The sequence below is a fragment of the Arthrobacter sp. MSA 4-2 genome (assembly GCF_016405885.1).
Lineage (GTDB): Bacteria > Actinomycetota > Actinomycetes > Actinomycetales > Micrococcaceae > Arthrobacter_D.
Genome location: NZ_JAEKGC010000004.1, coordinates 222892 through 278676, shown reverse-complemented (window position 1 = coordinate 278676; position 55785 = coordinate 222892). Strand labels below are relative to the sequence as shown.

57 protein-coding genes are annotated in these 55785 nt (G+C 66.9%); 21 read left to right on the top strand and 36 right to left on the bottom strand.

Annotated features, from left to right (window positions below; all coding sequences use genetic code 11):
* Window positions 1-340 precede the first annotated feature (340 nt).
* The gene (locus I6N91_RS06605; protein ID WP_198811755.1) at window positions 341-1351 is read left to right on the top strand and encodes a 1-aminocyclopropane-1-carboxylate deaminase; all 1011 of its coding nucleotides are present in this window, start codon (window positions 341-343) and stop codon (window positions 1349-1351) included.
* 344 nt (window positions 1352-1695) lie between these two features.
* Here the strand turns inward: I6N91_RS06605 and I6N91_RS06600 are convergent, their stop codons facing one another.
* The 4 genes from I6N91_RS06600 to I6N91_RS06585 form a co-directional block, all read right to left on the bottom strand.
* Window positions 1696-2235: a hypothetical protein gene (locus I6N91_RS06600; protein WP_198811753.1), complete on the bottom strand. Its 540-nt coding sequence runs from the start codon at window positions 2233-2235 to the stop codon at window positions 1696-1698.
* A 52-nt stretch (window positions 2236-2287) separates the two neighbouring features.
* Window positions 2288-3514 carry a M20 family metallopeptidase gene (locus I6N91_RS06595; protein ID WP_233091523.1) on the bottom strand — a complete coding sequence of 409 codons (1227 nt, stop codon included), beginning with the start codon at window positions 3512-3514 and terminating at the stop codon, window positions 2288-2290.
* A 245-nt stretch (window positions 3515-3759) separates the two neighbouring features.
* Window positions 3760-4878 (bottom strand): DNA alkylation repair protein, encoded by a 1119-nt coding sequence (locus I6N91_RS06590; RefSeq protein ID WP_233091522.1) that lies wholly within the window; start codon window positions 4876-4878, stop codon window positions 3760-3762.
* Between the two features lie 66 nt (window positions 4879-4944).
* Window positions 4945-5268, bottom strand: coding sequence for a nuclear transport factor 2 family protein (locus I6N91_RS06585; protein ID WP_198811749.1), 324 nt, complete (start codon window positions 5266-5268; stop codon window positions 4945-4947).
* Between the two features lie 185 nt (window positions 5269-5453).
* Between I6N91_RS06585 and I6N91_RS06580 the strand changes: the two genes are divergently transcribed.
* The 8 genes from I6N91_RS06580 to I6N91_RS06545 all read left to right on the top strand — a co-directional run bounded on the left by I6N91_RS06580 (window position 5454) and on the right by I6N91_RS06545 (window position 13086).
* Entirely contained in the window at window positions 5454-5984 is a 531-nt protein-coding gene (locus I6N91_RS06580; RefSeq protein WP_198811748.1) for a MarR family winged helix-turn-helix transcriptional regulator, read from the top strand.
* A 158-nt stretch (window positions 5985-6142) separates the two neighbouring features.
* Window positions 6143-6928 (top strand): SDR family oxidoreductase, encoded by a 786-nt coding sequence (locus tag I6N91_RS06575; protein WP_198811746.1) that lies wholly within the window; start codon window positions 6143-6145, stop codon window positions 6926-6928.
* A 1094-nt stretch (window positions 6929-8022) separates the two neighbouring features.
* Window positions 8023-8373, top strand: coding sequence for a hypothetical protein (locus I6N91_RS06570; RefSeq protein ID WP_198811744.1), 351 nt, complete (start codon window positions 8023-8025; stop codon window positions 8371-8373).
* 31 nt (window positions 8374-8404) lie between these two features.
* On the top strand, window positions 8405-9091 hold the full coding sequence (locus I6N91_RS06565) for a hypothetical protein (RefSeq protein WP_198811742.1): 687 nt from the start codon (window positions 8405-8407) through the stop codon (window positions 9089-9091).
* A gap of 366 nt (window positions 9092-9457) precedes the next feature.
* Window positions 9458-9652: a hypothetical protein gene (locus tag I6N91_RS06560; protein WP_198811740.1), complete on the top strand. Its 195-nt coding sequence runs from the start codon at window positions 9458-9460 to the stop codon at window positions 9650-9652.
* A gap of 64 nt (window positions 9653-9716) precedes the next feature.
* Complete coding sequence (locus tag I6N91_RS06555) at window positions 9717-10367, top strand: hypothetical protein (RefSeq protein ID WP_198811738.1); 651 nt, start codon at window positions 9717-9719, stop codon at window positions 10365-10367.
* 277 nt (window positions 10368-10644) lie between these two features.
* Entirely contained in the window at window positions 10645-11634 is a 990-nt protein-coding gene (locus I6N91_RS06550) for a hypothetical protein (protein WP_198811736.1), read from the top strand.
* A gap of 582 nt (window positions 11635-12216) precedes the next feature.
* Entirely contained in the window at window positions 12217-13086 is an 870-nt protein-coding gene (locus I6N91_RS06545; protein ID WP_198811734.1) for a LuxR C-terminal-related transcriptional regulator, read from the top strand.
* Window positions 13087-13161: 75 nt separating this feature from the next.
* Here the strand turns inward: I6N91_RS06545 and I6N91_RS06540 are convergent, their stop codons facing one another.
* Window positions 13162-13611, bottom strand: a complete 450-nt coding sequence (locus tag I6N91_RS06540) for a Panacea domain-containing protein (protein ID WP_198811732.1) — start codon at window positions 13609-13611, stop codon at window positions 13162-13164.
* A complete protein-coding gene (locus I6N91_RS06535) occupies window positions 13595-14530 on the bottom strand; it encodes a GAF domain-containing protein (protein ID WP_198811730.1) in 936 nt (311 codons plus the stop codon). The genes I6N91_RS06540 and I6N91_RS06535 overlap by 17 nt, the downstream gene beginning before the upstream one ends.
* Window positions 14531-15681: 1151 nt before the next feature.
* On the opposite strand from I6N91_RS06535, the gene I6N91_RS06530 reads away from it, so the two are divergent.
* Complete coding sequence (locus I6N91_RS06530; RefSeq protein WP_198811728.1) at window positions 15682-16266, top strand: DapH/DapD/GlmU-related protein; 585 nt, start codon at window positions 15682-15684, stop codon at window positions 16264-16266.
* Between the two features lie 130 nt (window positions 16267-16396).
* Here the strand turns inward: I6N91_RS06530 and ychF are convergent, their stop codons facing one another.
* Window positions 16397-17482 carry a redox-regulated ATPase YchF gene (gene ychF, locus I6N91_RS06525; RefSeq protein WP_198811726.1) on the bottom strand — a complete coding sequence of 362 codons (1086 nt, stop codon included), beginning with the start codon at window positions 17480-17482 and terminating at the stop codon, window positions 16397-16399.
* Window positions 17483-17566: 84 nt separating this feature from the next.
* On the opposite strand from ychF, the gene I6N91_RS06520 reads away from it, so the two are divergent.
* The gene (locus tag I6N91_RS06520) at window positions 17567-19000 is read left to right on the top strand and encodes a DNA recombination protein RmuC (protein WP_198811724.1); all 1434 of its coding nucleotides are present in this window, start codon (window positions 17567-17569) and stop codon (window positions 18998-19000) included.
* A gap of 113 nt (window positions 19001-19113) precedes the next feature.
* Complete coding sequence (locus I6N91_RS06515) at window positions 19114-19323, top strand: hypothetical protein (RefSeq protein ID WP_198811722.1); 210 nt, start codon at window positions 19114-19116, stop codon at window positions 19321-19323.
* A gap of 55 nt (window positions 19324-19378) precedes the next feature.
* Here the strand turns inward: I6N91_RS06515 and I6N91_RS06510 are convergent, their stop codons facing one another.
* Both I6N91_RS06510 and I6N91_RS06505 read right to left on the bottom strand, forming a co-directional pair.
* Complete coding sequence (locus tag I6N91_RS06510) at window positions 19379-20476, bottom strand: 4-hydroxy-3-methylbut-2-enyl diphosphate reductase (protein WP_120164937.1); 1098 nt, start codon at window positions 20474-20476, stop codon at window positions 19379-19381.
* 56 nt (window positions 20477-20532) lie between these two features.
* On the bottom strand, window positions 20533-21378 hold the full coding sequence (locus I6N91_RS06505) for a hypothetical protein (protein ID WP_198811720.1): 846 nt from the start codon (window positions 21376-21378) through the stop codon (window positions 20533-20535).
* A gap of 245 nt (window positions 21379-21623) precedes the next feature.
* On the opposite strand from I6N91_RS06505, the gene xseA reads away from it, so the two are divergent.
* Together xseA and I6N91_RS06495 are read left to right on the top strand one after the other, a co-directional pair.
* Window positions 21624-23009 carry an exodeoxyribonuclease VII large subunit gene (xseA, locus tag I6N91_RS06500; RefSeq protein WP_198811718.1) on the top strand — a complete coding sequence of 462 codons (1386 nt, stop codon included), beginning with the start codon at window positions 21624-21626 and terminating at the stop codon, window positions 23007-23009.
* The gene (locus I6N91_RS06495; RefSeq protein ID WP_198811716.1) at window positions 23006-23251 is read left to right on the top strand and encodes an exodeoxyribonuclease VII small subunit; all 246 of its coding nucleotides are present in this window, start codon (window positions 23006-23008) and stop codon (window positions 23249-23251) included. The genes xseA and I6N91_RS06495 overlap by 4 nt, the downstream gene beginning before the upstream one ends.
* On the opposite strand, the gene I6N91_RS06490 is transcribed toward I6N91_RS06495, so the two are convergent.
* From I6N91_RS06490 to I6N91_RS06440, 11 genes are all read right to left on the bottom strand, one after another.
* Window positions 23248-24099, bottom strand: a complete 852-nt coding sequence (locus I6N91_RS06490) for a PPK2 family polyphosphate kinase (RefSeq protein ID WP_198811714.1) — start codon at window positions 24097-24099, stop codon at window positions 23248-23250. The genes I6N91_RS06495 and I6N91_RS06490 overlap by 4 nt on opposite strands.
* A 21-nt stretch (window positions 24100-24120) precedes the next feature.
* Entirely contained in the window at window positions 24121-25338 is a 1218-nt protein-coding gene (locus tag I6N91_RS06485; RefSeq protein WP_198811712.1) for a pyridoxal phosphate-dependent aminotransferase, read from the bottom strand.
* A gap of 76 nt (window positions 25339-25414) precedes the next feature.
* Window positions 25415-26374, bottom strand: a complete 960-nt coding sequence (locus tag I6N91_RS06480) for an ABC transporter substrate-binding protein (RefSeq protein ID WP_198811710.1) — start codon at window positions 26372-26374, stop codon at window positions 25415-25417.
* Window positions 26375-26604: 230 nt separating this feature from the next.
* The gene (locus tag I6N91_RS06475; RefSeq protein ID WP_198811708.1) at window positions 26605-27564 is read right to left on the bottom strand and encodes an ABC transporter substrate-binding protein; all 960 of its coding nucleotides are present in this window, start codon (window positions 27562-27564) and stop codon (window positions 26605-26607) included.
* Window positions 27561-28310: an ABC transporter permease gene (locus tag I6N91_RS06470; RefSeq protein WP_198811706.1), complete on the bottom strand. Its 750-nt coding sequence runs from the start codon at window positions 28308-28310 to the stop codon at window positions 27561-27563. The genes I6N91_RS06475 and I6N91_RS06470 overlap by 4 nt, the downstream gene beginning before the upstream one ends.
* Window positions 28310-29002: an ABC transporter permease gene (locus I6N91_RS06465; RefSeq protein WP_198811704.1), complete on the bottom strand. Its 693-nt coding sequence runs from the start codon at window positions 29000-29002 to the stop codon at window positions 28310-28312. The genes I6N91_RS06470 and I6N91_RS06465 overlap by 1 nt, the downstream gene beginning before the upstream one ends.
* A gap of 3 nt (window positions 29003-29005) precedes the next feature.
* A complete protein-coding gene (locus I6N91_RS06460) occupies window positions 29006-30124 on the bottom strand; it encodes an ABC transporter ATP-binding protein (protein ID WP_198811832.1) in 1119 nt (372 codons plus the stop codon).
* Between the two features lie 281 nt (window positions 30125-30405).
* The gene (gene rsgA / locus I6N91_RS06455) at window positions 30406-31479 is read right to left on the bottom strand and encodes a ribosome small subunit-dependent GTPase A (RefSeq protein WP_198811702.1); all 1074 of its coding nucleotides are present in this window, start codon (window positions 31477-31479) and stop codon (window positions 30406-30408) included.
* A 55-nt stretch (window positions 31480-31534) separates the two neighbouring features.
* Entirely contained in the window at window positions 31535-32002 is a 468-nt protein-coding gene (locus tag I6N91_RS06450) for an NUDIX hydrolase (protein WP_198811700.1), read from the bottom strand.
* A 9-nt stretch (window positions 32003-32011) separates the two neighbouring features.
* On the bottom strand, window positions 32012-32953 hold the full coding sequence (locus tag I6N91_RS06445) for an N-acetylglucosamine kinase (RefSeq protein WP_198811698.1): 942 nt from the start codon (window positions 32951-32953) through the stop codon (window positions 32012-32014).
* Window positions 32954-33089: 136 nt separating this feature from the next.
* Window positions 33090-34361 carry an MFS transporter gene (locus I6N91_RS06440; RefSeq protein ID WP_198811696.1) on the bottom strand — a complete coding sequence of 424 codons (1272 nt, stop codon included), beginning with the start codon at window positions 34359-34361 and terminating at the stop codon, window positions 33090-33092.
* Window positions 34362-34513: 152 nt separating this feature from the next.
* On the opposite strand from I6N91_RS06440, the gene I6N91_RS06435 reads away from it, so the two are divergent.
* Together I6N91_RS06435 and I6N91_RS06430 are read left to right on the top strand one after the other, a co-directional pair.
* Complete coding sequence (locus I6N91_RS06435; protein WP_198811694.1) at window positions 34514-34996, top strand: Lrp/AsnC family transcriptional regulator; 483 nt, start codon at window positions 34514-34516, stop codon at window positions 34994-34996.
* A 46-nt stretch (window positions 34997-35042) separates the two neighbouring features.
* Entirely contained in the window at window positions 35043-35912 is an 870-nt protein-coding gene (locus I6N91_RS06430; protein WP_198811692.1) for a metal-dependent hydrolase, read from the top strand.
* 81 nt (window positions 35913-35993) lie between these two features.
* Here I6N91_RS06430 and I6N91_RS06425 read toward each other — a convergent pair whose 3' ends face one another.
* From I6N91_RS06425 to galU, 3 genes are all read right to left on the bottom strand, one after another.
* Complete coding sequence (locus tag I6N91_RS06425) at window positions 35994-36983, bottom strand: hypothetical protein (RefSeq protein WP_198811690.1); 990 nt, start codon at window positions 36981-36983, stop codon at window positions 35994-35996.
* A gap of 109 nt (window positions 36984-37092) precedes the next feature.
* Window positions 37093-37719, bottom strand: a complete 627-nt coding sequence (locus I6N91_RS06420) for a GNAT family N-acetyltransferase (protein ID WP_198811688.1) — start codon at window positions 37717-37719, stop codon at window positions 37093-37095.
* A gap of 7 nt (window positions 37720-37726) precedes the next feature.
* Window positions 37727-38629, bottom strand: coding sequence for a UTP--glucose-1-phosphate uridylyltransferase GalU (gene galU, locus I6N91_RS06415; RefSeq protein WP_198811686.1), 903 nt, complete (start codon window positions 38627-38629; stop codon window positions 37727-37729).
* A gap of 55 nt (window positions 38630-38684) precedes the next feature.
* Here galU and I6N91_RS06410 point away from each other — a divergent pair, with 55 nt between their 5' ends.
* The 3 genes from I6N91_RS06410 (at window position 38685) to I6N91_RS06400 (ending at window position 40487) form a co-directional block, all read left to right on the top strand.
* Complete coding sequence (locus I6N91_RS06410; RefSeq protein WP_198811684.1) at window positions 38685-39329, top strand: 5-formyltetrahydrofolate cyclo-ligase; 645 nt, start codon at window positions 38685-38687, stop codon at window positions 39327-39329.
* An 80-nt stretch (window positions 39330-39409) separates the two neighbouring features.
* Window positions 39410-39727, top strand: coding sequence for an FmdB family zinc ribbon protein (locus I6N91_RS06405; RefSeq protein WP_198811682.1), 318 nt, complete (start codon window positions 39410-39412; stop codon window positions 39725-39727).
* A gap of 79 nt (window positions 39728-39806) precedes the next feature.
* Window positions 39807-40487 (top strand): RcpC/CpaB family pilus assembly protein, encoded by a 681-nt coding sequence (locus I6N91_RS06400; RefSeq protein ID WP_233091521.1) that lies wholly within the window; start codon window positions 39807-39809, stop codon window positions 40485-40487.
* 114 nt (window positions 40488-40601) lie between these two features.
* Here the strand turns inward: I6N91_RS06400 and I6N91_RS06395 are convergent, their stop codons facing one another.
* From I6N91_RS06395 to I6N91_RS06355, 9 genes are all read right to left on the bottom strand, one after another.
* Window positions 40602-44552, bottom strand: a complete 3951-nt coding sequence (locus I6N91_RS06395; RefSeq protein WP_198811680.1) for a DUF4011 domain-containing protein — start codon at window positions 44550-44552, stop codon at window positions 40602-40604.
* A gap of 94 nt (window positions 44553-44646) precedes the next feature.
* Window positions 44647-46233, bottom strand: coding sequence for a glutamine-hydrolyzing GMP synthase (gene guaA / locus I6N91_RS06390; RefSeq protein ID WP_198811678.1), 1587 nt, complete (start codon window positions 46231-46233; stop codon window positions 44647-44649).
* Between the two features lie 67 nt (window positions 46234-46300).
* The gene (locus I6N91_RS06385; protein WP_198811835.1) at window positions 46301-46762 is read right to left on the bottom strand and encodes a DUF3817 domain-containing protein; all 462 of its coding nucleotides are present in this window, start codon (window positions 46760-46762) and stop codon (window positions 46301-46303) included.
* Window positions 46755-47732 carry an SURF1 family protein gene (locus I6N91_RS06380; protein WP_198811676.1) on the bottom strand — a complete coding sequence of 326 codons (978 nt, stop codon included), beginning with the start codon at window positions 47730-47732 and terminating at the stop codon, window positions 46755-46757. Before I6N91_RS06380 ends, I6N91_RS06385 begins: the two co-directional genes overlap by 8 nt.
* A gap of 33 nt (window positions 47733-47765) precedes the next feature.
* Entirely contained in the window at window positions 47766-48191 is a 426-nt protein-coding gene (locus I6N91_RS06375; RefSeq protein WP_307843264.1) for a winged helix-turn-helix domain-containing protein, read from the bottom strand.
* A complete protein-coding gene (locus I6N91_RS06370) occupies window positions 48175-49227 on the bottom strand; it encodes a TerC family protein (protein ID WP_198811674.1) in 1053 nt (350 codons plus the stop codon). The genes I6N91_RS06375 and I6N91_RS06370 overlap by 17 nt, the downstream gene beginning before the upstream one ends.
* 204 nt (window positions 49228-49431) lie before the next feature.
* Entirely contained in the window at window positions 49432-49803 is a 372-nt protein-coding gene (gene crcB, locus I6N91_RS06365) for a fluoride efflux transporter CrcB (RefSeq protein WP_198811672.1), read from the bottom strand.
* Window positions 49800-50216, bottom strand: coding sequence for a CrcB family protein (locus tag I6N91_RS06360; RefSeq protein WP_307843262.1), 417 nt, complete (start codon window positions 50214-50216; stop codon window positions 49800-49802). Before I6N91_RS06360 ends, crcB begins: the two co-directional genes overlap by 4 nt.
* Before the next feature lie 56 nt (window positions 50217-50272).
* Window positions 50273-50725, bottom strand: coding sequence for a VOC family protein (locus I6N91_RS06355; protein ID WP_198811670.1), 453 nt, complete (start codon window positions 50723-50725; stop codon window positions 50273-50275).
* Between the two features lie 113 nt (window positions 50726-50838).
* Here I6N91_RS06355 and I6N91_RS06350 point away from each other — a divergent pair, with 113 nt between their 5' ends.
* Window positions 50839-51339, top strand: coding sequence for a hypothetical protein (locus I6N91_RS06350; RefSeq protein ID WP_198811668.1), 501 nt, complete (start codon window positions 50839-50841; stop codon window positions 51337-51339).
* A gap of 48 nt (window positions 51340-51387) precedes the next feature.
* Here I6N91_RS06350 and I6N91_RS06345 read toward each other — a convergent pair whose 3' ends face one another.
* Genes I6N91_RS06345 through I6N91_RS06330 form a run of 4 tightly spaced genes read right to left on the bottom strand, consistent with a single transcriptional unit; the run spans window position 51388 to window position 54568 of the window.
* On the bottom strand, window positions 51388-51762 hold the full coding sequence (locus I6N91_RS06345) for a flagellar assembly protein FliW (protein WP_133404027.1): 375 nt from the start codon (window positions 51760-51762) through the stop codon (window positions 51388-51390).
* Window positions 51759-52643, bottom strand: coding sequence for a flagellar hook-associated protein FlgL (gene flgL, locus I6N91_RS06340; RefSeq protein ID WP_198811666.1), 885 nt, complete (start codon window positions 52641-52643; stop codon window positions 51759-51761). The genes I6N91_RS06345 and flgL overlap by 4 nt, the downstream gene beginning before the upstream one ends.
* A 4-nt stretch (window positions 52644-52647) precedes the next feature.
* Window positions 52648-54075, bottom strand: coding sequence for a flagellar hook-associated protein FlgK (flgK, locus tag I6N91_RS06335; RefSeq protein WP_198811664.1), 1428 nt, complete (start codon window positions 54073-54075; stop codon window positions 52648-52650).
* Between the two features lie 10 nt (window positions 54076-54085).
* Window positions 54086-54568 carry a flagellar protein FlgN gene (locus I6N91_RS06330; RefSeq protein ID WP_198811662.1) on the bottom strand — a complete coding sequence of 161 codons (483 nt, stop codon included), beginning with the start codon at window positions 54566-54568 and terminating at the stop codon, window positions 54086-54088.
* Window positions 54569-54809: 241 nt separating this feature from the next.
* On the opposite strand from I6N91_RS06330, the gene I6N91_RS06325 reads away from it, so the two are divergent.
* Entirely contained in the window at window positions 54810-55673 is an 864-nt protein-coding gene (locus I6N91_RS06325; RefSeq protein WP_198811660.1) for a flagellin, read from the top strand.
* Window positions 55674-55785: the final 112 nt, after the last annotated feature.

The following is a 55785-nucleotide window of genomic DNA, read 5'->3' as shown; positions in this document are numbered from 1 at the left end:
CGAGCGACCGTGAACCAGATGTTCGCTGGCACTCGAGGCACGGTGAGTAACCTCATGCCCGCAGCGGAAGCCGAGCTCATCGGCTCCGGTACTGCAACGCAGGCCGGCTCTCCTTCCGAACAACACCGCGTGAAGAGCACCACAATGAAGTTGACGAGAGTCTTCGCAAGGCGCAATATGTTGCATATCGTCCTTGCCATCATTATGCCGGCTCGTTGTGCTGGGTAGGCCGTGCCTCATCGGACAGGCAAATTCGCCTGGCCGGAAGTCTTTCGCCGAGATCCGTGCGCTGACTCTAAACAGCTAACGGCCCTGCCCACTGTTCGGAAAGAGGTCTCTTGTGGCCGTCACAGATTTTGAGCGCTACCCTCTGACCTTCGGGCCCTCGCCGATTCACCACCTTCCCCGCCTGACCTCGCATCTCGGCGGCGCCCAGGTATGGGCTAAACGGGAGGATGTGAACAGCGGTCTCGCATTCGGTGGCAATAAGACCAGAAAGCTCGAGTACCTCATCCCGGAGGCTCTGGCACAAGGTGCAGACACGTTGGTATCTGTCGGGGGCTACCAGTCAAACCACACGCGTCAGGTCGCTGCCGTGGCTGCGAAGCTTGGAATGAAGGCCCGCCTGATACAGGAAAACTGGGTTGACTGGCCTGATCCCTCATCGGATCGAGTCGGGAATATCCTCCTTTCAAGGATCATGGGCGCAGATGTCCAACTGGACGGTGCAGGCTTCGACATTGGAATACGAAGCAGCTGGGAAGCTGCCGTTGAGGAAGTGAAGGCCGCCGGGGGCAAGCCGTATGCGATCCCCGCTGGAGCTTCGGATCACAGGCTTGGCGGGTTGGGCTTCGCCAACTGGGCCTATGAAGTGGAACAGCAGGAACGTGGCCTGGGAATATTCTTCGACACCATTGTCGTATGCACAGTCACCGGTTCCACTCATGCGGGCATGATCGCTGGGTTCGCGGGTCAGGACCGCCCACGCAGGGTCATCGGTATCGATGCTTCCGCCACACTTCAGAAGACCCGGGATCAGGTCGAACGCATTGCCAGACAGACAGCACGATTGATTGGGCTTGATCGGGAGCTGCGGGATGACGAGATCAACGTATTGGAGGGCTGGGCCGGGGATCGTTACGGATTTCCCGTCGATTCAACGCTTGACGCAATACGCCTTGGCGCCTCGATGGAAGCCATGATCACCGACCCTGTTTATGAAGGCAAATCCTTGGCCGGCCTTATTGATCTGGTTAAAAGCCGCGATATCCCAGCAACGAGCAACGTTCTGTACGCGCACCTTGGCGGCCAGCTGGCCTTAAACGCCTACAGCGCCTTGTTTCGTTCCTAGGACGACGCGGCGAGACCTGTTCCCCCGAGCTGCGTCCGATCAAGCAACCGGAAGGCTGGGTGGACCAGCAGGGAACCGGGTCACCCCGCTTCCGGTGGAAGTAACTGGTTTGAGGCCAGGCGATGCTCGATGACGGGGTGTCGACGGAATCACCAACGCCACACCTCAATTGGCCGCCGCCTCTTAAATCATCTTTCGACGGACAATGGCACCTTTGCTTTCATCATCACGCGATCGGTGCTAACCACGCGCGTCCCTCACTAAGAAACAACGGCGTGGCGGAAGAAAGGATATGTGAGGCAGTAGGCAGGAGCCCACCAACAGATCTTGTCATTGCAGCCGATTCATGCCGCTTCATCGTCCATGCTGAAAGTGATAGCCAATGAGACGGACGAGTTCATGGGCAGATAGGAGGAATCGAGGACGTCCGCAACAAAGTCCGGGCTCAGAGGATAAAGGGAGGAGAGCAGGCTGATCGCCGCCTCCAGGATTTCGTCTTTCTGCGTGAAGTCCGAATCTGCATTTATAAATAGTGTAAGTTCGGTAACTGCCTTCAGTTCCGAAAGTGATGCAACTTTGCTCCTGATGAGGGCCAGTCCGTTGATCACACAGATCTGAGCCGCTTCCACTCCGTGCTGCAATTCCGCCGAGCATTCAGATGCCCTCTGCGGACCGGCGGCGCTACCCGCGGAGACCCTCGGGGCCCTAATGGGGCCCTCCGCAAGGAGGTGGTGACCGAGGAGGGGGATTGAACCCACGGTTACCGATGATCCAGAGATGATGGCCGCGTTGTACTGCCGGTCAACCTCGTCAGACGAACGAAGAAGGTACCCCTCCCTTTCAATAAGTTCCTCGAACGCATTAGAGTCGCCTTCTTCAAGCATCAATTCTCCTAAGCTTAGAAGCACGGCACAGTGAAGCGGACCGCGCTTGCAGTCAGGTCGACTGGAGCCGTCGCCAGGCAAGTTCAGCAAGCGTTTCTGCCTGCTTGCCGAGCACGGAATCGTCGAAGATTGCGCCGGCAGAGTGCATGCCTGGGGCGCCTTCGACTAGCACGTCGGTCGGGCGAGCACCAAGAACGACGAGAGCCCCCGGTACCTGCTCGAGAACGTAAGCGAAGTCCTCCGTTGCCATGAGCGGCGCGGACAGGACCTGCACGCCGTCCCGGCCATGCAACCGTTCGAGGACATCGAGGGCGAAGGAGGCCTCGTGCGGATCATTGATCGTGACCGGGTACGAATCCTGGTAATCCGTTGTTGTCGGTGCTCCATGTGCCTCGCCGATGGCCGATACGAGAGGTACGAGCTTCTCGCGCATCAAGGCGAAGGTGTCACGGGAAAGCGTGCGAACACTCGCGCCGATGGTTACGCCGATCGGAAGTGCGTTCGGCGCGAGTTGCTCACTCGTGATTTTCAGAATGGACACCACGGCAGGATCAGTTGCCGGGACCCGCCGAGCGACGAAGCTCTGTACTGCGAGCACAATTTCGGCAGCGATTGGGATCGGGTCTATTGCATGCTCGGGGAAGGCGGGGTGGCCTCCGGTTCCGGAAACATGCACCTGTAGCGAACTGGCGCTGGCAAGCATCGGGCCGCTGCGGGTGAAGAACGTGCCGGAGTCTTTCATACAATCAACATGTACGGCGTAGGCAGCAACGGGCCGCTCACCTGCGGCCTCGAGCACACCCTCCTCAATCATCGTCCGCGCCCCGGCATAGCCCTCCTCTCCGGGCTGAAACATGAAAATTACTGTTCCGGGAAGCTCGTCGCGACGCTCGTGCAGCAGGCGAACCGCGCCGAGCAAACCGGCCACATGCAGATCATGCCCGCACGCATGCATCGCACCGGTACTGGACGCGAACGGCAAACCGCTGGGCTCGGTGATTGGCAGCGCATCCATATCAGCACGCAACAAGACGACCGGGCCCGGCTTGCCCCCACGCAGGACCGCAGTCACTGACGAAAGGTCACGACCCGCTGTTATCTCCAGGTCGAGTTCTGTGAGCTCTTGGAGTACAAGAGCTTGTGTCAGTGGAAGATTGAGGCCAATCTCAGCGTGACGATGAAGCTGTCTTCTCGTAGCTATGAGGTTCTCAAGCATCGGTGCAGCATCGAAGCGCCTGTGCAGGATGTCAGACACCATCTCGGGGTGAGCGTTCTTCATTGTGTTCCTGTCGGTCTAGGTGCAGTCACTCGGGCATCTCGGTGGAAACTGCCTTCACGAGGTGTCCTTTTGGCTTCCCAGCAAAGCCCAGCTGAGTCAAATATGCAATATATTACGGGTGCATCTGGTTCTGTGACCAGACGACCAAAGGTCCATCATCCATCCAGTTCCCGCAACGGCTGTCCACCCCGTGGTGCTGTGTGGATTACTTGTTCTGTCGGGCCATTCACGGGCTGTCCTCTCTCTTATGCGTCAGATGCAGACTCGTCTGCGCTCGCGCCGACCAGCGTGAAGTCCGCTGGTAGTGAGCGTGTGCCGTTTGCTTGCACGGCGACGAAGTGTGCCCCGGGGAAGTAGGTGCGGGTGCTGATGCGACGGAAGGAGTGTGTCTTGGTGACTGTGACACTTTCGCCTGGCGCGATCTTTCGTGAGGTGAGCTTGAAGGTCTTGGGACTGATGGTCCCATTGGAGCGCTGGAATCCGATGGAGTAGTCGATCGCGACAGCCGCCTCTGCGTCGTCCTCGTTGGTGATGACCGCGGTGAAGGTCAGCGCACCCTCGAGGTGCACGGTGTCGTTCGATAGTTGAGGTCGGTCCACGCGCAGGTGATGACCGGAGTATCCGACCAGCGTGAATGCCTCCGGGTCGGCGTTCTTGATCAGGGTGCGAAGGCCGTGACGGATGACCCAGGAGGTGTGTGCGTCGGCGTTCTCAACCCAGTTCCGAGCCGTGCGAGTGACGGTAGCGGGGTCGACTCGGCTGAGGTCATTGAGGTGGTTTGCGACCGACCGCCGCACATACTCCGAGGTATCGCGGTAGGTAGCGTCAAGGATTGCGCGCGTAGCGCCCGGGTGTTCGATCAACCAGGGCACTCTGCGTGCCCAAGGCAAGTATGCGCGCGATCCCTCCGTTGCAAGACGTCGCACATGCTCATTCTCGTCGCGGGCCCAGACCGTCATTTTTGAGAGCGCCCGCTCAGGCCGTGCGTTGAGAAGGTCACGCACAGCAAACTCACTGCTCAGACGTGGCGTCAGGCTGGCGAGCAAGTCCATGCCAGTATCAAAACTCGGGGTCGAGTGACTGGCCAGGGCTCGAGTGCTGACTGCCTCTGTCACCGGCCAGATCATCCAGCCCGTGAAGTTTGGTTGCTCGAGCGCGGCTCTCACCAGTTGCTCCAGCTCTGAGAAATCATCCGGTGCATCCGCAAGGAACGCGTCTCGGACAATGTTGACCCTGTCCCGTAGGCGCCGTCCGGCGAGGATTGTCATTGCCTCGCTCAAGGCTCGGGGCTGCAATTGGGGTGCAGCGGCCACTAGGTTACGGCTAAGTGCATCAATAACCGTCGGGTTGATCAACTCGTCCATAGTTCCCATGAGAAGACTCCGATCTTCGGCCGGAGCAACGTGTGCGTTACTCCGGCCGACGAAGGTTTAGGCCAGATCGATGGACAGGCCCTTGACGAGATCGCCTTCGATGATGAAGTTGAATGCGAATGGCTGCGGGCTTCCCGGGAAGTCGCCGGCGGACGATGCAACCATCCGGTTGTTCCCGAAAGACGTCGGGGTAATGACGATCTTGGGGGCAATCAAGTGGCTCCCGATCCAGGTGCGGATGCCAGCGTCGTCCGTGTAGGTCTTGCCGTCATCGGACACCACCGCGTCCGCCGCGAGCGTCGCCATCAGTGCATCGACGTCATGTGCGTTGTTCGCGGCGACGAAGTTCTCGATCGCCTTAGGGAGAGTGATGGCGCTCATAGTCTTCTCTTTCTCTTTGTCTGGCGCGAACACGCCCGTATGGGTGGTGTGGTAGGCAGAACGATCACGGCCTTGAGAGCGAATCGTTCGCCTCCGCGCCATCGACTTCCTGTCGTATAGGACAGTAACACGAAAACACTGTCCTATATGACAATAATTTCATTTCTACTCAGTAGAGTTTTGACATGAGTAACAGTGCAGACTCCGGCGCAGCGCGACCCCGTCGCGCGAGTGACTTCCCCTACCGCTCCGAGTTGCTTGCCAACTTGAGCGCGCTGATCCTTCTATGGGACTCCCCGACCTTTCAGGGCGAAGTTCTAGCGAAGAGCGGAGAGAGCATCGATCAGCAGTCGCATGCGACCCTCAGACACCTACTCGCCTGGGGCCCGATGCGCCCGACATCCCTATCCGAAGTGCTCGCCACCGGCGCGTCACACGTGAGCAAGATCGTGCGCCGACTCGAAGGTAATGGTTGGGTGCAGCGGACGACCGACCCCGCCGATGGTCGCGCGACCCTCATCAGCCTCACGGAAGCCGGCGAAGCCGCAGCTCACGGCGTGTACGCCCTCGGTGACCGCATGATCGCCGAGGTTCTCGACGAGTGGTCCGACAGCGACGTCCGCGCGTATACCGACCTGACAGCGAGATTCGTGGCAGATGCGATTGCATCAGCAGAACGAATGCTCGAACGAGGCCTCCTACCTCCCCAGGACTGAAACTTCATCCATCGGATATTACTGTCCTGTGGGACATTACTTGTGATACTGTCCTGTGCGACAGGGTTTTGACGCGGAGTTACGGAGTCACCGGTACTCGGCTCGACCACCATCGCGCGTCGATGCCACGAAACTGCATCGAAGGATAGGAATCACACATGTCGAACACAGACCGCGATCGCCTGGACGGTCGCCGAGCATTGGTCACCGGAGGATCAAAGGGCTCCGGTAAAGCAGTCGCAGAGAGGCTCCGTGAGCTCGGCGCGGATGTATACGTCACGGCTCGGTCGATGCCCGACGGCTATGAGTTCCCCGACCGGTTCATTGCGGCCGACACCTCGACGACGGAGGGCACCGACCTCGTTGCGGCCCAAATGAGCAAAGCCGGCGGTGTGGACATCCTCGTGCATGTTGTCGGGGGTGCATCAACACCAGCGGGTGGCTTCGAAGTCATCACCGACGACCAATGGCTCATCGAGCTCCAGCTCAACTTCCTCGGTGCTGTGCGATTGGATCGCGCGCTTCTGCCCGGCATGATCAGCGAGGGTTCCGGAGTCATCCTCCACTTCACCTCGATTCAGCGCGAGCTGCCTCAGTACGAAGCGTCCCTCGCTTACGCGGCCGCGAAAGCTGCGCTGCGCACCTACAGCAAGGGACTCGCCAACGAGGTCGGGCCCAAGGGCCTGCGCGTCAACGCCATCAGCCCAGGCGGAATCAAGACTGATGCCTACGACCGCTTCATTGAGCGGATCGCCGAAGGCAACTCGATCACCCGGCCCGAGGCCGAGCAGCGAGTGATGGACTCGCTTGGAGGCGTCCCTCTGGGCCGCTTCGCAGAGACCGAAGAAATCGCAGACCTCGTCGGCTTCCTCGTTTCCGACAGGGCGTCATCGATCCTGGGCGCGGAGTACGTGATCGACGGCGGAACAGTCCCAACAACCTAACAACAGTACGTCAGGTCACCCATCGTTCAGGCCCTCCTTCCGCCGGTGGCGGCTTCAGCGGCCTGAACGGTGGGGAGTGCTACCTGACAGTGCTCGAAGTTGCTCAGGTACTCGCACAGGAAGTCACGCAAGGTAGCAACCAACCAATACTCGTCGTGGCCTACATGATCGCCCGGTCGCGATTCGCTTGGCTACCTACTTCCTGAGGGACCCCCGCACACCGGGCACCGCCACGGTGCCGCTGACGGTGAACCTGTGGTGGGTCGAGCACGGCGACCGGAAAGTTCTGGCCCGGACCATCCAGCCCGGCGCCGGGGCACTCATCTTCCGGACAACAACGCATCGCAGGGCCGGTCGGACCGGACAACAGAGAGGACCATGACCGCTCTCCGCCGGCACGGTGGAGCTGGGGTCTCAGGGCCCGGTCGGTGGCCGGTGAACGGACCGCTCATTTGTCTCAAGGAGAACCCGGATGGGGTGCAGGATGAGCTCGCGCTGCCTGGTGGTGAGCCGGTTGGCGTTCTCGGGCAGAAGAAGGGCTCCGGTTCACCCGCCCGCACTCCGGCGGCCTCCCGCAACCGGGTCATAGGAATCCCCAGAACCACCGAAAACGCCTGCAGGACTTTTTCCGAGGGGATCTCCGGTTCCCCGCGCACGTACCTGGAGATCGAGGTATTGGTGACCCGCACTCCCCTGGTTTGGGCGATGGCCTGGATCCGGCGCGCTGACGGCCGCTGCCGTTAGAGTCTCTCAACAGGCTCGACAGGGTGCTCACGGGCCCGCCCTAGGATCGGCAGCCTCAAACCGACCGGCCTGTTCAGGAAATCTTTCCGAACGCCCTCATCCCGGCGCTGCCCATCGATGGTGAATTCGTCGGGCCAGCGGCCCACTTCGCCCCAACCAAGCTTCGACAGAAAATCCAGTCCTGGGACGTCGCGACTTCCAAGCGGAGGCTTTCTCAGTGCAGGCCCCAACGGGCACCCTTGCTTCGGAGGCCACCGCCCGGCCTGCCGGACTGCCGGCTTCCAAAACAATCGAATGTGTGTTCTATTTTAACCCGGAAGTACGAGCGTTGAGGTGAAGGACAAGAGGCGATGACAGCACAACCATCGGGTCCATCCATGGGTAACCCCAGCACCGACCGGCAGTCGCTCGATGAACCGGCGGCCGTGCGGTTCACCGGCACCGGAGAACCGCTGGCCCTGCGGTGGCGAGGCAGCATCTGGCAGGTCAGCGGCGAACCCGTCCAATGGTCCAGCTCGAGCAACTGGTGGGAACCAGACAGCACCGCCCGCGGCGGGCATGGCAGCGTGATCACCACCCGGTCCTGGCGGTTCCAGGCCCAGACCGGGCCGGCCTCCCCGGTCCTGGAGTTCGACATCAGCGCCGATCCGCGCTGGCAGGGCTGGCGGCTGCACCGCGTCGCAGGCGCCACCGGCCTCTGACTGGACAGCAATCGGTGGGCGGATACCGGCCATGGGTTCCAGCAAAAGGTACCGCGCCTACTACGCGAAACTGATGGATGCCCGGATCGAGGAATTCGTGATGCGCGGGGAGCTGATCATGCTCACCGCGGCCGAACTCGACCTCGACAACACCCCACCCGTGGACTTCCCGGAGCCTCGGCGGGTGTACGCGTGGATCCGTTACCCCTCCAAGGCCATCCGGGTCCAGGCGCACGCCCTGGTCTACACCAGGACCGCGGTGAAGATCCGGTTCTTCGCGCCGCTGGTCACAATCCAGCAGCAGGTAGCTTGTCTCCACCAGAACGTCGTGCTCATCCTTCGACATCAAAGACAGACTGCACGCACGGGCGCCGAGGCGCGGCCGACTTCTTGCCCTGCTCCGAGCGGCTACACGTTGAAGCGGAACTCGACCACGTTCAGTGCCCAAATAACCTTTGAGGATGGACGTACCACTGATCAGGTGATGCGTAGTCGAAAGCTATTTGATTTTTGGACGGCGCCCTCCGCTCGCAGGGAAGGGATTGGTGTGGTGACGTTTCACCACACCTTGGCCCCGACCGCGGCGGGGGATTCTCCCAAGATGTCAACGTCTGGCTCCCGCACCGGATCAACGTCGGCCGACTCTGCCTTCGCTGCCTTATCTACCGTTCAGATCTGTGACGACAGTTCCGGAAGGAAACCCACCCATCCTGATTGACCTTTCCGGAAGAGTTCGGCGGCACGATGCATGCAGCGGTATGCGTCCTGACGACCGGACCTAGAGTCGAGCGCGTCCAGCACATCACTTGTACTGTGTGCAACCGGCGCTCCTCCCCCGGCCTCGATAAGCGCATACGTCCATCGGTGCTTCAGCCTGCCCCCACATCTCATCGCGCGGTGCTGAGTTCCAGTGCACGGAAACAGGATAGGCAGTCGAGGAGTCTTCAGGAAATCGAACGTGTGTTCTACTTTAACCCTGAGGCAAGAGTCGGGATGAGGAGTGGCGTGCTGTGGGGCAGAACAAGCGGTACGGGGCCGCATCCGTCGACAAGTGGCTCAAGAGCTGGTTCTTCGTGAGGAGCCCATGCTGCTCACCGCGGTAGAAGTCGACCTCCCCAACGACCCGCCGCATGAGTTCGACAAGCCCCGCCGCGTGTACGTCCGGATCCGCTACCCAACCAAAGCCGTGCAGCTCAAAGCACATGCTGTTGCCTGGCACACCAAAGCCGTGAAGATCCGCTTCCTTGAGCCCGCCATCCAAACAGAACGCGAAGGCTAGGTATGGCGGAATGCGATTACACCCACCTAGCTCACGGGAATCAGAAGCTGGTAGACCTTGACGTATGGAGGACTGGCTGAGCGATCCCGAGAATTTAACCAACCTTTATCGGGTGCTGGGCGGGGCAACAGCATTCGCGGGAGCCCTGCTGGCGATGGACCGTGACTCGAAACCCGCAGGTCACCTTGTCAGGGCTGTCCGACACCTGCTTGCGCGCACCGCATTCCATGCCCGTTCACTCCTCAGCCGAGTCTTCCCAGTGCTTCGGAAGACCCAGAATGTGACAGTCAGCGATTACGTAGGCGGTGTGGACCTCGCTGGCGGGGGCAATCTCGGGGTTAGTGGCTGGCCGGACCCGGCGCCCACGAAGGAAAATATCCAACTCCTTCGGCAGCGCCTTGACGAAGTGCGAAGCGAAATAGAGGAACTTCGGTCCACGCTGGGATCCAACGTTACGGAGTTCCGCGCCACCGCGGCACGATTGGAGGGCTCAGTTGCGGCCATCAGAGATGAACTGGACCGCCAACGCAAAGAGAGTCAGTCTCTCGACCGCTGGAGCCTGCCCTTCATCACGACCGGGATCATTGTCAGTTCATCCCCGGAGTTCTGGGCGTGGCTGCTCCCTTGGGCTGTGTCGTGGATTTTGGCCGTAGTGGCGTTCCTTTTCCTCATTGGCAGTGTAATCTGGCGTCGTCACGGGCCATCGTCCGGTTGAACCTCTCGAACCTCGCCTAGATGATGTACTTTTCCGCGGTCGGACCTTGAGAGTCCGCGCGCCAACACCAATAGATTGGGTGTACATCCAGCCTCGAAGAACGCAAGATGTACGACCAAGAAAGCCGACTTTACGCCGTTCCCGCTCCTGCCGGCGCGGCTTATAAACGGGTCGTCCGGAATCCAGACTAAACTGCTGCTAGTCGAGGAAAACGTAGGAAATCGACGTAATCGGCTAGCCAATTATCTGAGCCCACACCTTCAGCAGGAGATCCTAGATGGCAGATAGTGACGCATTCATCTTAGGCATAGAGAACAATTCCAGCCTGACGTGGTCTGCGCCTGAACGCTATGAGCAGGACTTGGAGAAACTGGCTAACGCTGCTCAGCACCACCTCTACTTGGTTGTTATCGGCCCCAAATTGACTCCAACCGCTGTCAATGCCATGCCCGATTCATCCGGGTGGACGTTGGACATCACCTATGGGACCCCGGAGGGGCCTAAGCCCTACTCAATTGAGGTGCCCAAGACCGCGTTCCCGAGACTCACGCTGTCGTTTGATGACGCAGAAAGAGTGCTGACTCTTGTTCCTGAGTCAGGTAACGGCGAAGTGCGGAAGATTACGGTCGCCCAGGTCGTGAGAGAGGCTATCAAGGGTGAGCGTTCGGACGGGGTAGACGCCACCGTGGACGAGCTTTTCACTTTCAAGGTCGTCTACATCGGACAGTCATACGGAAGGAAAAATTCCAGCACCGCGATAAAGCGTCTGACCGGGGGTCACGAGACGGTCGAGAAGATACTGAGTGATACCCAAGACTACTCGCAGAGCAGCGCAGTAGCGTTCATCACCATAGACCAGCGCCTGACTTCCGTCGGCGCGAACATCAAAATGAACCAGGGTGATGAAGGCGTGGACGCTGTACTCAAGTTGGCAACTGAACGGTTTGCCGGGATCGTGAATGAGCCGCTGTCGAAGAGGACTGTTGATGCGGCGGAGGCAGCCCTGATTACCGCCTTCCAACCACAATGGAACATTGATCTGAAGGATTTCACGCAAAAGGGGCGCCCGACACTGATGACAGAACTGAAAGAGGACGGTTACACCCACCTTCACATCCATATCAACTTGAACGCTGCCCATGCGAAAGTCAGAGGTCCCTTGAAAGGGGTGCCGTCTTCACATCACAGCTGGACGTTTAACTTGGACACCGGTGCAATCGAAAACCCGAGTAACGGTTCGTGGCTACCACGCAATACCGATTTCTAAGCTCCCGCGCATAGCGCAAGCTCTGAACGCGCCTCGCTGTACGACCATCACATTGGGCCGTTGTGGCAGGATGACTGCTATGGAATTTGACCCGGAGAGCGGCATGTACTCGTCCAATGGACCTACTCAGCGAGCCGCGGACGCTGAACGTGACATCAAGCGCCTGAAGCGTGCAGTCGCTGACTTAACGGAGCGCGTAGAGCGTCTTGAAGCTCAACAACGCTAGGTCCACGCTTTCGACGATCGGTCGTGGTGTGCGCCGGTTGAGTTGCCCGCCGAGGCGTTGGTCGTCGTATCGGCAGATGACTCTCGTGTTGTCGAGGGTGTCTGATCCGCCTTGGAGTGGGGGATGATGTGGTCTAGTTCGGCGCTGTTTGGTCTGCCTGGGTACTCCCAGTTTATTGGGACACGGCATACGGGCAACGTGTGCGGCCTTGCTCGAGGGCCTTAGCCCTGGCCTGCTTGACGATGCGCAACCACGAAGCCGTGCCAGTCCTACTGCTTGGCATCAGGCTGCGGTGCCGGTGATGCACGGATGCGCACGCCGATAGCGTGTTCAGGAGCCCAAACGAGAGCGAGAGAATGAAAGTTTTCATAAGCTGGTCGGGTCGCGAGAGTAAGCAGGTCGCCTTGCTGCTGAAACCCTGGCTGAAAAGAGTGATCCAGGCCGCCGAGCCTTGGATGAGTGATGTCGACATCCTCCCGGGTTCTCGATGGTCGGAAGGAATCGGTGATGCGCTGAGGGCTTCAGACTTTGGAATCATCTGTGTAACGCCAGGAAACCGGGGGGCAGAGTGGCTGAACTTTGAAGCCGGTGCGCTATCTATGGCCATCGGCGAGTCGGACCGACGAGTTGTCCCGTTGCTGATTGGGTTCGAGGATCGGAATGCGCTCTCAAACGGACCCTTGGGGGTATTCAACACAATCTTGTTCACAGACGAGGACATGTGGAAGCTGATCCTGACGCTGAACGGCGAACTGGAGTCCAGCCTCGATGGAAGTGATCTGCGAGAGATTTTTGACATATTGTGGCCGAGACTTAGAGACCAAGCCCTCGCGACCCTGCATGAAACCAGCGCGAATAAAGAAATCGCTCCGTCAACCTCTGAGATGTTCTCGGCGATTTTAGAGAACGTCGTTGCGATCCGGAAGCATCAAGTCTCCGTCGCTGAGCATCAAACCGCTCCCAGCGCCAGGCCGACCCGGCGTTCGAATCGCCCGATGACGCAAGTAGAAGAATCTTCCAACTCCCAGATTCGCCGCTTAACAGCCAGAGAAAGGGATGTAGCAACTCTCGTGATAGAAGGAGCGAGCAATCGCGAAGTGGCCAACAAGTTGAATGTGAGCGCTAGGACGGTTGAGGGAATGCTTTACCAAATCTTCGCAAAAACTGGCACCACCAGCCGCGAAGAATTGAGCATTCTTGGATTTCTCGGCCCAGAGGACCAGTGAGATCTGATGACTCGCCCTGACCCATGCCATCGGAATGCTGCGCCGAACCGAATCGGTTGGAGCCTAACTGGCGATTTAGAACGGCCTTGACTGCTCACCTAGAGCTGTAAAGTAACTGAGCATATCGGCGAGACTAACCTCGGCAGTGCTGTTGGCACCCGGCCCGACAGCTCCCCGGGCGCGCAACCAAGGTTGCTCTTGGTGCGTCAGTTCACTCAGCTGGATCCCACTCATGTTCTTATAGGCGTCAAGAACATCGTCCACGACCGACTTCTCAATCTCCGTCAGCCCCTCAGGGTCTCCAGGGGGCCAATCCTGTACTGAAATCCTGCGCCGGTGGAACGAGTACAGGTCACGAACTACTGGCCCCAGCCTCCACGCCTCAATCTTGGAACTGAATAGAGGACCGCCCTCCCATGCGAGGTGCCAACCTTGACTGTAGTAGCAAAGTTTCTGAAGCTTCATGGTCGACATGTTGCCGAGGCGCGAAACGATATAAGCAGCAACATCATGTACGTTTGCCATCACTACCCCCCGCTTCGCCCTCGAAATGGATTGCGCCGCCGTTCTTACCATCCGGCAGTCGCCGGATCGACCATGCCGCCATGTCTCCTTGTCGCCTAGTTGGCACTACCCTACCGCCAGGAGCCGACAAATTCAGCCCAATGGCTAGGAGCGAAGCGAGTGTCTGTGCTGTCACCACATGCTCATCTTTGAGGGAATTTGGGTCGGCCGCATCAAGCATGAGGAGTCCAAGCTCCACCGAACCCGAATACACCGGGACTGCTACGAAGGAGCTGTACTTCTTGTCGTCGGAATCAATAGGCTTCGATGTTTCGCCCGTATCTGGGATGTGAAGCGGCTTCCTCGTTGCAAGCACATCGAACAATAAGTCGCCGTGTGGCGTGTCCTTCTTGAAGGCAGCCCTGGGAGCATCAGCACGGCCGCAGTGGGGTGGCCTATGCACAAGAATCGTTGGCTGGTCAGTATCCGCATAGGTGACAGTTCCATCTACGCTGTATAGACAGGCTCTCACACCATCAACGTCAAACAAGGAGACCGAAATTCCCATAACAGCTTGAATATATGCTTCCAAGTTGTCTTGTCTACTTGCGGGATCTACAACTTTGAGGAGAAGCGTGTAGACCTGCGCGATTCTTCCGTTGAACGACGCCACGGCCTTGCGACGCGCTGTGTCGATGTCTCTTAGTGACGATTCTTTCGCTTCCACTTCAAACTTCTTTGCGGCATGCGTAAGGAACCACCCCGAGCCGAGCAGCACTGCCCCTAAACAGACACCTCGCCAATGGACGTTGTCTAGGTTGCGCAATGCTATAGCGACCACTACGCCTCCTCCAAAAATCAAGGCCGAGGAAGCGAAGGTTGCCCAAAAGCTCGAGAAGAACCGTCGAAGGGCCTCAAATTTATAGAGCCACTGGATCAAGCGGACACCTGTACGCCTCGTCCAGTCGCTGGACGACCGGCGCCAACTGTTATGGCCCTAAGCGCGATATGCATCCAGCCATTGTCCCCGACCGATGCCGTGTGATCTCTTCAGACACGGTTATAAACCTGTAAAGACTTCCCCATACAGGATTTTCGTTGTACGCGACACTGCTGCAACCGGTTCACCACGAGGGGACGGCTCTACTGAGCTGTTGCAGGGCTTGCTATGCACGACTTGAGAGGGATGAGAAGTGAGTAATTCGAAATCACGGTCAAAACTGGACCTGTGATGAATTACTGCTTGAAAGATCACCAGAAGGATGACTTCGAGGATCTTTCCGTCAAGGACAACTCCCTGCCCTGCCTCAACCGTCGCGGAAGAGGTGGTGTGCTACATGAACCGGCGTATTGCTGGGATAAGAAAAGTCCATCTACAAGGGAAGGCCGCCATCGTATGGGGAAACCGTGGCGGCCTTCTTAAAAAGCTCACAGGTATGCGCTGTGTGACCGGTGTACACCATAGGAGGCGCTCAGTTGAATGTTTTGATCAGTCGAAACGAGATTGTTGAGCATCACCGCCGCTCTACTCTTCCGAAAGTACCGTGATCGTCTATTGCGCTCGGATTGGGTGGGTGATAACCAAATATCAGCTTCTCCTGTCGCGAGTGGTGGCCCGATCACGAGGATGCGTTGGCATTGCCCGCATCCGTCTGGGTCGGTGTTGGTGAATGGGATTGGGAGGATGACTTTGACTCGGGCTCCGCAAAGGGCTGCGCGGTAGTCGTGTGGGTCTTCGATGAACCAGAGGTCCGCAGCCGGGACCATGATGGACGAAGCTCTTTCCACTTCTGCGGACTATACGCGGACCGGCCTAGTCAAAGAAGCCTCTGACTAGGAGTTCTACCTGCCACCTAGACGTTGAAGCGGAACTCCACCCCGTTGCGTAGCCGAATAGCCTCACACACTCATGGACGCCAATGGTGCCGGCGCACAGGTGCTGCCGTAAGGTCTGGCGGCCGGGCGGCACCGAAACCCGACTAGCAACAGCCGCGTGACAACAGGTTGTCAGAGGTCGAGCAATCCAGGAGCTTCTGTTGAAGTCATTTGGATGAGTGCTCCCTGCGGCCAAGGGCGCGATATCGTGGGCGCATGGCCGACATCCAAGGTCTCGACGAACTCCTGACCCTACTGAACGCCGGGGAGACCATCCCCGGAGGTTCACCCCACCATGAGGCTATGCATGCCGCGAGCCAAGAGTCGCTGCGCATCACCGCCGAGCTCAACGGGCGATACCACTCCCCCGAAGACGTAAGGGCCCTCATGAGCGAGCTGACCGGGCGGGAGGTCCCCGAGTCCTTCCAACTCTTCCCGCCATTCAGCGCTGACTTCGGCAAGAACATCCGCTTCGGCGCGGAGGTGTTCGTCAACAGCGGCTGCCGGTTTCAGGACCAGGGCGGCATCGACATCGGTGATGGATCCCTCATTGGCCACAACGCGGTTATCACGACCTTGAACCACGATCTGATGCCGAGCCGACGGGCCGACATGCACCCGGCCCGCGTTGTGATCGGCAAAGGCGTGTGGTTCGGGGCCAACGTGACGGTGTTACCAGGGGTGACGATCGGTGATGGGGCCATAGTGGGCGCCGGCGCAGTGGTCACGAAGGACGTTTCCGCAGGCGCAGTGGTCGTCGGTGTGCCAGCCAAGCAGGTGGGCACGGTTCCTGAAGCGTAATCACCCGGCCGGGAAGTAATTGTTCTGAAAATTCATCCATACCGACAAGGAATCGCCGTGGGGGCACAAAACAACGCAGCTCAGTCGACGTGTCGACCGAGCTGCGTTGTATCACTTGAGGAATGAAACCTTAGACATTGAAGCGAAACTCGACCACGTCGCCGTCGGCCATGACGTATTCCTTACCTTCGATGCGCACCTTGCCCTTGGCCTTCGCCTCGGCCATCGACCGGGCGGCCATGAGGTCCTCGAAGTGGACCACCTCGGCCTTGATGAATCCGCGCTGGAAATCGGAGTGGATCACGCCTGCGGCTTCAGGCGCGGTGGCGCCCTTCTTGATGGTCCAGGCGCGGGTCTCCTTCGGGCCGGCGGTGAGGTAGGTCTGCAGGCCCAGGGTGTGGAAGCCGACACGCGCCAGCTGGTCCAGTCCCGACTCGTCCTGCCCGTTCATCTCAAGCATCTCGCGGGCCTCGGCCTCGTCGAGTTCCACCAGGTCCGCCTCGAGCTTGGCGTCAAGGAAGATCGAGTCCGCGGGAGCGACGAGGGCACGCAGCTCCTCCTGGCGCTCCGGGCTGCCGAGGACGGCGTCGTCGACGTTGAAGACGTAGATGAAGGGCTTGGCCGTGAGCAGGCTCAACTCGCGCAGGTGCTCCATCTCAAGCTTGTCGCTCTTGATGGAAGCGAAGATGGTGTCGCCGCGCTCGAGCACCGCCTGGGCGGCCTGCATGGCGACCAGCTGCGCTGCCTCACGCTTCTTGATCTTGACTTCCTTCTCGACGCGCGGGATCGCCTTCTCGAGGGTCTGGAGGTCGGCCAGGATCAGCTCGGTGTTGATGGTCTCCATGTCGGAGCGGGGATCGACCTTGCCGTCGACGTGGACGACGTCGGGGTCATCGAAGACCCGGATAACCTGGGCGATGGCCTCGGCCTCGCGGATGTTTGCCAGGAACTGGTTGCCCAGCCCCTCCCCCTCGGAGGCGCCCTTGACGATGCCGGCGATGTCGACGAAGGAGACGGTCGCCGGGAGGATCTGCTTGGAGCCGAAGACCTCGGCGAGCTGCGCCAGGCGCGGGTCGGGCAGGTTGACCACTCCGACGTTCGGCTCGATCGTTGCAAACGGGTAGTTCGCCGCCAGCACGTTGTTGCGGGTCAGCGCGTTGAAAAGGGTTGATTTGCCGACGTTGGGCAGTCCGACGATGCCAATAGTAAGAGCCACGGGAGTACAGTCTACCGGCCCGCACGCACCGCGCCGCCGGGGTGCCTTCCCGAAAATGTCGGCGCATCCTGCCACAGTGATTTCATGGACGGTTTCACGCTTGTGCTCGTAATCCTCGCTTTTGTTCTCGGCTGCATCGCGGGCGCGTTCCTTCTTGCCGCGCGCGGACGTGGGCAGGCGGACCAGCTCCGGGAGGAACTCGACGACGCCGTGAACCGGCTGGGCAGTGCGACGGCGGCGCTGGCGGCGGCCTCGGCGGAGAAGGACCTGCTGGCCTCCCAGAACCGTGCCCTCTCGGCGCGGTCGGCCGACGAGACCAACGTGCTGCGGGCGCTGGCGCCCGTGGCGGAGAAGCTGACCCAGGTCCAGCGCCAGGTCGGCCTGCTGGAGCGGGACCGAGTCGAGCAGTATGGTCAGCTGGCCCAGCAGCTGCAGGAGGCGCGCGACGCTGACGCCCGGCTGCTCTCGACGACCCATTCCCTCGCGGCGGCGCTGCGCAGCAACAGCGCCCGCGGCCAGTGGGGCGAAGTGCAGCTGCGCCGGGTGGTCGAGGCCGCGGGCATGCTGGCCCGCGTCGATTTCGTCGAGCAGGCGACCCTGGCCCGTGCCGAGGTTGCCGAAGCCGCCTCCTCCGGTGGCGCCGGGTCGACGTCGAGGCCAGACATGGTGGTACAGCTTCCCGGCAACAAGCAGCTGGTCATCGACGCGAAGGTGCCGCTGAGCGCGTTCCTCCAGGCCCAGGAGCTCGACGAGGACGGAGCGGAGGGGGCAGGCCGGGAGGCCGAACGCACCGCCCTGCTCCAGCAGCATGCCAAGGCCCTGCGCGCCCATATCGACACCCTCGCCAAGAAGAAGTACTGGGAGGGCACGAACAACTCCCCAGAACTGGTGATCTGCTTCATTCCGGTGGAGTCGATCCTGTCCTCCGCTCTGCGGGCCGACCCGGGGCTCCTCGACTACGCGTTCAGCCGCAATGTGGCCCTCGCTTCGCCCGTCTCGCTCCTGGCCATCCTCAAGAGCGCAGCCTTCAGCTGGCGCCAGGAGGTCCTGACGGACAATGCCCGTGAGCTCTTCGAGCTGTCCCGCCAGCTCTACGAGCGGCTGGGCACCATGGGCGGCCACGTGGCCAAGCTCGGATCCTCACTTAAGGCGTCTGTCGAGAAGTACAACTCCTTCGTCGGCACCCTCGAAACCCGGGTACTGCCCACGGCACGGCGCATTGGCGCCTTCGACGCCGCCTCCCTCGACGCCGTCCCCGCCGGGGCCGGCCCGGAAAAGAGCGCCTTCTCCGGCATCCAGGCCGTCGAGGCCACGCCGCGGCTGCTCGGTGCCCCCGAACTGCTCGACGGCCCCGAAGACTCCGAGGTCGAGTCCGGTGGACGTGGCGGGCATGGCTGGGCCCAGGGCAGCATAGGAATCAGCAGGGTGGGTACCAGCGGTGACGGCCAGGACCTCCTCGACCTCGCCGCCCCCGAAACCGCCGAGTCGCCCGAGGGTCCCGTGGAACGCAGCGCCTAATTTCGGAGCGGTGCCCCTGCGGCGCCGGGGGCGGAATCAGCTGCGCCCGGACCGGGGACCGGGCGCCCGCCGGAACCTTTCCGTACCTTCAGGGGTGTGGGACAATTCCGGCCATGACCGAAGACAAGGCTGAAGACAGCACCCGGGTCCCCTTTTGGATCGTGCTTGCCGGCGTCGGCGCCGGCGCCTTCTGGGCACTGGCCGGCGTCGCGGTCGGCGCCCGGCTCTCCCACCGGCGCGACAGGGCCGTGCGGGGCGGCATGCGCATGAAGCCGCTGCCATGGCAGTGCACGCCGCTTTCGGGCCGGCGCCCCGGGCGGTGACGCCGCTCGGGGACATCGTTACGACGCGCGCCCGGCGGCCGGCCGGGCGGATCGGCTAGTTCGAGGGCCCCGGTTCGCGGCGGCCTCCGCGCCCGCCCCGTCCCTGCGAGGAATCGCCCATTGCCTTCAGGGCTGAGCGGATCTCCTTCGGCAGCGAGAAGATGATGTCCTCCTGCGCCGTGACGACTTCCTCGACCTCGCCGTAGCCGTACTCGGCGAGCAGCCGCAGCACGTCCTGGACCAGGTTTTCGGGGACCGAGGCGCCCGAGGAAACGCCGACCGTTCGAACGCCTTCGAACCAGGACTCATCGACCTGGTTGGCGAAGTCCACGCGGTGCGCGGCCTTCGCCCCGTACTCGAGGGCGACCTCGACCAGCCGGACGGAGTTCGAGGAGTTGGCGGAGCCCACGACGATCACCAAATCCGAGGTCGGGGCAATCTTCTTGATCGCCGCCTGCCGGTTGGATGTGGCGTAGCAGATGTCGTCGCTGGGCGGATCCTGCAGGGTCGGGAACCGCTCCTTGAGCAGGTTCACCGTGTGCATGGTCTCGTCGACGCTCAGGGTGGTCTGGGAGAGCCAGATCAGCCGCTCGGGATCCCGGACCTGGACCTTGTCGACGTCCTCGGGGCCGTTGACGATCTGGATGTGCTCCGGGGCCTCGCCGGCGGTCCCCTCAACCTCCTCGTGCCCTTCGTGGCCGATCAGGAGGATATCGAAGTCGTCGCGGGCGAAGCGCTGCGCCTCGCGGTGGACCTTGGTGACCAGCGGGCACGTGGCGTCGATGGTCCGCAGGCCCCGGTCTTCGGCGGACTGCACCACGGCAGGTGAAACTCCGTGGGCGGAAAAGACGAGCAGCGCGCCCTCGGGGACCTCGTCGGTCTCCTCAACGAAGATGGCGCCCTTCGCCTCAAGGGTCGAGACCACGTGGAGGTTGTGGACGATCTGCTTGCGGACATAGACCGGCGGACCGTAGTGTTCGAGCGCCTTCTCAACGGCGATGACCGCACGGTCAACTCCGGCGCAGTAGCCGCGCGGTGCCGCAAGCAGCACCTGACGCCTGCCCTCGACGGGAGCGGCGGCCTGCACGTCCTCAGGAGAGCGGCGCCGACGGGGCACCATGGGCATGGGGACCTGAACTGCTGTGCTGGTCATGGTTCAATGCTAGCGGTTTCCTCAGACAACCGGCCCACCGGGGGCGCAGGTGTGGTCTACCGCATACTCCGCCGCCCAAAGGCGAACCGCAGGGCCACCCCCACGGCCAGCACCATCGCCCCGCCGGCGATGACGGGCAGGCTGGCTTCGGCGAGATCGGCTGAAACCCTGCCGGCGAAGCCCCGGACGAAAATCCTGGCGACGGCGCTGGACCCGGCAGCTCCGGCCGCAGCGTCCGGAATCAGTCCGGCCCCCAGCCAGCCAAGGACCCCCAGGCCCGCACCGCCGGCGCCAAGGAGGGCGAGAGTCGTCGAGCGCTTCCGGGCGAGAGCCAGGGCGAGTACCGCGCACGTCCCGGCGCCCCAGGCCAGCGCGGGCCAGAGCTGGGCGATCCTGTTCACCAGGCTTAACGCACCACCGCGCTCGAGCCGCCCGACCTCAACCGTCGTGTTCTGGGGTACCGGCACGTTGATGCCCAGTCCGGCCCCGACCTGCTGGGAAAGCAGCCCGGCCAAGGGCTTCAGATCGAGGGAGACCACGGCCGGGGTCTGCGCGTTGGGGTCCGACGGCGCTCGAGAGAGGGTCAGGCGGTGGGAGATGCGCAGGGTCTCCTCCCAGGCCCGCGGGTACCCCGCCATCCGGGTCACCGAGGAGGCCGCGTTCTCGAGGGCCGGGCGCACCAGGTTTCCCAAGGGCCCCGTCAGCCCGGCGCCCCTCGACACCTCCCCGGCGAGCGCCCCGGTCAGGGCCTGCTGGAATTCGGTGTCCTTGGCAAGGGGTCCGGCCAGGTCCACGAAACCCTGCTGGTCAACGAGGCGGCTCTCTGTCCAGGCCGCGGACAGGGCCCCTCCGGTGAGCGCCAGCGCGGCGAGGGCAAAGAAGGCAGAGGCCAGCGTGCGCATAGGGTCCTTGGGGTCGGTTGGGTGCGTGAGGATCAGGTTATGCCCTTTCCGGGCCGGAAGGCACCGATCGGTTGCGCCCGGGCCGCCCGGGACGGGCCTTCTCTCCCCATCCGGCGCCCCGGCTCGGCGCTGTCGTGGGAAGCTGGTAGACATAAGTCCGTGGACAGGACGAGCCCGCTGCCGAAGCGGACGGGCCACAGCCGCAGCGTCGGCACCCAGACAGCAAGGTGAGGAGCAGCGCGCCGATGACCACTGAAGGCACCGTGCCGAACGGGAGCCCAACCGCGGCGGCCGTTGAACCGGGAACCCGCTCGACCCTGCCGGCCACGGCCGGCGAGACCTCCGCGGCCACCCCGTGGCCCCTGCATGTCCTGTCCGAGAAGCTCAAGGCCCACATCGAGCGTGCCCCGGCCGCCTGGGTCGAGGGCCAGGTGATCGAGTTCAACCGCCGCAACGGGCTGTCCTTCCTCACCCTCCGCGACGTCGACACCGAAGTGTCCCTCTCTGTCACGGTCTTCAGCAGTGTCCTGGACCGGCTCGCCCTGCCCCTTGAACAGGGCACCCGCGTGGTCGCCCAGCTAAAGGCCGACTTCTGGGTCAAAACGGGACGGCTGTCCATGCAGGCCCGGGACATCCGCCCGGTCGGGCTCGGAGACCTGCTGGCCCGCATCGAGCGCCTGCGGCGGCTGCTGAGCGCCGAGGGCCTCTTCTCGGCCCAGCGCAAGCGGCGGCTTCCCCTGCTCCCGCACCGCATCGGCCTCATCACCGGCCGCGGCTCCGACGCCATGAAGGACGTGATGCGCAATGCCGCGCTGCGCTGGCCCGCCGTGGACTTCGAGGTGCGTGAGGTTGCCGTCCAGGGCCCCGGCTGCGTCCCCCAGGTGACTGCGGCGCTCGCGGAGCTTGACGCCCTCGCCGACGTCGACGTGATCATCATCGCCCGCGGCGGCGGCTCGCTCGAGGACCTGCTGCCGTTCAGCAGCGAAGAGATGGTCCGCGCGGTGGCCGCCGCGCACACCCCGATCGTGAGCGCCATCGGGCACGAGGCCGACCGGCCGCTGCTGGACGAGGTAGCCGACCTGCGCGCCTCCACCCCCACCGACGCCGCCAAACGGGTGGTCCCCGATGTGGCCGAGGAGCTGAACCGGATCGGCCAGGCCCGGGCGGCGCTCACCCGATCCCTGGGGCAACTCCTGGCTCGAGAAACCGACCGGCTCAACCAGCTGCGGTCCCGGCCCTCCCTGGCCCGGCCGGAGGGGATGATCGATGTGCGCGAATCCGACGTCGAACGGCTGCGCAACCGCGCGCACCTTTCGGTGGACTCCGCCGTGACCCGCCACGCCGACGGGGTGCGGCACCTGCGCGCCCAGGTGCGCGCCCTCTCACCGCAGAACACCCTCGACCGCGGCTACGCCGTCGTGCAGCGCGGGGACGGGAGCGTCGTCCTGGAGGCGGCGGCGGTACCGGCCGGAACCGACCTTTCGATCAAGGTGGCGGTCGGGCGGCTGTCCGCCCGGGCCACCGGCACCCTGCCCGATCCGACCTCAGGGGGCTCCCCCGGGGAACCATCCGCCACCCGCACGACGGGGGCACCGGAAAGCCCGGAGCCGCCAGGAAAGGAAAACCCATGACCCAGCCGGCCGAAACCGCACCCGGAGACATCTCCTCCCTGTCGTATGAGCAGGCACGGGAGGAACTGGTGAATGTCGTGTCCAAGCTCGAGGCCGGCGGCGTCAGCCTCGAGGAGTCGCTCGCGCTGTGGGAGCGCGGCGAGGCGCTGGCGGACCGCTGCGAGGACTGGCTCGAAGGGGCCAAGAAGCGCCTTGCTGCGGCCCGGGACCGGGCCGAGAACGGCACCCGGCCCTCCTCCTAGGACGCGGCCAGGCGCTTCCTTTCGGCCTCGACGTCGAAGTGCGCCTCCGGCCAGTCCAGCCGCAGGTCGGCCAGCGTGCTGGCGAGCAGGTGCTGCACGGCCAGCCGCGCGTACCATTTGCGGTCCGCCGGGACCACGTACCAGGGCGCCGCACCGGTGGCGGTCCGGCTGATGGCCGTCGAATAGGCCTCCTGGTAATCCCGCCAGTGCGCTCGTTCGTCGACGTCGGCGGGGTTGTACTTCCAGTACTTGTCTGGGCGGTCGAGGCGCTCCGCGAGGCGCCGCTTCTGTTCCTTCTTGGAGACGTGGAGCATGACCTTCAGGACGCGGGTCTCCGCTCCCGCCAGCTCTGCCTCGAACTGTGCGATGGCATCGTAGCGGCCCTCGACCTTCTCGGCGGTCGAGAGCCCGCGCACCTTGTGGACGAGCACGTCTTCGTAGTGGGACCGGTCGAAGACACCGATCATGCCAGGGGCCGGCAGCTGTTTCCGGATCCGCCACAGGAAGTCATGGCGGCGCTCGGCCGCCGTGGGCGCCTTGAACGCGTGGTGGTGCACCCCCTGCGGGTCGACCGCCCCGATCACATGGCGGACGATCCCGCCCTTGCCTGCGGTGTCCATCGCCTGCAGGATCAGCAGCACGGACCGCCCGCCGCCCTGGCGGCTCTCGGCGAACAGCTGCTCCTGCGCGCAGGAGAGGGCCTTGGCGCCCTTCTTCAATGCGGCCTTGCCGACCTTCTTCCCGTGGGGAAACCCGGGCGTGGACCGCGCGTCCACCTCGGCGAGCCGGAAGCCCGGCCCGGCGAGCAAGAGCGGGCGGAGATCGGTGTCGAGGGCGGAGCTGCTCATGGTGTCTCCCTGCGGTTGGTGTTACTGCTTATATGACCCCAGGAATTCGGCCAGCCGCCCCACGGCGTCTTCGATGACCTCGACGCTGGGCAGGGTGACCATCCGGAAATGGTCCGGGTTGATCCAATTGAACGCCCGTCCGTGCGAGATCAGGATTTTCTGCTGCTTGAGCAGATCAAGGGCGAATTTCTCGTCATCCCGGATCGGGTACACCTCGGGGTCAAGGCGCGGGAAGAGGTAGAGGGCGCCGGCCGCGGGCTCGCAGCTCACTCCCGGAATGGCGTTCAGCAGTTCGGTGGCCTTATCGCGCTGCGCCTTGAGCCGCCCGCCGGGCAGGATCAGGTCGTTGATGCTCTGGTAGCCGCCCAGGGCCGTCTGGATGGCGTGCTGCGCGGGCACGTTGGCGCACAGGCGCATGTTGGCCAGCAGGTTGATGCCCTCGATGTAGTCCGCGGCGTCCTCCTTCGGGCCGGAAATGGCCATCCAGCCGCTGCGGAACCCGGCGATGCGGTAGGCCTTGGAGAGCCCGCTGAAGGTCAGGCACAGCACGTCGTCGCCGGTCACCGAGGCCGCATTCACGTGCACGGCGTCGTCGTAGAGGATTTTTTCGTAGATCTCGTCGGCGAAGATGATCAGGTTGTACTCGCGCGCCAGCGCCACCACGCCCTCGATCACGTGCCGCGGGTAGACCGCGCCGGTCGGGTTGTTCGGGTTGATCAGCACGATCCCCTTGGTGGCGGGGTTGATCTTGGCGGCCATGTCCTCGAGGTCGGGCCACCAGTGGTTGTCCTCGTCGCAGAGGTAGTGCACCGCGGTGCCGCCGGCCAGGCTCGCCGACGCCGTCCACAGCGGATAGTCGGGGGTGGGCACGAGGATCTCGTCGCCGTTGTTGAGCAGGGCCTGGAGGGAGAGGGTGATCAGCTCGCTGACCCCGTTGCCCAGGTACACATCGTCGATGTCGATGTTCTGGATGCCGCGGCCCTGGTAGTACTGCACGACGGCGGTCCGGGCCGAGAAGATCCCCCGGGAGTCGCTGTACCCCTGGGACTTGGGCAGGTTGCGGATCATATCCACGAGGATCGCGTCCGGGGCCTCGAAGCCGAACGGCGCGGGATTGCCGATATTAAGTTTCAGGATCCGGTGGCCCTGGGCCTCCATGATCTTCGCGTGCTCAAGCAGCGGCCCCCGGATGTCGTAGAGCACATTGTGGAGCTTGTCGGACTGCCTGTACTTTGCCATTCGTTCAGGATGCCACAGCAGGGGCCCGGACCCGGAATTGCCGCGTGCCGGGGCCCGGAAGAAGTACCGGCCGGGATCAGGAGCCGGCCAGGCCCTTCTCCTCAAGCCAGCCCGCCGCCGCGTCGGACGGGTTGCGCTTCTCATCCCCGCTGACCTGGCGGTTGAGGTTGATCAGGTCCTCCGTGGTCAGCTCCGCCGACACCTCGTTGAGGACCGCCCGCGCGTCCTCTCCGACGGTGCCCATGTTCACCACGGGCAGGACCTGCTGGGCAAGCCAGTTGTTCTTGGGATCCTCGAGCACCACGAGGTCGTTGTCCACGATGGACGGCGTGGTGGTGAAGATATCGGCCACCTGGATGTCGTCGCTCAACAGTGCCTCCACCGTAATGGCTCCGCCGCCGTCGTTGATGGCCTCGAAGCCCGCAGGCTCGCAGCCGTATTTCTCCTTGAGCCCGGGCAGCCCATAGGGCCGCTCCCGGAACGTGCCGGGCGCGCCGATGGTCAGCTCGTCGCAGACCTCGGCCATATCGGCGATCGACGTCAGCCCGTACTTCTCGGCCGTCTCCCTCGTGACGACCATTGCGTCCCTGTTCTCGGCCTCGGAGGCCTCGAGAACGCCGAGGTCGGCCTCCGGGAACTTCGTCTTCAGGGCATCGGGCAGGGCCTCGACGATCTCCTCCGGGGCCTGGGCGGTGGACTGGGGGTCCGAGAACAGCAGCAGGTTGCCGCTGTAGTCGGGAACAACCTGGACCGAGCCCTCCGCCACGGCCGCCAAATAGATCTCCCGCGAACCGATGTTCAGCTTCGTGCTCGCGTCGATGCCCTCGGCGTTCAGGGCTCCGGCATAGATTTCCGCAATGATCTGGCTCTCGGGAAAGTCGGCCGACCCCACGACGATGGTGCCGCCGGCCCCATCACCACCTGGTCCTGCGGCGGGGTCACTGTTCCCACCGCAGGCCGTCACCGCCAGCACGCCCGTCAGGGCCAGCCCCGAAAGGGTGAGCCGTCCGGCGTGCAGGGCAGAAAGTTTCTTCATGGTTTTCCTCCTGGTCCGCTGGCGGCGGCGGACCGCCGGCCAGGTTCCTGTAGTGCCACCGGCCTACGATCCGCCCCGCCGTTTTGCCGGCGGGGCGGATCGTGGACCGGGCTCATGAGGAGGCCCGCGGCGATGTCAAACACGCCGGGGACCACCGCCCCTTCGGCAGGGACCGGTACTGCGCCCCTGCCGAAGGTGCTGCCCGCCGAGGAGACCGGTTGCCCGGGCTCTTAGCCGGCGAGGCCCTTTTCCTCCAGCCAGTCCGCTGCCGCGTCTGCCGGATTGCGCTTCTCGTCGCCGCTGACCTGGCGGTTGAGGTCGATGAGGTCCTCGGTGGTCAGCTGGGACGAGACCTCGTTGAGCACGTCCTGGGCGTCCTCGTTCACGGTGTCCAGGTTGACCAGCGGGATGACCTGCTGGGCGATGAACAGGTTCTCGGGGTCCTCAAGGACCACCAGATCGTTGTCCTCGATCGACGGGGTCGTGGTGTAGATGTCAACCACCTGGACGTCGTCATTGAGGAGCGCCTCCAGGGTGACGGCCCCGCCGCCGTCGTTGATCGACTCGAAGCCTCCCGGCTCGCACCCGTACTTTTCCTTGAGGCCGGGCAGGCCGTAGGAGCGCTCCTGGAAGGTGCTCGGGGCTCCGATGGTGAGCTCATCGCAGACCTCCGCCATGTCCGCGATGGACTTCAGTCCGTATTCCTCGGCGGTCGCTGGGGTGACAATCATCGCGTCCTTGTTCTCGGCCTCGGACGGCTCGAGGATGCCGAGGTTGACGTCCGCAGACTTCGCCTCGAGCGCCTCCGGCAGGGCCTCCGCAATGTCCTCGGGGGATTCCGCCGTCGCCTTGGGATCCACGAACAGCAGGAGGTTGCCGCTGTAGTCGGGCACGATGTCGACCGAGCCTTCCTCAACGGCGCTGTAGTAGATTTCCCGGGATCCGATGTTCAGCTTCGTGCTCGCGTCGATCCCCTCGGCCTTCAGAGCGCCGGCATAGATTTCGGCGATGATCTGGCTTTCAGGGAAATCAGCCGACCCGATGACAACGGAACCGCCGCCGCCCGAAGTTTCCTCCGGCTCGGCCGCGGGGTCGCTGTTCGCACCGCAGGCAGTCAACGCCAGCAGGCCCGTCAGGGCCAGCCCCGTCAAAGCGCGCCGTCCGGCGCGGTGTACTGACAGGTTCGTCATGTTGTTCCTCCTTGTGCACTGGCGACGGCCTTCTGCCGGCCAGAATCCTGTGTTCCCACCGGTCCGCGGCTGGTCCGCAGCCCCGGTGAAACGGCAAACTTTTGGACGAGCGCCATGAGGAGGTCGACGGCGATCGCGACCACGCCAATGACCACCGCACCTCCGAAGAGGCGCCCGTAGTCGCGCAGCTGGGTGCCCTCGACGAGGAACACGCCCAGCCCGCCGAGATTGATGTAGGCGACGACGGCGACGGTCGCCACGACCTGCAGCACCGCCGCCCGCACCCCACCCAGGATGACGGGCAGCCCATTGGGCACCTCGACCCGGAAGAGGATTTGCGCCTCGCTCATGCCCATGGCCCGAGCTGCGTCGACGGTATCCCGGTTCACCGAGGCGATGCCGGCGTACACGCCGCTGAGCACCGGAGGGACCGCCAGGAGCACCAGCGCCCAGATCGGCGGCAGCAGGCCAAGCCCGGCCAGCAGCACGAACAGGAAGACCATGCCGAGGGTCGGCAGCGCCCGCAGGATCCCGATCCCGGAGACGATGACGACCCGGCCCCTGCCGGTGTGGCCGACATACAGCCCGACAGGGACGGCGATCGCCAGGGCGATGAGCATGGTGAGGCCGGTGTAGCCCAGATGCTCAAGAATCCGCGTGGGGATCCCCCGCTCCCCCGACCAGTTTTCGGGGGCAACGAGCCACTGGCCCATCTGGGCGAACAGGTTGTCGCTTGTGTAATCCATCAGGCACCCACCCGGTACGCCTCGACCGCGACGGTTTCGGGGGTGCGCCCCTTCGCCGGGGCCTGCCTGCGCCACGGGGTGACGAGCCGTTCCAGCGCGACCAGGACCAGGTCCATCACGAGGGCCAGCACCAGCGTGATGAGGATGCCGACGGCAATCTCCGTGGGGAAGGACCGGAAGAGCCCGTCGGTGAACAGCGTCCCGAGGCTCGAGACGCCGATCAGCGCCCCGACGCTGACCAGCGAAATGTTCGTCACCGAGATGACCCGCAGCCCGGCGAAGAGCACCGGGATCGACAGGGGAAAGTCAACCGTGAGGAAGCGCCGCACCGGGGTGAAGCCCATGGCGACGGCGGCCTGGCGCACGCCGTCGTCGATGGATTCCAGGGCATCGAGGGTGGAACGCACCAGCAGGGCCACCGCGTAAATGGTCAGCGCGACGATGACGTTGACCGGGCTGATGATGCTCGTGCCCAGGATCAGCGGCAGGAAGACGAACATCGCGAGGGACGGGATGGTGTAGAGGATCGAGGACAGCGTCAGGATCACCCCGCCGACGGTGCGGTTCAACCGGGCCAGCTGGGCCAACGGCACCGCAAAAACCACTGCGAGGACCAGCGGCACCACGGACTGGATCAGGTGCTGGCCGGTGAGGCCGGCGATGAAGTCAATGTTCGCGAGGAACCAGTCCATCCCCTACACCGCCGTGTTGTAGTTGGCACGGCCGCGGTTCACCCGTGCGTCCTCGATGAGTTCGAGGATTTCGCCGGCCCGGACCGCTCCCACGACGCGCCCTTCGTCGTCGACGGCCACGCCGAGGCCGGAGGGCGCCGACAGTGCCGCGTCCAGCGCCCGCCGCAGGGTGTCCCCGCGCCGGTACAGGGACCCGCCGGGAACGAGGTCCGCCGTGTCCCGGATGGCGGAGCGCCGGTTCTGCGGCACCCACCCCTGGGGGCGGCCGCCGGCGTCGACGGCGAGGGTCCACGGGGAGGTGACGGCCGCGTCCGGATCGCCGAGCTGGTCGACCTCGATGGTCTGGATGGGGTGGATGCGCACGCCCTCGCCCTCCTGGAAGGACAGGTGGCGGAACCCGCGGTCGCGCCCAACGAAGCCCGCCACAAAGTCGCTGACCGGCGCGCGCAGGATTTCCTCGGGGGTGGCGTACTGGGCGAGCACTCCGCCGATGTTCAGGACGGCGACTTTGTCGCCGAGGATCGTCGCCTCGTCGATGTCGTGGGTGACGAAGACGATGGTCTTGGCCAGGTCGCGCTGCAGGCGCAGGAGTTCCTCCTGGAGTTCTTGGCGCACCACGGGGTCCACGGCGCTGAACGGTTCGTCCATCAGCAGGATCGGCGGGTCGGCGGCGAGCGCCCGGGCGACCCCGACGCGTTGCTGCTGGCCGCCTGACAGCTGAGCCGGGTAGCGCCGGCCGAGGTCCGGGGCGAGCCCGACGACTTCGAGCAGTTCGGTCGCGCGGGCCCTCGCGTCTTTCCGCGGCACACCGTTGAGGCGGGGCACGGTCGCGATGTTATCCAGGACGGTGCGGTGCGGCAGCAGACCGGAGGACTGCATGACGTACCCCATCGAGCGCCTCAGGTCGGAGGCCTTGCGGTCCGCGATGTCCTCCCCGTCGACCAGCACGGCCCCGGAGGTCGGCTCCACCATGCGGTTGATCATGCGCATGGTGGTGGTCTTGCCGCAGCCGGAAGGGCCAACGAGGACGGTGATGGCTCCGCGGTCAATGTCCAGGCTGAGGTTGTTCACCGCTGTCTGGCCGCCGGGGTACGTCTTCGTCACCCCGCGCAGTTCGATCATCGGCCTGAGGGCCGCGCCCCCTGCGCTGCGCGATGAAGTCTCGGTTGTCATTGGAGCCTTGCCTTTCGTGGCAGGAGCCTGCCGGCTGACCGGCCCGTCACCACCGGACTGGGTCTTGTCAATCGGGTCGAATTAGAAGTCTAGCGAGGGGTTCGCGGCAATCAAGGTTCCGTATTGCCCAATCTCGTCGAATGTGAAGGCCATCACAGCTACATGACGCGGGGTAGCTGACTCGGGGGCACCGGCGGGAGCACAGGCGGCGGGGCGGGCGGGCTGGTCGCCTACCGGGGGCGTCCGGCGGTCCGGCCGTGCCCGGCACGACTGCGGCGCGCCGCGTCCTGGCGGCGGTGCAGGGCGGCGAGTTCGGCGGCCATCCGCTGGTAGCTGGCGAACCGGCGTGGTTCGAGCGATCCGTCCGCGAGGGCCGCGGCGACGGCACACCCTGGTTCGCCGTCGTGGGCGCAGTCCCGAAACCGGCAGCCGGAAGCGAGGCCGGTGATGTCGCCGAATTCGGCGTCGAGCCCCTCGTCGGCGTCCCAGAGGGCGAATCCGCGGAGTCCGGGCGTGTCGATCAGCACCACACCGTCCCCTAGGGGGATCAGGGTGCGTGCCGTGGTGGTGTGCCTGCCCTTTCCGTCACCGGCCCGCACCCGGCCCGCATCCTGCACCTGCTCGCCCACCAGGGCGTTGACCAGTGAGGATTTCCCGGCGCCCGACGGGCCGACCAGCACGCAGGTCTCCCCGGGCCGGAGGCTGGCGGCGAGGGTCCCGCAGCCGTCCCCGGTCAGGGCGGAGGTGGTGATCACCTCGGCGGTTCCCGCCTGCTGCACGGTGGCGCCCACTACGGCGTCGTGCACGCCGGTGAGGTCCGCCTTGGTCAGGACCACCAGGGGCCGCGCCCCCGAATCCCTGGCGGCCACGAGGGTGCGCTCCAGCCGGTTCGTTGAGAGGGGCCGGTCGATGGGCACCGCGATCAGCGCCACCTCCACATTGGCCGCGACGATCTGGGCCTGTGAGAGGGGATCGTGGGCCTTCTTGCGCTGCAGGACCCCGGTGCGGGGAAGCACCCCTTCCACCCGGTCGGGTCTCCCGCTCAGCGACACCCAGTCACCGATGGCGGCGGACCCGGCGGCCGGAACGCTGACGAGCCCGCCGGCCTCCGCCACGAGCAGCTGCCGGCGATCAACGCGCACCACGCGGGCGGGCCGCAACCCCTGCTGCTCCGTCTCCGGCACGGGCTCGGGCTCAGGCCCGGGGTCCACAGCCGGACGCGGGGCGGGAAAGGGCGCGTGGAAGTGGGATTCGAAACGGCGGCGCACCCCGTCGGTGTACCCGTAGTCCTCAAGCGTGGCCAACGGTCCGGGCCTCCCCTCAGGCGGGCGGCCAGTTGGGGCCCTGCGCCGCCGGTGCCTATGCTAATCCGCGGCCGGTCTGCTGGGAATAGAGCCGGAGCCCGACGTCGACAAGCTCCACCCGGCGCAGGGCGGCCACCTCGCCCAGTTCCACCCACGCCGCCTCGTCCGTCGAACCCCCGGCCTCGTGGGTGAGCGCTCCGGAGACCACGCGGGCCGCGTAGATGATGCGCAGGGCGTGCAGCGGGCGGGGGGTGCCGCTGAGGCGGCGCTCGGGCGGAACGAAGAAGCTGTCGACCCCGAGCAGGTTCCCCAGTTCGGCGTCGTACCCGGTCTCCTCCCGGATCTCCCGGACGGCGGCCGCAGGGGCGTCCTCGCCGAACTCCAGGCCGCCTCCTGGGAGGGTCCAGCCCGAGGCGCCCTTTTCGTTCCAATGGGCCAGCAGGATCCGGCTGCCGTCGACGATCACGCCGTAGGCTCCGACGCGGACATCCCAGGCCGGCGGTCCGGTTCCGACTTCGCTCATCGGAGAAGTCTAGAGCGGGGCCGCTTCACCCGCCGCGGACCTGCCGCTGCGGGTCCAGCGGATGAAGTCGGCCCCGAGCACCGGGTCCTGGGTCAGGAACACCACGTCGGTGACGCCGGCCGCCGCGAGCGGGCGCCGGATGGCCTGCTGGAGTGTCGGCTGGTGGACGGCGAGGCCGCCCCCGATGACCACGGGGCCGGGCACGCCGATCACCGACACGATGTCCGCTACCAGCCCGGCCAGGTCGGCGCCGGCCGTCTCAATGAGGGAACGGGCCTCTTCGTCACCGGCGGCAGCCGCGGCGAAGACCACCGGCGACTGGGAGGCCCAGTGCCGGCGGCCCAGGTCGGAGTGGAACAGGCCAATGAGTTCGGTCGGGGAGGTCACCGAGTTCACCTCGAGGATGCGCCGGCCGAGCTCGCCCGCCTCCTGGGCGAGGTTGAAGCGGTGCAGCGTGCGGCGGATGGCCTCGCGGGTCAGCCAGTAGCCGCTTCCCTCATCGCCGAGCAGGTAGCCCCAGCCCCCGGAGCGCGCCTCGCGCCCGTCGGCCGTGATCCCCCACGCCGCCGATCCGGTGCCCGCGATCACGGCGATGCCGGTGGCCGCCCCGCCCGCGGCCAGGATCAGGCGAGTGTCGTGGACGACGTCGATATCCGCGCCCGGCGCGAAGGGCGCGATAAGTCCGCGCAGCCGGGCGGCGTCGTCCTCCGTGTCGATGCCTCCGGAACCGGCGATGACTGTGCCGATGCGCCGCCCGCCGAGCTGGGCGAAGAGCTGGGCGAGGTTGTCGGAGGCCTCGGCGGCGCTGACGTTCTGCACGTTCGCGCTGCCGGCCTTCGCCTCGGCTGCCACCACGGAGCCCCGCCAGAGGATTCCGTGGGTCTTCGAGCCGCCGATATCGAGTCCGACAAATTCCTCGGGGGCGCCGGCGTCCGGCTCGTGAGGCTGCATACCGACCAGCCTACAAAACAAACCGGCCGGGGTGTCCCCGGCACGGCGCCACCACGGGCGGCGGGGTTGGACTGACAGCCCGCGCGGGCAGGGTGCCTGCCGTGCGGTGTCATCCGGCGGGGGTCAGCCGGTCGGATCAGCCGGCGGGCTGCACCGGGCCGGGCCCGGCGGGCTGGCGCAGGGCGCCCACGAGGGCCACCGCGGCCAGGATGGTGCAGGCGCCGCCGACCACCGCCGCATAACCCGCGACGGCGGGGTCGATGCCCCAGAAGGCGGCGGCGGCACCGAGGCCCAGGACGGGCACGGCGCTGCCGAGGTAGGTGATGACATAGAGGGTGCTGATGATCTGGGCGTGGAGTGCCGCCTCCACCTGCAGCGAGACCCGGTTGAAGACAACACGGAAGGCCATGCCCTGGCCCAGGCCGGCGGCGACGCAGCAGCCGATCAGCAGGGGCAGGCTTCCCTGCGCACCGGCCACGGGGAGGAGGCCCACGCCTGCGGCCATGGCGGTGAGGCCGGCGGGCACCACGAAGCGGCCGCGGAGGAAGAGCAGCTGGCTCACCGCCGAAGCGCCGAGGACCAGCGCGGCCAGGACGCCGATGACGGGGCGGGCGTCGGTCCCGGCCAGCGAGGCGATCCACGTGGGCGCAAGGCTGAGGGTGAATCCGAAGATGCTGAAGCTGAAGAATCCGACGGCGGCGGCCATCCAGAAGGAGTTGCGGGCGGCACGCGAAACGGTGGGGCGGCGCGGACGCAGGGCGGTAAGGGGGCGTGCGGCGGCGGCGGGCTGGATCGCCGGGCGGGCGCGGAGGAGCAGGAGCGGCAGCAGCAGCGCCGTGAGCACCGCCGTGTAGACGAGGAACGGTGTCCGGGTGGGATCCGGCAGCAGCGACAGCACCCCGCCGATCACCGGACCGGCGGCCACACCCCCGGCGGAGGCCAGCAGCGTGAAGCGCGAGGCCCAGTCGGGGCGGTGCGGCAGCAGGTCGCGCAGCGCGGCCGAGCTGGCACCGGTGGCAAGGGCCACCGCGGCTCCCTGCAGTGACCGTCCCAGGATCAGCCCGCCGAGCGAGGACGCCCCGGCGAAGACCGCGGCTCCGAGCAGCCCGACCAGGACCGCGAGGACGAGGGCCGCCCGCCGGCCGATGTGGTCTGACCAGTGGCCGACCAGCAGCAGCCCCGCCACGAGCGTGAGGACGTAGGCGGAGAACGCCATCGTGATGTCGAACGAAGTAAGGCCCAGGTTCGCGGAGATCAGCGGATAGAGCGGGGTGGCGAGGTTGGCCCCGATCAGCAGGGTGGAGATGACGGTGACGGCGAGGACCAGCCGCGCAGCGAGCGAGGCGTCCCAGCTCCAGCGCGCCGCGGCGGATGGCTGCTGCATGCGCAGCTCGCGCAGGACACTCATGTACTTCCCGTTCCTTTTCCCAAACCCTTGCGGCACCCGGTGGCGCGGCAGTCTCCAGAATGGGCTATTTTGGAGCTTTAGAGACAGTACAGCCAGGCAAGTTGAGCAAAAGCCGCAACACAGGCGGCCAAAGTTGATGGGAAGTGAGCTTCATGAGCAAACTTGATGCCCTGGACCTGCGGCTGCTGCTTGAACTGGTCCGGGACCCGCGGGCGCAGATCAGCGAGCTCAGCGAAACCCTCGGCATCGCCCGCAACACGGCGCAGACCCGCATCCGGCGGCTCCTGCGGGCCGGCACCCTGCGGGCCAGCGGGCGAGAGCTGGACCTCGAGGCCCTTGGCTACGATGTGGTGGCCTTCGTAACCATCGAGGTGTCCCACCGCGAACTCGACGGCGTCATTGCGGCGCTGCGCAAGCTCAGCCAGGTCCTTGAAGTCCACGAGATCTCCGGCCGTGGCGACGTCTGGTGCAGGGTCGCGGCCACCGACACCCACCACCTGCAGTCGGGTCTCCGCTCGATCCTGCGGATCAAGGGCGTTATCCGCACCGAGACGGTCCTGGCCCTGCACGAGCACATTCCCTACCGGACCGAGCCGCTCCTGCAGCGGCTCACCGACGCTTCCGGCAGCGCCTGAGCCCGCATCCACCACGACCACAGCGTCACTACCCCCGAAGGAACCAATGAGCCTGCCATCCTCCGACACGGCCGTCAGCTACCCCGCCGGGGCCCTGACCTCGGAATCCACAGTCCTGCACGTCGAGGAGCGGGCCGACGGGTCCGTGGCCGTGCTGCTCGACGCGACGGCCTGCCACCCGGTCGACGCGGCGTGGCCCGATCAGGGTCCGGACCGGGCGGTCCTGGAGGTGGGCGGGTCCAGCCTGCCCATCACGGACTGCGTGGTCGGCGCCACGGATGGCACGGAGCTGTTCCTCGGAGCGGATGTCCCCGTGCGCAAGGGCGCGGAGGGCTGGGCCTTCGTGGTGGCGCACCTGATCCAGGGACCGCCGCCGGCCGAAGGTGAACGCGCGGTGGTGCGGGTGGACGGAGGGCACCGGCAGGCCCTCTCAGCCGGGCACACGGGGTGCCATCTCGCCTCGCTCGCCCTGAACCGGGCGCTGGCCGACCGGTGGAAGAAGGAGGTCCCGGCCGACGCCCTCGGCACGTCGAACTTCGATGCGGTGGCGATCGAGACCTCAACGATCACCGAGTACGGCTCGGTGGACGTCTACCGGCTGGGACGCTCCCTGCGGCGCAAGGGCTTCATCACCGAAGGATTCGATCCGGCGCCGGTCGAAGCAGCCCTGAACGAAACCCTCTCCGAATGGGTGGCATCGGACGGGGCCATCCGGATCGCACGCGATGGAGAGCGGCTCACGGACCGCCGGTACTGGGAGTGCGACCTGCCGGAGGGCTCCGTGCACATCCCCTGCGGCGGCACACACGCCGAATCGCTCGCCGGATTCGCCAGCGTGCGGGCGTCCCTCGCCTTGGAAGAGGTGGACGGCACGCCCGTGCTCACGATGATCACCTCGGTGCTGGCTCGGCCCTAGCCGCGCGCACGGCGGCGCCGGCGGGGCCGCTGGCCCGTCCGAGGAGGACATCGGGCCCGTCAGGCGCGGCCGCGGGAACGGTCAGGCGCGGCGGCGCTGAAGGACGTCGTCGAGGTTGAGGCGGGTTCCGGCCGGAGCCTGCGCCGTGGTCCCCTTCGGAGCCGCCTTGGCGGCCGTGTTCTTGATCGGGGTCCGGATGGTCGGCTTCGGCTCCGCAGGCAGCTCCAGGGGTGCCGGCGCCGAGCGCTGCGCCTTTTCGGCCGCGACATAGGTGGGCAGGGGCACCTCGACAGGCTCCCACGGGTCGGTGCCGGGCACCGGAGCCTGCGTCGTTGCCGCGGGTGCGCCGGCCTCCTGCGCGCCTGCTGCGGCGACGGCCAGGGCGGCTGCCTTGAGGTCGGCCGCGGTCAGGCGGGCCGCGGGTGCCTCCGGGGTTCCGGCGGACGCCTCGGCGGCATCCGCGGACGCCTCAACCGCACCGGCGGGCTTCTCGGCGTCGAAGACGGTGGTCGGGCGGGCCTGGGCGGGTTTGCCACCGGCTTCCGGTGTGGCGTTGCCCGGCAGGGCGGCGTCACCGGTCGAGGGCGGGGCCTGGTGCAGCGGGCGGGAGGACATGGCGGCAGCGAAGGCGGCATTCACCCGGGCCCGCCGGTCGCGTACCGCCAGGGTGCGCAGCGTGGCGACGGCCCCGGCGACGACAAGGACGGCGGCCACGGGCCACCAGAAGGACACGACGGAAACGACCGCGAGGACCAGCGTCACGAGGGCTGCCGGGAGTGCGGCGGCTCCGACCAGGGCGACCGCGGCCCGCCCGCGGCGGATCTTCAGCGCCGGCCGGCGGCCGGGAACGGCGGACGAACCGGTCCGGTCTGCGGATGCGCTGCCGGCGGCGGCGTTGGCCGTTTTCTCCATGATGCTCCCCTGGGGAGGATGTTCCCCTGCAGTCGGTGTGGATGCCGCCGCCGGGGCCGGCACGGGGCCGCTCCGGCGGAGGAAAAACGGGACCACCCACACCAGCCAGAGACCGACGATCGCCGCCAGTACCACCGAGCTGTTCAGGGAGAAGTCCACGTTCTAAACGTAGGAGAAACAGGGGCCCCCGCGGTGCATTCCGGGCGGGTGTGTCGGAGCCCACCGCGGCGTTCGATCGACCGGTCCGCAGACCGTGCCGGGCGCTGGCTTATCCACCTGCCCGCTGCCGGGCAAGCCACGGCTCAAGCAGCCCCTCAGGCACCTCCTCGACGGTGAGGGCGAAGCTCCGGTGATCGGCCCACTGTCCGGCGATGTGGAGGTACCGCGGGCGCAGTCCTTCATCACGGAAGCCCAGCTTCTCCACGACGCGCAGGCTGGCCCTGTTCTCGGGCCGGATGTTGATTTCCATCCGGTGCAGGCCCAGGGTGCTGAAGCAGTAATCGGTGGCGAGCGCCACCGCCGTCGGGGCGATCCCCCGGCCGGCCCGACGGGAATCGACCCAGTAGCCCAGGGTCGCCGTCATTGCTGATCCCCAGATGATGCTTGAGACCGTCAGCTGGCCCACCAGCGGCGCCCGGCCGCCCTCACCGGTGCGCTCGGTGATGACGAACGGAAGCCCGGTGCCCGCGCGGGCCTGCCGCTTGAGCCCCCGCACCATCTCGTGGTAGTCCGGAAGGTAACCCCCGGGTTCCGGATTCGTCGCCTCCCAGGGCGCAAGCCAGGTGGCATTGTGCCGCCGGACGGCCGTCCACTCGCGCCGGTCCGCGTGTCGGATGGGCCTGAGGGTCAGATTCCCGCTGCTGAGGGAGACCGGCCAGCCACGTTCCGTCCACACCGAACGGCTAGCCCGTCATGTCCTGGCTGAAGTTCTTCAGCCAGACGCGCAGGTCCGGGCCAAGGTCGTCGCGCTCGGCAGCCAGGGTGACAACGGCCTTGAGGTAGCTCAGCTTGTCCCCGGTGTCGTACCGGCGGCCGCGGAAGACCACCCCGTAGACCCCGGATCCCTCGCCGTCGGACGCGGCAAGGGTCTGCAGCGCATCCGTGAGCTGGATTTCGCCGCCGCGGCCGGGCTGGGTCGTCTCGAGGACGTCGAAGACGCGGGGGTGGAGCACATACCGGCCGATGACGGCGAGGTTCGACGGCGCCTCTTCCACGGGCGGCTTCTCGACGAGCTTGTTCACGCGGACATAGTCCTCGCCCTCGATGGCGGAAATGTCCGCGGCACCATAGGAGCTGATCTGCGCCGGATCGACCTCGATCAGGGCAATCACGGACCCTCCGGTCTTCTGCTGGATCTCGATCATGGTCTCGAGCAGGGGGTCGCGCTCATCGATGAGGTCGTCGCCGAGCAGCACCGCGAACGGCTCGCTGCCCACATGCTGCTTGGCGCGCAGGACCGCGTGCCCGAGTCCCTTCGGATCGCCCTGGCGCAGGTAGTGGATGTCGCAGAGCTCCGAGGGCAGGCGGACCGCCGCGAGCTTCTCAAGGTCGCCCTTCTCGAGGAGGGTCTGCTCGATGAAGGGGACCCGGTCGAAGTGGTCCTCAAGCGCCCGCTTATTACGCCCGGTGATCATCAGGACGTCATGGAGCCCGGCGTCGACTGCCTCCTGCACAACGTACTGAATGGCGGGCTTGTCCACCACAGGAAGCATTTCCTTGGGCATCGCCTTGGTTGCCGGCAGGAAACGAGTTCCCAGGCCGGCGGCGGGAATGACGGCCTTGTTCACTTTTGGTCGCAAAGTCATGGGACCACACTACATAACCTGCAGGGGCATACTGGGAGCTGTGCACAATAGGTGCATGAATATCGACCCGGCGGTACCCTCCAAAATCCAGGCGAGGGCCGACCTGCGCGCCCGGCGCCGGCACCGGACCCCGGAGGCCCGGGAGGCCTTGTCGCGGCGGCTCGCCGAGGCGGTGCTCGAGGAGCTGCCCCGGCTGACCGGGAGGAACCGCGCGGAGAAACCCCCCGTGATTGCGGCCTACCTGGGGGTGCCGCCGGAGCCGGCCACCGAGGAACTGCTGCATACCCTGACCGATCTGGGCTCCACGGTGATCGTGCCCATCTGCGAGCCCGACTACCGGCTCTCCTGGTGCCCGTGGTGGCCGGGGGTCCCGCTGGTGAAGTCGCCCCGGGCACCGGTGATGGAACCGGAGGGTACCCGTACTCCCCTGGGCCGGCTGGCCGCCCTCGACCTGGTCCTGGTGCCGGGCCTCGCCGTGGACGCCTCGGGCTACCGGCTCGGCCAGGGCGGGGGCTACTACGACCGGTTCCTGGCCGAACTCTCGATCGAGCGCCCCACCGTGCCCACCGCGGGCATGGTGTACCCCGACGAGTTCGTCGCCGCCGGCAGCTTCCCGGTCGAGCTTCACGACGTGCCGCTGCACGGCGTGTTCACCCCGGGCGCATACCACGGATTCGGAGCAGCCCCGGCATCAGTGTAGACTTAGCACTCGCCGCCCTAGAGTGCCAATCCGCCTCGGCGTGGCGCGCCCCATGAGAAGTCGAATTCCAGGAGAGACCTTTGCCTACCTACGCGTACGCCTGCAAGGATTGCGGCCATGCCTTCGACATCCAGCAGGCTTTTTCCGAGGAGTCGCTCACCGCCTGCCCCGTCTGCTCGGGTGTGCTGCGCAAGAAGTTCAACAGCGTGGGCGTCGTCTTCAAGGGCTCCGGGTTCTACCGCAACGATTCCCGCGACACCCGCTCCTCCGCGGAGCCGAAGGCAACGCCGGCCGCTTCCGACGCGAAGCCGGCACCGGCTGCGGCAAAGGCACCGGCCAAGAAGGCCGACTCCGGAGCAGCGGCCGCGGCGCCCGCGGCGGGCAAGGCCGCTTCCTGACCCCCAGGCCGATCCCGCGCTTTTCCACATAGGCCACCCGGGGCCGGCGGCATAAGCCGCCGCCCCTAGGGTGGTCTTCATGTTTTCGACGCAGCCCCGGCCGGGCGGGACGCTTCGCCTCCCCCGGATGCGCAGGGCCCTGCTCCGGCACCGCCGGCTGCTGGCCGCGGTGCTGCTGTGCGCGGCGGCCGGCACCTGCGTCGAGGCGTTCCTGCCCCGCGGCGAACCCGGCACCCCGGTGATCGCTGCGGCTTCCGACCTCGCGGCGGGCACGGTCCTGGCTGCACCGGACCTGGAGATCCTGGCCCTTCCCTCAGCCGCCGTTCCGCCGGGGGCGCAGACGCGGCGGGAGGACCTCCTCGGGCAACGGCTCGCTGGACCCCTGCGGCGCGGGGACATCGTCACAGATACCCGGCTCGTCGGCCCCGGGCTGCTCATCGGAACCGCCCCCGGCACCGTCGCGGTGCCGCTTCGCCCGGCCGACCCCGCAACCGTCCGGCTCGTGGGGGCGGGCCAGCGGGTCGACGTCGTGGTGAGCACCGGCAATGGCTACGAGACGGCCGCCGCCTCCGAAGTGATCGCCCGGAACCTCGCGGTGCTGTGGAGCTCACCGCCCGGAGAGGATCCGTCGTCGGCCTGGTCCGCCTCCCCCGCCGAGGCGGGGCTGGTGGTCGTGGCCGCCTCGCCGGAGGATGCCGCCGCCCTTGCAGGGTCCTCAACCGCGGGTCAGGTCCATCTGGTCCTGACCGCCGGACGCTGAGTCAGGGCCGGCGCCGGGTGCCCCCGGCGCGCCGGGCCTGCCGAGTCGGGCAACCCCGGTGTCTCCGGGCCCGCGTGCCGGTCCAGCTCCAGTGCGGGTCAGCTCCCATGCAGGTTAGCTCCAGTGCGGCGGGCGCTGTTCCTTGAGCCACTCGTCGCTGTCAGTCCGGGAGTCGCCCCAGGCGCGGGGATCATCCTCCGCTGCGGTCTTGGGCAGCACCGGTTCCTCCGCGCCCGGCACCGCGGCGGCCGGCCGTGGGGCGCGCCCCTCGTCGGTTTCGTTCTTCCTCATCCGCAGTGCGTCCCTTCGGGTCCGGGGCGGTTCGTTCGCTTCGAGCAGGTCAAGGCCGAGTTCACGGGCCGCCCGTTCGGCGCAGCCCTCCGGGTCGGTGAAGACCTCGATGGTCCACAGCGGCATGTACCGCCAGCCCATGCGCTCCAGCTGCTGGGGGCGGAGCCGGCTCCGCTCGCGCACGGTCATCGCACCGTAGCGGGCCGTTCCGTCCGACTCGATCGCCAGCGGCGCCACCGGGTAGTCGCGCTCCGGGGCCGCTGCTGCCGGGGGCCGGGTGGCCACGATGTCGAGGACGCCGTCGTAGGAGTCCTTGACCTCGGCATCGCGGGCCCGCAGCCGGTCGACGAGGTCGGCGACCAGCGGATCCGTGTTGTCCGGGGCCTGCTTCCTGGCCGGAGCGGAGGAGGGAGCGAGTTCGCTGCGGAGCAGCTCGTAGAAGTCGGCCGCTCCGCCGGTCAGCCGCTCGGGGTCGAGGTCCGCCGGCTGGAAGCAGGAGAGCACGTGCAGCCTGCGGCGGGCGCGCGTCATGGCCATCACGAACTTGCGGCGGCCGTCCGGGCCGGACAGCGGACCGAAGGAGTGGAGCGCCCGCCCGTGCGGCGTCCGCCCGAATCCCAGCGAGAAGATGACGTCGTCGCGGACCAGGCCCGCGGCGCGGTCGACGGGGACCACCCGGAAGGACTCCCGGCCGGGGGCGAAGAAATCGTTCGCCCACGGGAAGTTCGCCATCTGCAGGCGGATCGCCTCGCCCACCCGGGCGGCGTGCCGGGGGCTGGCGGTGACGACGGCCAGGGAGAAGCTGGGGCGGTGCCGGATGTGTTCGAAGACGAGGTCCACCACCCGGTTCACCTCCGCCGAGACGCTCTCGACGCCCTCGTGGTCCGAACTGGGCATGCCGGTGCCGTCGGGGAGGTATTCGACGACCAGGCCGCGGCCGGCGCCGGAGACCTCGGAGGCCTGCGGCAGCCGCGTGAGCCGGTCCTCGTAGAAGGCGGCGCTGAGGTAGCTGCCCAGCGCGCGGTCCACTCCCCGGTAGACCACGGTCAGGGAACGCTCCGGCAGGACGGCGCGCAACTCCTCGTAGGCGCTGGGCAGCGGGTCGGTCTCGGTGCGCGGGCGCTCGGGCGACTGGATTTCGATGCTGAAGCGCGTCGGCCCGGCAAGCCGCGTGTCACCGAAGACGGCGGTCTGGCCGGCCCGGGCGATCACCGGGACGGCACTCTGCAGCGATACCGATTCCCCGTCGAGCAGCAGCAGGGAGTCAAAGGCCGCGCCGTCCGGCAGGATCATCGGCGCCATCAGGGGGCTGACGGCCCACACGGGCAGCAGGGCCGTCGTGAGGTCCGGGTGCAGCGCGCTGAACGATTCGAGCGTGAGGGTGTCCTCGCGCAGGTGGCTGCGCAGCCGCTCGGCATCCGCGGGGTGCGCGGCGATCGCCGTGTTCCACCGCTCGGCCAGGCGCCACCGCAGGCGCGCTGCCCCGGAGGAAACGTGGGCGGTATCGGCGAGCCGGAACTCGGCCTCCAGACGGCGCAGGCTGGAGCCGTCGGACATGGCGAGGTAGTCGTCGCCGCTGATCATGGCCTCGAGGGCCGACTGCCACCAGGCCAGTTCGAGCTCGTCGGCAACCCGGTCCTCGGAGACCTCGCGCGCCGCGAGGTCCTCGAGCAGTTCGCCGAGCCCGTGTTCCCGCATCTCGTCGAGCAGCAGGGTGCGCTCCGGGAGTGCCTCGAGGGTTTCCCGGTCCGCGGCGAGGGCCGCGAGCCGCTTCTCGAGGTCGTCGAGCTCGCAGGAGGGCAGATCCGGGGTGCCCTGGGCGGCACGAAGGATGCGGCTGAGTTCCTCGAGCCGGCCCTGGACGCCCTTGTAGAAGCTGTTGATCTCGGCCAGGCCGGTCGGCACCGAGGGGTGGCGTTCGGTCTTGGCGTACCGCGTCCACAGCGTGCGCTGGTCCTGGACGTCGACCAGGGAGGAGTGGAGGTCGGCGATGTGCACCCCGGGACGCACGTACTCCTTGGCGACGCGCCGCAGCCGTGAGCGGGTCATCGAAGACATCTCGATGGCACGCTCGCGCCGCCATGACGAGGGGGCGGTGGCCGAGATGAGGTCGGTCACCGGGCGGTCGAAGATGTCGGGGGTGAACTTGTCGAGGCTGGCGCGGACCGCCACGAGCAGTTCGAGCTGCTCCCCCCATTCCCGAAAGGTCCTGCCCAGGGTGATGTGGGAGTGTTCGGCGACGCGCAGCACCTTTGCGCGCAGCAGCGGAATGTCGCGGGACAGGTCCGAGGCCAGGGCGTGGGCGTGCTCGGTCTCCTTGCGGTTCAGCAGCTGCGCCCCGAACCAGGGGCTCTCGGTCGAGGCCTTGCTGAAGCTGCCGAGCTCCGCCGCACGCCGCAGCCGGGTGGCCAGCTCCGCGCGGTCGGCGATGTTGTCGAGCACGCTGCGCTTCAGCCGAACCGTCGTCGAGGGTGCCGGATCGAGGGCCGTGAGCGCGGCGAGGGACTGCATGGCCTGGTACGGCGAGCAGTTCCAGCGGCTGCGGACATTGTGGAGGGACCGCACGTGCTCGAGGAGTTTGTGCCGGTGCCCCACGAGGGTTGCGTGAAGGGTCTCCACCGACGGCGCGGCGGCCTTCTCGTTGCGCACGATCGCCCGGATCACGCTGTCCTTGAGCTGCTGCGGGTCGACCTGTCCGTTGAGCTGGAGGACGAGGGAGCCGAGGTTGAGCGCTTCGAGGTCCTGCACGAACTCGTTCAGGGTCCCGCGGCGCTCGGCGCTGACGAGGACGCTCCGGCCCTGGCCTGCCAGCAGCGCGGCGGCGTTGAGGGCGGTCTGGGTCTGCCCGGTGCCCGGCGGCGTCGCGACCGCCACCGAATGCCCGGCGCCGATCAGGTCAAGGACGCCCTGCTGGGCGGCGTCGGCGTCCAGGATCAGCAGTTCATCGGCCGGGTCGCGCTCGTCGATCGGGCTGAAGTCGGCCTCGGGTTCGCTCACCTCGTAGACCCCGTCGCGGGCGGCCGACAGCAGGGCGGAGAGGACGGGGTGGTCGGGCTGGATGGCCTCGTCCTCGACGATGTCGGCAAGGTCGGCGAAGGTGGAGACGAGCAGGCGGTGTTCGACGGAGATCCCGCGGACGCCGTCGGTGAGGTGCCGCAGGCGCTCGAGCACCGGGTGCGGATCGAACCGGGCGGTGCCGTAGGCGAGCCGGGGCAGCGCCTCGGCGTCGAGGTGGATGCCCTGGACGTCGCCGAAGTGGCGCACCAGTGCCGGGTTCAGGCGTGCCTGCTCGGTCAGCTGCAGTTCATAGTCGTCCTGGGAGGGGTGGACGGTGAGCGACATTCCGGTCAGCAGCACCGGGGCGTTGAGCGTCTCCGACCGGCCGGCGTCGTCGACGGTGCGCCAGGACGCGGTCCCGGCCGCGAGGTGGCCGACGTCGATGCCGCGTTCGGTGCCCAGTTCGAAGATCTTCGCCCGCAGCGCACGGGCCGCCGACTTCGCCGCGTTGTACTGCACCGGATCGCGCAGCAGGGTCGAGAGCCGGGTCCGACGTCCGGCCAAGAGCTGGGCCAGCCCGGAGGGGTGCGCGTGGGTCAGGTCGATGCTCGTGCCGGCGGAGGGCCGGAAATGCAGGAGCGTGTCCCCGGAGACCTGGGGACCGAGCTGATCCAGCCAGGGCAGGAGGAAATCCTCAGCCGAATCCCCGGAGTCCTGCTCTGGCACGGCTGTCCTCTTCCCTGCATCGTCACGCGCTGATATTGACCAGATTGGCATATCTTCCAAGCTATCCGAAATGAATCCGAAGCGGCCGCATAGCAACGCGGCGCACGGCGAAATCCGCTGGCCGGGAACCGTCAGCGGCCGCGGGCTACTCCCACTCGATGGTTCCCGGCGGCTTGCTGGTCACGTCGAGGACCACCCGGTTGACGCCCTCCACCTCATTGGTGATCCGGTTGGAGATCCGGGCCAGCAGGTCGTACGGCAGGCGGGACCAGTCGGCGGTCATGGCGTCTTCGCTGGAGACCGGGCGCAGCACGATGGGGTGCCCGTAGGTGCGCCCGTCGCCCTGCACGCCCACGCTGCGCACATCGGCCAGCAGGACCACCGGCATCTGCCACACCTCGTTGTCCAGTCCCGCGGCGGTCAGCTCGGCGCGGGCGATGGCGTCGGCCTTGCGCAGCAGTTCGAGGCGTTCGTGCGTGACCTCGCCGACGATGCGGATGCCGAGTCCCGGGCCGGGGAACGGCTGGCGCCCGACGATCTCGGCGGGCAGCCCCAGCTGCGCTCCGACGGCGCGGACCTCGTCCTTGAAGAGGGTGCGCAGCGGCTCCACCAGTTCGAACTGGAGGTCCTCGGGAAGCCCGCCGACGTTGTGGTGGCTCTTGATGTTCGCCGCGCCCTCGCCGCCGCCGGACTCTACGACGTCGGGGTAGAGGGTTCCCTGGACGAGGAAGCGGATCTTCTCGCCGTGCGCCTCGGCCTCGGCGATGATGGCCCGCTCGGCCTCCTCGAACGCGCGGATGAACTCGCGTCCGATGATCTTGCGCTTGGTCTCGGGGTCGGAGACGCCTTCGAGCGCCTTCAGGAAGCGCTCCTGCTCGTTGGCGACGTAGAGCTTGACGCCGGTCGCGGCGACGAAGTCCCGTTCGACCTGTTCGGCCTCGCCTTCGCGCAGCAGCCCGTGGTCGACGAAGACACAGGTGAGCTGGTCCCCCACCGCGCGCTGAACGAGCGCCGCGGCGACGGCGGAGTCAACACCGCCGGAAAGGCCGCAGATGACGCGGGCGTCCCCGACCTGGGCGCGGATCCGCTCGACCTGCTCCTCGAGGATGTTCCCGGTGGTCCAGTTGGGGCGGAGGCCCGCACCATCGAACAGGAAGTTCTCGAGGACCCGCTGGCCGTACCGGGAATGCTTCACCTCGGGGTGCCACTGCACCCCGTAGAGGCTTTTCTCCTCGTGGGCGAAGGCCGCCACCGGTGCGCCGGCGGTGCTGGCGAGCACCTCGAACCCGTCCGGGGCCTTCTGGACGCTGTCGCCGTGGCTCATCCACGCGTTCTGGTTCTCCGGGGTGCCGCTGAGGATCGAGCGGGCTTCCCCGTCGGCGGTGACATCGGTGGATCCGTACTCGCGCAGCCCGGTCTTTGCGACGGTACCGCCGAGGGCAGCGGCCATGGCCTGGAACCCGTAGCAGATACCGAGGACCGGAACACCGGCCTCGAACAGGTCAGCCTCCACCTTGGGGGCGCCGTCGGCGTAAACGCTCGCCGGGCCGCCCGAGAGGATGATCGCCACCGGGTTCTTGGCCAGGATCTGCTCGGTGGTGAGGCTCGAGGGCACGATCTCCGAGTACACGTCCGCCTCCCGGACGCGCCGGGCGATCAGCTGGGCGTACTGGGCGCCGTAATCGACGACGAGGACCGGGCGGTGTTCGGGACTGGGGGGAGGTGTAGTCACGCATTAACAATAGTCGCGGCGGGGTGCGCCCCGCACATTGGGACCCCGGCCCCGGAGGGCCGGCCGGTCAGTAGCGGGGGGCCGCTTCGGGGTGGGCGGCGAGGTCCGCCTCGGCCTCCCGGTGGACGCGCCGTTCCACGATGAAGGATAGCAGCGGCACCACTCCGCCGAGCGCGATCAGCAGGAAGCGCGAGAACGGCCAGCGGAGGAACTGCCAGAGCCGGAAGTCGGCGATCAGGTACACGACGTAGAGCCAGCCATGGACGATCAGCACCGCCTTGGAGAGGTTGAAGCCGCCCGAGGCGTCGGCCTCCGCCTCGGACAGGAACTGCAGGCCCGCCCCGCCGCCGGCGACGATCTCGGCATTGAACCCGTACTTGGCCACCATTTCCACCACGACGAGCAGCAGCATGACACCGGTGGCGTAGGCGAGCAGCTTGTAGAAGCTGAGGGCCGAGCGGATCTGGGCGTGAGTTCCCCCGAACCTCCGTTTCGCGGCGGACTTCGGGGAGGTGCCTTGCTTATTCACGTGTTCCTGCTTCCGTTGGGTGGGTGGCGCCGGGGCGGGAGGCGCCGTCGTCGTCTGCTTCGGCCCGGACCGCGGCGGGCGGGTCGTCCGACGCTGTGTCGTTGTCGATGTCATTCCGTGTGCTGCCGGTGCCGGCCGCGGCGGACGCTTCGTCCTGGTCCCCGACGCCGTCCTCGTCGTCCTCGTCGTCCTCGTCGTCCTCGAGGCTCCGCCGGTAGTCGTCGGCGACGAGCCGCCACCAGAGGAAGAAGGCGAAGCCGGCGAAGACAACCCATTCCACGGCGTAGAAGATGTTGAGCCAGTTGACCGGCCGCTCCTGCGGCTGGGGCGCCACCTCCACGGCCTCCAGCGGCGCCCGCGCGGTAACCGCCTCTCCGTCAACGGTGATGGTGGCGGACGCGATGAAGGCCGCATAGGAGGGACGGTCCCACACATTGACGAGTTCGGCGGTGGCCAGGGCGGCCACTTGGCCCTCCTCGGGATCGGCGGCCACCGGGCCCTCGGCGGGAAGGAGGCGCCCGGTGAGGGCGGCGGGGCCGGTGAATTCGGGCACGCGCGCGGCGGCGTCGGCGTCGGGCACCCACCCGTGCACCACGGGGATGACCACCGGTTCCTGCGCCTCGCCGCCGGCCTCCGCGGTGGAGCCCGGGGCGCCGTCGACGGCGAACGCCGAGATCAGCCACAGCCCCTCGCGCCCGCCCTGGAGCCGCTCGCGGACCAGGAGGCGGGTGCCGGGCAGGAACTGCCCCTCGGCCGAGACCATCTGGTCGGCGGCCGTTCCCGTCAGGGGCGACCCGGGGGTGATCACGCCGGTCAGCGGGCGGACGGTCTCGGTGGCGGCCGGAGCCTCGGGCCCCTGCTGGCGGGAGTTGGAGAACTGCCACTGGCTGAGCAGGACAAAGACCGCGGCAAGGGCCATCACCAGGATCAGCGTCAGGATCCAGCGGGGCTTGAGCGCGGTCTTCAGCACCCATTAAAGGTACTTCGCACCCGTGTAGAAAAACTAATGGGGGCGGACGGCGCCCGGGTCGAACGGACCGGCGGGGGCGCCGCCGGGGGCCGGTGCGGGCCCGGTGAACAGATTGATGAGTTCGTCGACCTCGTGGCCGGCCGCGGCGGGGTGCCGAAAGTGCCGGTGCGGCTCGATGACGTAGTGGGTGCGCCGCCCCACCCGGATCCGGCGCAGGTAGCCGGCGGTCTCGAGGTCCTTGAGGATCGACAGGGCGGCGCGGGGGCTGATTCCGACCAGGTCCGCCAGGTCGGCGACCCGCATGTCCGGATCTCCCGCCACGGCCAGCAGCACGTGGCCGTGGTGGGTCAGGAAGGTCCAGGGGTGGGACGCGGGGGAACCCCGCCGGGCGGAGCGCACCGGCGGGGTTCCCTGTCCTGCGGCCGGATCGGCGTCCGGCCCGTTAGCGGGTTGATCCACCGTCAGGTCCTGATCCCTTTCCGGCGGGTACCGGACGGCGCCACAGCGGGTCAAGTTCGGCCGTCTCTGCCGGATCGGCGACCCGGAACGGAGGGTTCACCGGGACCACCAGCGGCCGCCGGGCCTGTCCGCGGGTGGCGAGCAGGCTGGCACCGATGGATACGGCCAGGATGGTCACGACCACGGCGAGTGAAATCGGGGTGGGGATGTAGAAGATGTCGATCTTCAGGAGCATCTTGATGCCCACCCAGATCAGCACCAGCGCGAGGCCCGCCTTGAGGTAGATGAAGCGGTGCATCAGGTCGGCGAGCAGGAAGTACATGGCCCGCAGCCCGAGGATGGCGAAGGCGTTGGCGGTGAAGACAAGGAACACCTCGTCGGTGACGGCGAAGATCGCCGGGATGGAGTCGACCGCGAAGATGATGTCCGTGACCTCGACGAGGACGAGCACCGCCAGCAGCGGGGTGGCGAGGAGGACGCCGTTCCTCCGGACGAGCAGGCGCTGGCCGTGGAAGGCTTCGGTCATCGGGACCAGGCGGCGGAACAGTTTGAGTGCGCGTGATTTCTCCGGCTCCATGTGCTCGTTGCGCTGGCGGATCATCCGGTAGCCCGTGTAGAGCAGGAACGCCGCGAACAGGTAGAGCACCCAGCCGGCGGACGCGATGATCGCGGAGCCGGCGGCGATGAAGATGCCGCGGAACACGAGCGCACCCAGGACCCCGAGGAACAGGACCCTGTGCTGGTATTCGCGGGGGACGGCGAAGTAGCTGAAGATGATGGCCCAGACGAAGACGTTGTCGACGGCGAGGGATTTCTCGATGAGGTATCCGGCGAAGTACTGCTGCCCGAACTCGGCGCCGTACACCTGCCAGATGAGCGCTCCGAAGGCGACGCCGAAGGCAACCCAGACAGCGGACCAGAGGGCGGCCTCCCGGACGCCGATCACGTGGGCGCGGCGGTGGGCGAACAGGTCGACGGCAAGCATGGCGATGATCACGCCGATCACTGCCAGCCAGGCCCAGAAGGGAACAGTCATGGGGTCTTACCTTTCCAGTCAGGTTCATCCAACTGGAGGTCTTTCCCGGCTCCTTCTCAAGCCTGTCCCGCCGAGCCGCTCAGGGGCGGCCGGACTGTCGACGGGACATTGGGGGATACTCCCCTCCGCGTCTAAATAGTGAAGCACACTTCACCTATTGCATGCAAGGAGGACGTACCTGTGCCGGCGGCCGCCCGGTAATGGTCAGGCCGCGGCGAGCGCGAAACCGGCGGCGGCCGCGCCCAGGGCGCCGGCCAGGGTTCCGAGGCCCGCGAGCAGGGCCAGCCCCCGCCGGCCGGCCTTCAGGAGACGGACGGTATCGACGCTCGCGGTGCTGAAGGTCGTGTAGCCCCCGAGGAACCCCGTGCCGACGACGAGGACCACGGACCGCTCGAGGGCGGCGGACGCGGCAAACCCGGCGAGCAGCCCCAGCAGGAACGATCCGGAGATGTTGATCAGTACGGTGCCGAGGGGAAACCCGGAGCGCATCCGGGAGGAGATCATCCCGTCGAGGAGGAACCGGGCGCCTGCGCCGAGGCCTCCGGCGGCGGCGAGCGCGAACACGGTACCGGTCACGGAACACCCCCTGCCCGCGGGTCCGGCGGTATCCGCACGGCGGCCGGGCGCCGTCGGGCCGACGCACCCGCTGCGGCGCCGCAGGCGGCCGCCGCGGCGCCGAGCAGGAGCGTCGCGGCGAGGTAGAGCAGGGCCGGCGCCGTCCGCCCGGCGTCGAGCAGGAGCACGGCCTCGACGGTGAGCGCGCTGTAGGTGGTGAAGCCGCCCAGGAACCCGGTGCCGGCGGTCAGCCGCGCCGCCCGGAGCCGGCCGGTGTCGGGACCGGCCGCGGCGAGGCGCTCAAGCAGCCAGCCGAGCAGGAACGCCCCCGAGACGTTGATGAGGAAGGTGGCGAGGGGAAGCCCTCCGGGCGCGGGAAGAAGGAGGTCGAGGCCGTAGCGGGCGAGGGTGCCCAGCGAACCTCCAAGCACCACTAGCAGCAGCAGGTCCGGCCGGCGGTGCGCCGGGCGGCCGGCCTGGCGGGCGGGTCTCAGGACGGGACCGGAGGGGCCTGCGGGTACTTCTCCTGCACGGCGTCCCAGTCGCCCGAGGAGGCGATCGGGTCCATCCAGAAGACCTCCCACGCATGGCCGTCCGGGTCGCTGAAGCTCCGCGAGCGCATGAAGCCGTAGTCCTGCGGTTTACCCTCGGCGGCGCCGGCGGCCAGGGCCCGGTCGAGGAAGGCGTCGACCTCCTCGGGGTCGTCGACGCTGAGGGCGTTGATCGCTGCCGACGTCGCCGAGGTGTCGGCGATCTGCTTGTCGGTGAACTGCCGGAAGTGCTCGTGGCTGAGGATCATCACGTAGATGCTGTCGCTGACCTCGAGAGATCCGGAATTCTCGTCGCTGAAGGCCGGGTTCAGGGTCCAGCCCAGGGAGGTGTAGAAGGCCTTGGACCTCTCCACATCGCTGACCGGAAGGTTGATGAAGACTTTGCTGGCCATGTGCTGCTCCCCATCTCTGGTGTGCTTCAGGACCCTTACAGTGTGCAGCCGGCGCCGCCGCCCCGCAATGTGGAATGGGCAGAGCGGCCGCGGAGCCGGTTTAGGATGGCCGGGTGGAAATCTGGATTCCCCTCACCGCCGCCGTCGGCCTCGCCCTGCTCACCGGAGGGACGGCCCTGCTGCTGCGCCGGTCCGGCCCGCAGCAGCAGGCGGCTCCGCGGCGGAAAGGGACCCGCGCGTCGGGCCGGGTGGTCGCGGTGCGCCCGCAGACCCACTTCGACCGCGACCGGAACAACATCCGCGTGCCGGTCCGGGTCGAGTACACCGACCCGGGCACCGGAGAGAGCCGGACCGGAAGCTACGTCCTCGACCGCTTCACCGCCAACATCCCCGCGCTGATCTCCCAACCGGTGGGCGTCGCCACCTTCGGCAGCACGCCCCGCTCCGGCCCAGCCCGGCCCGGCACGGTGCGCCGCCCGGAGCCCGCGGCGGGGGCGCTCGCCCCCGAGGCCGACGCCGAGGGCTTCCGCGAGATCCTCGATCCGATTCCCGTCGACGCGTTCATCAGCGGCCCGGCCGCCGATCCGCGGGTGCGGATCGTGTTCCGCCCCTGAGGGCCTCCGGGCGGCAGGCCCCGGCGGAGGCCCTCCCGCCGCGGGACGTCAGGCGCGCAGTTCGGCCTGGACCGGCCAGTGCTGGTCGCTGAGGATCACCTGGGAGCCCTGCCCCGTCTCGGGGTTGAGCAGCACCGGTGCCAGGAGGTTGACGGTCGTGGCCTCCCCACCGGGGCGGGCCACCACGAGCACCTGGGGGTCCTGCGCGGACCCGAGGCCGATCGCCTCGAGCAGTTCGGCCGAGAACCGGGGAAGGTACTCCGGCAGGTAGATCGCCGGATCCACGACGAAGACCCGCAGCCCGCGGTCGGCGGCGGCGGTCAGCGAGTACAGCCCGTCGGCGCCGTCGATGGCGGCGAGGGTGAACTCGACGTGGGGTTCGAAGCCCGGCGGAGGAGCGGTGAAGCTTACGGCAGCGCTCATCGAAGGAAGTCCAGGAGGGTCGGCGAGAGCACCTTCGAGGTGACGCTTAGGGCGCCCTGGTAACTCAGGTCCTGGATCTTGAGGTTGGTGAGCATCTCCGCCAGGTCGAGGTCCTCGATGCCCGCGCGCTGCTCCTCGAGCGCCGCCACCTGGACCTTGTTGGTGTCCTCGGCGTTCAGCAGGCGCGAATGCCGCGCCCCGATCTCGGCCTGGCCGGCCGACACTCGATTGAACTGGGCGTCGACGGCGCCGAGGCGGGCCGAGGTGCTGATGCCGGCGCGGAGGTCCGCGGCGATCCCGTCGAGCAGGTCGAAGACCGAGCCGGGACCGTTGCCGAACACGGCGGCGCCGTCGGCGTCGACCCGGATGGTCTGCCCCTCACCCACCCGGCGCTCGACGGTGCTGCCGGGAGCTCCGGTGAAGACCGGCGGGGTGCCGGTGAACGCGGCCTCCGCATCGGAGTTGCCCGCGAAGACGCTGCGCCCGAGGAACCGGGTGTTGGCCTGCCCGAGCAGGTCCCGCTTCAGCCCCTCGACTTCGACGGCGATCGCGTTGCGCGCGGCCGGGGACAGGGTCTCGTTGCCGCCCTGGATGGTCAGCTCGCGCACCCGCGTCATCAGCTTGCTGGTGTTGGACAGGGCGGAGTCAAGGGCCGTCAGCCAGCCCTTGCCGTTGTCGATGTTCCGGGTGTATTGGGCGGCCGACTGCTGGTCCGCCTTGACCCGGAGCGAATCCGCCGCGGCCATGGGGTCCTGGGAGGGCCTGCTGATCCGCTTCAGGGTCATTGCGTGTTCCTGGGCCTCGGCCCGGCGCAGCATGCTGGTCTGCAGGTTGCGCTGGGCGGTGTTCGTCATGGTGGTGTTGGTGACGCGGCTGAGCATTGGGTTACCTTCCTACTAATCCGGTGCGGTTGATGAGGACGTCGAGCATCTCGTCGATGGCCGTCATCACCCGGGAGGACGCCTGGTAGGCGTGCTGGTAAGTGAGCAGGCTGACGCTCTCCTCATCGATGTCGACCGAGGACTGGGACAGCTGAAGGCCGAGCGCCGACGCGGCGGCCACCCCGGCGAGATCCTCGCGCTGGTTGTCGGCGCGCGCCGTGACCGCCAGCGTTGTGACGAAGCCGCTCCACAGCCGGTCCGGGGAGTCGACGGCATGGCGGATCTGGGAGATGGCGTCCGCGTTCGAGCCGTCCTTCCCGCCGGCGCCGGGCCGGCCCGTGGCGAGGTCCGCGGCGGAGGCCGCCGCGACCCGCAGGCCCTTGGCCGCCGGCAGCGCCGGATCGAACCGGAAGAAGTCGAGGCCGGTGCGGCCGTCGGCCGTCTCTCCCCCACGGTGCACGGCATTGACCGATTCGGCGAGGCGCACCGCGAAGGCGTCGTACGCGGCGGCGGCCTCGGCGAGGTCGCCGCCGGCCGCCTTGCCGTTGGCCGGGGCGAGCGTCGAAACCATCCCGCCGATCCTGCCGCCGTCGAGCGGAACGGCGCTGCCGGGCCGGTGGGCCCACTCCAGCCGGACCGGTGAGGCGGCGGCGTCCTCGAGCCGGTAGCCTCCGCTGACCTGCAGGGCATTGGCCGAATCACCCGAAACGAGCACGTTCCCGCCCACGAGCACCTCGACCGTGCCGTCGCCGAGGGGGCGGACGGTGCCGCCGACGAGGGAGGCGATGTCCGCGGTGAGCAGGTTGCGCTTGTCGATCAGCTCGTTCGCGGAGGCGCCGGCGTTCAGGGCGGAGCGGATGCCGGCGTTGAGTTCGGCCACCTGGACGGCGGCGGCGTTGACCTCGGAGGTGAGCAGGTCCAGCTGGCGCCGGTCCGTCGAAAACTGCGCCTCGATCTGGGTGTACCCGTGGGCGAGCTTGGCCGCGAGGGCGCCGGCCTCCTCGAGCAGGACCCCGGAGGGCGCCGGCGCCCCGGCGTTGTTGGCCACGTCCTGCCACGACGTCCAGAACTTCTGCAGCGCCGCGGAGGTGCCGTTCTTGCCGGGCTCCTGCAGGATCCCCTCGAGCCCGTCGAGGGCCTTGACCCGCGCCCCGGCGAACCCGGCGTCGGCCGCGGTCGCCCGGACCCTGGCGTCGAGGAAGATGTCACCCAGGCGGCGGATGCCGTCGACCTGCACGCCCTGGCCCGGCGCCACGCCCGAGGAGAAGAGCCCGACGCGCGCGGGCGGACCCATGGGCGAGGTGGTGACCCGCTGGCGGGTGTACCCCTCGGTGGCGGCGTTGGCGATGTTCTGGCCGGTCACGGCCGAGCCCTGGCGTGCGGCGTTCAGTCCGCTCAGCGCGGTGTTCAGTGCTCCGAATGTGCTGCCCATGACGCCTCCCTCATACCCTCGTGTCGATCAGCCGTGATGTGTCGACGCCGGCGGTCATGCCGCGGGCATCGTAGGTGCCGGCCTCCGCACGGTGTCCGGCAAGGGCCTCCTGGGTGGACCGGGCTGCGGCGCGGAGGAACTGGGCGTTGGCGTCCCGGAGCTCCTTAATTCGCTCGGTCTGCTCCGTCATCACCTGCAGGTGCCGTGAGAGGATGTCCGCCCAGGGGCCTTCGGGCGCGTGCTGCACCAGTTCGCGCAGCGTGGCGTTCTCCCCGGCACCCCACTCGGCGGCGACGTTAAGCACCTCGACGTCGCGGGCCAGGCCGCTGGCCCGCAGCAGGGCGACGGCGCCCTCGACCTCGCGGGTTGCATGCTGCAGCCAGCGCGTCTTCCCGGCCGTGAGCAGGAGCTGCTCCTCCTCAAGCTTGAACATCAGAAGTTCAAGCAGTTCACGCTCGTGCCAGAGCTGGGCTGATAGCTCCTGGATTCCCATAGTGCCTAAGACTCTCCTAGATTGGCTCAGCGGTCGCTTCCTGCTGCCGCACCTTACGTAGGAAACCATCGGCCGGATGCCGGCCGATGTAAGGTGCGCCGCCGCCGTCGGGGCCGGATTGGGGGCTTCGAAAAAAACTTTTCGCATTCTGCTAACGCCGCCTCCGGAGCCGCCGATTGTCCTCTGCGTAAGGCCCAAGGATGGGCCCGACGCTACACAACAATTCATGGAGGAATAGATCATGGGTATGCAGATCAATACCAACACCGCGGCGAACAACGCTTTCCGCGCCCTGTCCAACACGCAGAACGACCTGAGCAAGTCCCTGGAGAAGCTCTCCAGCGGCCTCCGCATCAACCGTGCTGCCGACGACGCTGCCGGCCTGTCCATCTCCGAGGGCCTGCGCTCGCAGGTCTCGGGCCTCGGAGTTGCCCAGCGCAACGCCCAGGACGGCATCTCCGTCATCCAGACCGCTGAAGGCGCACTGACCGAGGTCCACTCGATCCTGCACCGTATGCGCGACCTGGCTGTCCAGGGCGGCAACGACTCGAACAACGCCCAGTCGCGCACCGCGATCAAGACCGAAGCCGATGCCCTCGGTGAGGAACTTGCCCGCATCACCTCGTCCACCAACTTCAACGGCATCAAGCTCCTCGACGGCACCGCGGGAACCGCCGGTGTCATCAGCCTGCAGGTTGGCGCCGACGGCGCTGCCGACAACACCATCTCGGTGAACCTCGGCGATGCCAACGCCAGCATCAACGGCGGCGGCGCGGTCTTCTCCAGCGTCACCGGAGCAACCGGCTTCGTCGTCGCCACCTCCGCCGGCGCGACGACCACGGTCGCCGCACTGGACGTTGCGATCGCCGCCGTCTCGGCACAGCGTTCGGAACTGGGTGCTTCCCAGAACCGCCTCGAGTCCGCGGGCAAGTCCCTCGCGGTCTCCAAGGAGAACCTGGCCGCCGCCGAATCCCGCATCCGCGACACCGACATGGCGGAGGAGATGGTCAAGTTCACCAAGGCCAACATCCTCTCCCAGGCCGGCGTTTCGATGCTCGCCCAGGCGAACCAGTCCACCCAGAGCGTCCTGAAGCTCCTCGGCTAAACCGACTGCTTCATAACGGAGCCGCCGGTGGCAGCCGGGCGGGGCATCCCAGCCCGCCTGTGCCGCCGCCGGCGGTTCCCGTTTACCCCCAATCCCCAGATCGACGCTTCGG

Coding starts and splice junctions, on each gene's coding strand:
- I6N91_RS06600 (WP_198811753.1), bottom strand. CDS start 2,235: ATGCTTGAAGAAGGCGACTCTAATGCGTTCGAGGAACTTATTGAAAGG.
- I6N91_RS06595 (WP_233091523.1), bottom strand. CDS start 3,514: ATGAAGAACGCTCACCCCGAGATGGTGTCTGACATCCTGCACAGGCGC.
- I6N91_RS06590 (WP_233091522.1), bottom strand. CDS start 4,878: ATGGACGAGTTGATCAACCCGACGGTTATTGATGCACTTAGCCGTAAC.
- I6N91_RS06585 (WP_198811749.1), bottom strand. CDS start 5,268: ATGAGCGCCATCACTCTCCCTAAGGCGATCGAGAACTTCGTCGCCGCG.
- I6N91_RS06580 (WP_198811748.1), top strand. CDS start 5,454: ATGAGTAACAGTGCAGACTCCGGCGCAGCGCGACCCCGTCGCGCGAGT.
- I6N91_RS06575 (WP_198811746.1), top strand. CDS start 6,143: ATGTCGAACACAGACCGCGATCGCCTGGACGGTCGCCGAGCATTGGTC.
- I6N91_RS06570 (WP_198811744.1), top strand. CDS start 8,023: ATGACAGCACAACCATCGGGTCCATCCATGGGTAACCCCAGCACCGAC.
- I6N91_RS06565 (WP_198811742.1), top strand. CDS start 8,405: ATGGGTTCCAGCAAAAGGTACCGCGCCTACTACGCGAAACTGATGGAT.
- I6N91_RS06560 (WP_198811740.1), top strand. CDS start 9,458: ATGCTGCTCACCGCGGTAGAAGTCGACCTCCCCAACGACCCGCCGCAT.
- I6N91_RS06555 (WP_198811738.1), top strand. CDS start 9,717: ATGGAGGACTGGCTGAGCGATCCCGAGAATTTAACCAACCTTTATCGG.
- I6N91_RS06550 (WP_198811736.1), top strand. CDS start 10,645: ATGGCAGATAGTGACGCATTCATCTTAGGCATAGAGAACAATTCCAGC.
- I6N91_RS06545 (WP_198811734.1), top strand. CDS start 12,217: ATGAAAGTTTTCATAAGCTGGTCGGGTCGCGAGAGTAAGCAGGTCGCC.
- I6N91_RS06540 (WP_198811732.1), bottom strand. CDS start 13,611: ATGGCAAACGTACATGATGTTGCTGCTTATATCGTTTCGCGCCTCGGC.
- I6N91_RS06530 (WP_198811728.1), top strand. CDS start 15,682: ATGGCCGACATCCAAGGTCTCGACGAACTCCTGACCCTACTGAACGCC.
- I6N91_RS06520 (WP_198811724.1), top strand. CDS start 17,567: ATGGACGGTTTCACGCTTGTGCTCGTAATCCTCGCTTTTGTTCTCGGC.
- I6N91_RS06515 (WP_198811722.1), top strand. CDS start 19,114: ATGACCGAAGACAAGGCTGAAGACAGCACCCGGGTCCCCTTTTGGATC.
- I6N91_RS06510 (WP_120164937.1), bottom strand. CDS start 20,476: ATGACCAGCACAGCAGTTCAGGTCCCCATGCCCATGGTGCCCCGTCGG.
- I6N91_RS06505 (WP_198811720.1), bottom strand. CDS start 21,378: ATGCGCACGCTGGCCTCTGCCTTCTTTGCCCTCGCCGCGCTGGCGCTC.
- xseA (WP_198811718.1), top strand. CDS start 21,624: ATGACCACTGAAGGCACCGTGCCGAACGGGAGCCCAACCGCGGCGGCC.
- I6N91_RS06495 (WP_198811716.1), top strand. CDS start 23,006: ATGACCCAGCCGGCCGAAACCGCACCCGGAGACATCTCCTCCCTGTCG.
- I6N91_RS06490 (WP_198811714.1), bottom strand. CDS start 24,099: ATGAGCAGCTCCGCCCTCGACACCGATCTCCGCCCGCTCTTGCTCGCC.
- I6N91_RS06485 (WP_198811712.1), bottom strand. CDS start 25,338: ATGGCAAAGTACAGGCAGTCCGACAAGCTCCACAATGTGCTCTACGAC.
- I6N91_RS06480 (WP_198811710.1), bottom strand. CDS start 26,374: ATGAAGAAACTTTCTGCCCTGCACGCCGGACGGCTCACCCTTTCGGGG.
- I6N91_RS06475 (WP_198811708.1), bottom strand. CDS start 27,564: ATGACGAACCTGTCAGTACACCGCGCCGGACGGCGCGCTTTGACGGGG.
- I6N91_RS06470 (WP_198811706.1), bottom strand. CDS start 28,310: ATGGATTACACAAGCGACAACCTGTTCGCCCAGATGGGCCAGTGGCTC.
- I6N91_RS06465 (WP_198811704.1), bottom strand. CDS start 29,002: ATGGACTGGTTCCTCGCGAACATTGACTTCATCGCCGGCCTCACCGGC.
- I6N91_RS06460 (WP_198811832.1), bottom strand. CDS start 30,124: ATGATCGAACTGCGCGGGGTGACGAAGACGTACCCCGGCGGCCAGACA.
- I6N91_RS06450 (WP_198811700.1), bottom strand. CDS start 32,002: ATGAGCGAAGTCGGAACCGGACCGCCGGCCTGGGATGTCCGCGTCGGA.
- I6N91_RS06445 (WP_198811698.1), bottom strand. CDS start 32,953: ATGCAGCCTCACGAGCCGGACGCCGGCGCCCCCGAGGAATTTGTCGGA.
- I6N91_RS06440 (WP_198811696.1), bottom strand. CDS start 34,361: ATGAGTGTCCTGCGCGAGCTGCGCATGCAGCAGCCATCCGCCGCGGCG.
- I6N91_RS06435 (WP_198811694.1), top strand. CDS start 34,514: ATGAGCAAACTTGATGCCCTGGACCTGCGGCTGCTGCTTGAACTGGTC.
- I6N91_RS06430 (WP_198811692.1), top strand. CDS start 35,043: ATGAGCCTGCCATCCTCCGACACGGCCGTCAGCTACCCCGCCGGGGCC.
- galU (WP_198811686.1), bottom strand. CDS start 38,629: ATGACTTTGCGACCAAAAGTGAACAAGGCCGTCATTCCCGCCGCCGGC.
- I6N91_RS06410 (WP_198811684.1), top strand. CDS start 38,685: ATGAATATCGACCCGGCGGTACCCTCCAAAATCCAGGCGAGGGCCGAC.
- I6N91_RS06400 (WP_233091521.1), top strand. CDS start 39,807: ATGTTTTCGACGCAGCCCCGGCCGGGCGGGACGCTTCGCCTCCCCCGG.
- I6N91_RS06395 (WP_198811680.1), bottom strand. CDS start 44,552: ATGCCAATCTGGTCAATATCAGCGCGTGACGATGCAGGGAAGAGGACA.
- I6N91_RS06370 (WP_198811674.1), bottom strand. CDS start 49,227: ATGACTGTTCCCTTCTGGGCCTGGCTGGCAGTGATCGGCGTGATCATC.
- I6N91_RS06355 (WP_198811670.1), bottom strand. CDS start 50,725: ATGGCCAGCAAAGTCTTCATCAACCTTCCGGTCAGCGATGTGGAGAGG.
- I6N91_RS06345 (WP_133404027.1), bottom strand. CDS start 51,762: ATGAGCGCTGCCGTAAGCTTCACCGCTCCTCCGCCGGGCTTCGAACCC.
- flgL (WP_198811666.1), bottom strand. CDS start 52,643: ATGCTCAGCCGCGTCACCAACACCACCATGACGAACACCGCCCAGCGC.
- flgK (WP_198811664.1), bottom strand. CDS start 54,075: ATGGGCAGCACATTCGGAGCACTGAACACCGCGCTGAGCGGACTGAAC.
- I6N91_RS06330 (WP_198811662.1), bottom strand. CDS start 54,568: ATGGGAATCCAGGAGCTATCAGCCCAGCTCTGGCACGAGCGTGAACTG.
- I6N91_RS06325 (WP_198811660.1), top strand. CDS start 54,810: ATGGGTATGCAGATCAATACCAACACCGCGGCGAACAACGCTTTCCGC.